We start from the raw sequence: 56667 nt of genomic DNA, 5'->3' as shown, positions 1-56667 counted from the left end.
TTCATCTACACAACCACATCGAGGGGCGCGAGCCTCTCGTCCGGGAGCAACTGTACTATGAGTGAGATCCGGTTCAGCACCGACAAAGAATCGTTCGTCGAAACTGCAAGGACGGCAGCCGACGGCGCTCGCGTCCCGGTCGAAGCGCGCGTCACAGTCGCTGATCCGTTCGAGGCGTATCGCCGCGCCCGGGACGGGAGCACAGACGGTTTCTACCTCGAAACGACCGGCGGGCAATCGGGCTGGGGGTACTTCGGCGTCGATCCGGTCGAGCAGATCGAAGTCCCGGAAGGGGCAACACCCGCAGATGCCGACGGTAGTCCGAGCATCGAAACCATCGACGAGCTACTCGACCGTGAACAGCTGGAACGCGGTGGCTGTACCGTTCCGTACCCGTGTGGCGCGTTCGGTTGGCTGTCCTACGACGTGGCGAGGGAGCTCGAAGATATCCCCGAGACGACCGTTTCCGACGGGCTCCCACGGCTCCAGCTGGGCGTGTTCGACTGCGTCGCCGCGTGGGAGGAGCCACACGACGGGGATGTTGAAATGCACGTGACAGCGTGTCCCATCGTCGACGGGTCGCCCGAATCGGCGTTCGAGCGCGGCCGTGAGATGGCCCGCGAGCTGGCACAGGCCGCCCTCAGCGGTGACAGACACGTCCAGTCCCAGCCGACCGCTGCGAGGCAGGCCACCTTCGAAAGCGAGTGCGGCGAGGCGGCGTTCGCTGACCGCGTCCGGCAGATAAAACAGTACGTCAGGGACGGCGACACATTCCAGACAAACGTCTCACACCGACTGACCGCCCCGGCGGCCGTCCACCCGGTCGACACCTTCGAGGCTGTCCGACGAGTGAACCCCGCCCCGTACTCGGCCCTGCTCGAGTTCCCCGGTGTCGACCTCGTGAGCGCGAGCCCGGAACTGTTGCTGGACGTCGATGGCGACCAGTTGCTCACGGAGCCGATTGCCGGCACGCGCCCGCGCGGCGCAACGCCGGCTGCAGACGAGGAACTGGAGGCGGACCTCTGCAGCGACGAGAAGGAGCGGGCCGAACACGCGATGTTGGTCGACCTCGAACGCAACGACCTCGGGAAGGTCAGCGAGTACGGGTCCGTCGACGTCGCCGAGTACCGCCGCGTCGACCGGTATTCGGAGGTGATGCACCTCGTCTCACTCATCGAAGGGGAGTTGCGCGACGACGTGAGCATTGCCGATGCGGTTGCGGCGGTGTTCCCCGGCGGGACTATCACCGGGGCACCGAAACCGCGGACGATGGAGATTATCGACGAGGTGGAGACGACGCGGCGGGGGCCCTACACCGGCAGCATCGGCGTGTTCGGCTTCGACGACAGAGCGACACTGAACATCACCATCAGGACACTGGTTCGCTACGACGGCGAGTACCGGCTCCGGGTCGGGAGCGGTATCGTACACGATTCCGTGCCGGAAGCCGAATATCGGGAGACGCTGGACAAGGCTCGCGCGCTCGTCACCGCCGTCGACGAGGCGCTCGGCGAACAGGGGTCGTTCGCGGTCGAATCCGGGACCGAACCGATGGAGGGGATGCGATGATACTCATCATCGACAACTACGACTCCTTCGCCTACAACCTGGTCCAGTACGTCGGCGAGTTCGACGACGTGACCGTCCGCCGGAACGACGCCATCGACGTGGACGGCATCCGCGAACTCGACCCGGACGGCATCGTCGTCTCGCCGGGTCCTGGAACGCCAGCGGAGGCTGGCGTTTCAATCGACGTGTTCTCCGAGACTGAGTACCCGGCGCTTGGCGTCTGTCTCGGCCATCAAGCACTCTGTGCCGCCCACGGAACGCCCGTCGGCCACGCGCCGGACGTGGTCCACGGCAAGCCCTCGGAAGTCCGCCACGACGGGACAGGAGTGTACGACGGCATCGACGACCCGTTCGAGGTCGGGCGGTATCATTCGCTGGCTGTCGAAGCCACGGACCTCCCGGATGCGCTCGAAGAAACGGCCCACACGAACGACGAGCAGGGTATCGTCATGGGCGTCCAACACGCCGAGAAGCCCCACATCGGCGTCCAGTTCCACCCCGAGAGCATCCTCACCGATGCCGGGAAACAGTTGGTCGAGAACTTCTGTACCGGGATCGCTGAGGCCTGAAACCGCAGCGACCGCGCGATCTATTTCTTTTCCGGTGGGTCCACATCGTGATGCGTCTGGATGTCCGGCAGTTTTCTGACGGCACGTCTGACGAGAGACGTGTGGTCCTGTTCGTCCCGATACCAGGTCACCGTCAGCCCACCGACAGCTACGAGCGATATCACGGCGAACGGGCCGCCAGCCAGAACAGCCAGGGCCTGTAACGTCTCAGCGCCCCCGAGAAGTAACACCGAGACGGCGACCGCACCCTGGAAGACGCCCCAGAAGACGATATGCGTCGCCGACGGTGCCATCCCCCGTCGCGTCGCCAGAACGGAAACGACGAGCGTCGAGGTATCCGCTGACGTGGTCATGAACACGATGATGAGCGCGAGGAACAGGAACATCAGGAGCTGTCCCAGAGGCAACGACGCGAACAGCGGGAACCCGGCGACAGCCTCCGAACCGCCACGCTGTGCGATAGCGGCGAGAATATCGGCCCGGCCCGTCTGCTGGATGAACAGTGACGTGCCACCGAGCAGCAGGAACCAGACCATCGTCGCCGCCGAGGTTGCGACGACGCTCGTGAACACAACGGTCCTGACCCGCCGACCGCGGGAGAGGGCTGCGACGAACAGCCCCGCGAAGGGAGCCCATGAGAACCACCACGACCAGTTCCAGACGGTCCACTCCGCGACCCACTGCCCGCCAGTGTGGAGGCTCAACGGAACGAATTCCACCACGTAGGTCCCGAGTGCCTGCGTCCCTCGCCGGAGGATGAACGACCGTGGACCGACGGCGACGATGAGGAGCGCGAACAGGCCGAACAAGACGATGTTGAGACCGGCGATGCGACGGATGCCGCGGTGAATCCCGGTGGCGCTGGAGACCACGAATATCAGCGTCAATCCGCCGACGAACAGGACCGGTCCGACTTCACCGGCCGCTACGTCCCACTGGTAATTGATACCGACCAGGAACTGCTCGCTCACCAGCGCGACCGAGGTGGCGATGCCGCCGATAGTGGCGAAGACGGCCAGCGTGTCGACTAGCTTGGCCCACACCGAATCCAGCCCGTCAACGCCGAGCACCGGTGCCAGCACCGTCGAGACTCGGAGCGGAGCGCCCCGCGTGAACGCGAAGTACGCTATCGGAACGCCGATCACGGCGTACGCGCTCCAGGCCGATACGCCCCAGTGGAAAAGGGTGTACACCAGCGCGCCGTTGATAGCGTCCGACGACCCGGCGGCAGCCCCGATGTAGGGCGGCGGCTGGTCGAAGTGAAACAGAGCCTCAGTGGGTCCCCAGAACACCAGTCCGGCCGCGATACCAGCGGTGAACACGAGTGTAAAGTACGTCGGATAGGTGTAGCTGGGCTCCGTCTCCGGACCGCCCAGCTTGATGTCGCCCCAGGGCCCAACCAACAGGAACAGGCAATAACAGACCGAGAGGAAGACGGCGGCGAGAAACAGCGGTCCACCACCACGCAGGACCGTGGCCGCTGCCGCGTCAACGGCATCGGTCGTCCGTGTCGGGAACGCGACCTGAAGCCCGAAGAACGCGGCGAACACGAGCACCGGGAACGTGAGGATCGCTGGTTCGTGCTGTGTGAGAAATTCGCGGACGGCCCGCCGGACATCGGTCCGGCGGACGCGAAGGAGGACATCGGCCGCCGCCGGTGCCGTGTTGTCTTCGGAGTACGGAAGTAGCGCGATGTAACACAGTCCCGAGCTGAAAAACACGAGGGCGATTGTCAGCCACGCCGGGCCGGTCACGGCTTCGCCGACGAGCGTCGGAAAGAAGAATCCCGCGAGTACGAGCGCCCCGGACGCGGCACACAGTGGAACCAGTACCCGGCCGACGATCTCCGCAATGCCACTGGCGTCCGAGGTGGCCATACCCCGATATTCGGTATCGAATACATATATTACTATCCCATATCACGCATCAAATTGAGATCAGAGAGTCTCGATGCTGTCGATGACAAGCTTCGGGAGCAGGTCAATCGGAGGCGTCGGTTTCGGTCCTATCGCCGTCCGTCTCGATCCCGTCCAGCAGTGATTCGGTTGACCCGCGGCCCAGCACCGACTGCCCCAGGAGTCGCCCGCCGATAGAGCGGGGGTTGATAACTTCGTCTGCACCGACCGAACGGAACTTCTCGACGTGTTTCTCGTCGGTTGCCGCCGCGACCGTTCGGATGTCCGGATTAACGTTTTTCGTTGCGATGACTGCGAGCACGTCGCGTGCGTCGTCGTTACTTCCCACCACAACGCCGCTTGCCGACCCGACGCGTGCGTCCCTGAGGACATCCTCGTCGGTGGGGTCCCCGGTGAGCAGATTCACGCCTTCGCCCTGCAGCGACGCGACCGTTCCCTCGTCGGGCGTGACGACGACGACTTCCGTCTCGTCGCCCAGTTCGTCGAGCAGCGATGCCGTAACGTCTCCGTACCCCAGAACCACCACGTGGTCCTCGAGAAGTGTGAGTTCTGATGCAGTCATGACTCCGAACGCTGTCGCCATTCTGGACTCGATGGCCGGTCCGATGAGCGCGCCCACGGCGACGGTGAACGCGCCGGTCCCGAACAGGATGATCGAGAGCGAAAACCACCGTGCTTCCGCTGTCACGGGTGTAATATCTCCGTAGCCGACCGTCGCGATGGTGACGACGACGTAGTAGACGGCATCGCCCCAACTGTCGAGTTCGAGAAACTGGCCCCGCAACCCGTAGGCACCCACAGTGCCGTAGAGAATGACCCCGAAAATCGCCGATAGCGACGCGATCTGAATCGGCGAGAGGTCGAGCGACTGGTCGAACCGGTGTCGGTTTCGGACCAGCAACGGGTACGTGACCAGCGTCATCACCAGCAGAGGGATGTCCGTGGGCTGAAACGTGGCAAGGGGCAGCAGTACCAGTCCGAGAAGGACGACAGTCGCAACACGCCAGGCCAGCCGTTTCCGCCGCTGGAGCCCGACCGTTACGATTCCGAGAACGAACGCGAACAACACGCCACCGAACCGAACAAAAACCAAGGGGAGGTCGACAACCGCAGTCAGGGGACCAACGAGGGCGAGCGACGCCTGGCTGAGGTTCGAAAGCCCGGTCACGAACGCCAGGAGTGCGACAACGCCGGTCAGGACGACCGTCGGCTTCGCGCCGGAGAACTCGTCCCACTCGACGAACGGGATCCTGTCGGCCGGATAGAACACGTCCTCGAGTGTCCGGTCCGGTGAATCGTCCGGGACGTTAGCCATTACCATACGTTTGTTGGAGTTGATATAAAAAAGCACACGACCGATGGGCACCGGACTCAAGAGTATGCGTTGCGTACTGGCGATTCAATGGGTTGTTACACGTGCAGATGTCGCTGTTCGCCCGGACCGCTCAGTTTTGACTGGACCACGCGAGGGCTCAAAGGATGAACGCCGCTGTGCTGTTCGGGGTGGGGACGATGATAGCCTGGGGGTTCTGGATCGCGCTCGGAAACATCGCGTCGAGTACGATGGACCCCGAGACCGCTGCGTTCGTGTCGTACGCGATTGCGACAGTCGCGACCGGCGCGTACGTCGTCGTTTCGGACGCATCGTTCGCCGTCACGAACCGCGGAATGGTGTTTGCCGGCGCGGCAGGTATCGCAGCGGCCATCGGTGTAGTTTCGACGTTCATCGGTGTGACTGTCGGCCCGACGTCAGTCGTCTCTACCATCGGTGGGATGTACTTCATCACTGCCGCAGTCATCGGCGTCATCGCATTCGGGGAGTCGATGACGCTAACGAAAGCCGCTGGCATCGGGCTGGCGCTGACCGCGATCGTCGTCATCAATCAATGACCGGACACAACTGGTAAGTTCCCGAGAACGTTGTGCGAGCGCGACCCGACACTGCCGGGCTTTAAGCAACGAGGTCAGGTAGGGCTGAGTATGAAGCGCGTAATCAGCACCGACGAAGCACCGGCCGCGGTCGGCGCGTACAGTCAGGCGACATCGAACGGCGACCTCCTCATCACCGCCGGCCAGCTCCCGCTGACGACGGATGGCGAACTGCTCGACGACGAGCCGGTCGCTGACCAGACGCGACAGTGTCTCCGCAACGTCGAGGCGATTCTGGAGTCGGAGGACCTCTCGCTGGACGACGTGTTGAAGACGACCGTCTATCTCGAGGATATCGACGACTTCGACGCGTTCAACGAGGCCTACAGCGAGTTCTTCGAGTCGGAACCGCCGGCCCGGAGCGCCATCGGTGTGGCCGCGGTCCCGAAAGGCGCAGCGGTCGAAATCGAAGCGATCGCCGCCACCGAGTAGCGACCGCGCCCCGGTCCGGGTGTTACCGTAACTCCATCTGCTCGGCGCGCTCCGCGGCCAGATCCGTCAGTTCGTCGACGCTACTGTCCGAACGGTCCGCGAGGACGCGAAGCAACATCCCGAGTTGGATGGCCGCTGCCTCGCGGAGTTGTGCCGCCTCTTCGGTGTCGTTGCCGAAATAGTACTCGTGGCGGCCGTCCTCATGGATGATTCCGGTGTACACCGAGCGCAGGTCGCCCTCGGTTATCGCGGCCGACGCCTCCGTCTTGACTTCCTCGAATCGTGGATTCATCGTTTGGGTGAACGTCCCGCTGCCTCATTGTTTCGACGGAACGAACCTGTCAGTGCCGTCTCACCAGTCTCCCAGCGAGTGCTACGTTGTGGAGCCGGTCGACTGCGGCCATAATTGGGGACACCTCGGCCGGGGTTTTTAATCGTTCAGCACGACGCACAGAGTATGACAGAGGAAACCACTGCCCTCGCTCATTCGACCGTCGTCCGGGTGTCGACGGACGGACGGTCACAGAGCGGGGACCGGGTCCTCTCCGCGGGGCGGGCGGCGGCGGACTCGGTGCCGGTCGTCAGAACGGGACCAACGGGCATCACGGCGGCCACACCACTCGTGATGGTCACGAGTGACGGACGGACAGCCTTCTACGACGACCCGTCACCGGCGACCGTCCGTGACCTCGTCGATAAACTGGAAGCGGGAGCGGTGCCGACAGCCGACGCGGACGCCGTCGTCGAACACGACCCGGATACGGCGTCACTTCCAGTTCCGGAACACGGCCCGCTCTCTATCGGTCGCCGCGACGTACTAGGTCCCTGTGGCTGGATCGCCCCGCTGGAACCGGCCGACTGGTCGTTCGTCTCGACCGAGCGGAGCGCCGACGTAGCTTCGGGTGCCGGGCTGCTGGGTCGCGGCCGCGGGGACGCTGCCACTGACGAGCCAATCGCCGACGCGTGGGAGACGGCAATCGGGACCGACGGTGAGCCAGTAGTCGTCTGCAACGCCAACGAGGCCAGTAACCTCCCGTCGGGCGACGAGACACTCCTCTCTGGCGCACCGATGGCAGTCCTCGACGGGATTGCAGCGGTCGCCGAGTACGTGGACGCCGGGGGCGCCGTCGTCTACGTCAACGAGTCTCGGACCGAGTTGCAGACGAAGCTCAGGGAAGCTATCGACGCAGCGGCCGACGCTCTCCCCGTCGTCCCGCAACTGGTGGCCGGTCCGGACGAGTTCCGCGCCGGCGAGCCCACAGCGGCGCTGGAAGCACTGGAGGGGGCCGACCGCATCGAACCGCGGCTCCAGCCGCCCTCGCCGGCCAAGCGCGGCCTGTACGGCCGCCCGACGGTCATCCACACGCCGCGGACGTTCGCACAGGTCCAGCGGGCCGTCGCCGAACCGGATAGTGTCGACGCTGACGCTGCCGACCCCGGGACGCGAATCGTAACGGTCACCGGCGACGTTCCGGACCCGGCGACCGTCGAGCTCGGGTCGAGCGCCAGTCTCGGGGCGGTTCGCGAGGCGGTCGAGATGGACGGCTCGTTCAAGATGGCCTGCGTCGGCGGCGTCCTCGGTGGCATCACTCGCAACCTCGACATGGCACCCACCGCCCAGTCGCTTCGAGCCGCTGGCCTCGGAACCGACGGCGTCGTCGAACTGTTCGACACCGACCGCTGTGCCGTCGAGACAGTGGGAAAACGGGCACGGTTCGCGTCAATGGAGAACAGCGGCCGCTGTGTCCCGGGCCGCGAAGGCACGAAACAGCTCGCCGAACTCCTGCGCGACATCTACCAGGGTTCGTTCGAGACCGACAAGATACGTGAACTCGGCCGCGTGATGCGCCAGTCGAGCAACTGCCAGATCGGCGCGCACGCGCCGCGGCCGGTGACCACCGCCATCAACGAGTTCGAGCCGGAGTTCCGCGCCCACACAGACGGCCACTGTCCCAGCGGCACCTGCACGGAGAAACTATGAGCACAGACAAATCGATTCCACGAGTTCCCGACCTACACGACCCGCAGCCGGAGACGCCAGTCACCCGCGAGTTCGAGACCGGCACCGCAAACGACCCCGACGTGGGGACCGACACGGACGGGCCGACGACGCTGACCGTCGACGGCCACGCCGTCACCGTCGACCCCGGCTCGACCATCATCGACGCGCTACAGGACCTCGACGACGACGTCGTCAGCGTCGACCCCGGCGCGGAGGGCGTCGAAGACGACGCCGACGTGCCGGCGCTGTGTTACTACGACCGCGACGGCGACTGCAGCGACGAGATCGGCCCGCGAAGCGAGTGTCGTACCTGCATGGTCGAGACCGAGGAACACGGCCTGGTCCCGTCGTGTTCGTTCCCCGCCGAAGACGGGCTTTCTGTCTCGACGGACACGCCCGACGCCGAGGAGGCCCGTAGCGTCAACCTCGATCTGGTGCTGTCGAACCACAATCTGCGGTGTACCACCTGCAACGGCAACGGCCGCTGCGAACTGCAGGACGCCGCCATCAGCGAGGGCGTCGACCACCCCCGCTACGGCGTCTTCGACGAGCGCGACCAGTACGAACCCATCGACGACACCTCCTCGTTCATCCAGATCGACCGCAACAAGTGCATCCTCTGTAACCGCTGTGTCGACGCCTGCAACGACGTCCAGGTCGAGGGCGTCCTCCGGATCGAGGGCCACGGCGAGGACACCCGCATCGGCTTCCAATCGGACGCCGAGACGATGCACGACTCGGAGTGTGTCTCCTGTGGCCACTGCGCCACCGTCTGTCCGACCGGCTCGCTGACGGAGAAAGGCATCGACGGCGTGGCGACGCTTCCACTTCCGGGCTTTACCCAGCGAAACTCCATCGGGAAGGTCATCGAACACGAGGACGTCGAGACGATCGACGACACCACGGCACCGAACCGCGGGTTCGAGCCCGGCGACCCGAGAGCGGCGAAGGGGAAGGAAGGCCTCGCCAAGTTCGCGTCGGCGGCGAAACGTCGCGCCGGCGATATCGCCAAGGACTACGGGAAGAAGGCCTTCCTCGCGGGTGAACACACCGCCGAGAGCATCGCGGCGAACACGATGCCCGAGGGTCGGCTGTTCGACATCGCAAGCGCGGTCAGCGACTACCGCCTCTCGAAAATCGACAAGGAAGAGACGACCTGCGGGTTCTGTGCCGTCGGCTGTCGCTTCGAGATGTGGGGCAAGGACGGCGACTCGCTCGGCGTCGTGCCGGTTGATGACCCCGACGACGCGCCCGCGAACAACTTCTCGACCTGCGTGAAAGGGAAGTTCGGCCACGAGTTCGCGAATAGCAAACAGCGGGTCACCGAGCCGCTGATCCGCAACGACGACGGCGACCTCGAACCGACCACTTGGGACGAGGCTCTTGATTATGTGGCCGAGCGCTTTACCGAAATTCAGGACCAACACGGCATCGACTCGCTGGGCTGTCTCGCTTCCTCGAAAGGGAGCAACGAGGAGGCGTACCTCGTCCAGAAATTCGCCCGCCAGGTGCTTGGGACGAAGAACATCGACAACTGCGCGCGCCTCTGTCACTCCTCGACGGTCGCGGCGCTCCAGCAGACGCTAGGTTACGGCGCGATGACTAACCGCATCAACGAGGATATCGGCGAGGCCGACGCCTACCTCATCAGCGGCTCCAACACCACCGAATCCCATCCGGTGCTCGCCACGCGCATCAAACAGAACGTCCGCGAGGGGGCCGACCTCGTCGTGTTCGACCCGCGGAAGGTCGGCATCGCCGAACACGCCGACCAGTACACTCGCACGAACCCCGGCTACGACGTGGCCTGGCTCAATGGCCTGATGCGGTACATCATCAAACACGACCTCCACGACGAGGCGTTCATCGAGCGTAACACGAAGAACTTCGAGCAAGTCAAGGAGAAAGTCCAGGCGTTCACGCCCGAGAAGGTCGAGGAACTGGCCGGTGTGTCGCCGGAGGAACTCGCCTCGGCGGCCGAGACCCTCGCCGAGGCCGACAGCGTCGTCTTTGGCTGGGCGATGGGAATGACCCAGCAGAGCCACGGCACGGAGAACCTCATCGCGATGGCCGACCTCGCGCTCGTCCTCGGGCAGGTCGGCAAGCCGGGAGCGGGCCTTTCACCGTTCCGCGGCCAGAACAACGTTCAGGGCGGCGGTGGCGACATGGGAACCCTGCCCGGAAGCCTGCCGGGCTATCAAAACCCGGCGGACGACGAGGTCGGCGAGAAGTTCGCCGACGCGTGGGGCGAGCGACCGCCAGAAGAGCCCGGGCTGAAGGTGCCGGAGATGCTCGCCGAAGCTCACGCGGGGAACCTCCGCGGGATGTACGTGGTCGGCGAGAACCCCGCCCTCTCAGAGCCCGACATCCAGCACGCCGCCGAGGCCCTGGAGGACATGGAGTTCCTGGTCGTCCAGGACATCTTCATGACCGAGACGGCGGACTACGCCGACGTGGTGCTACCGGCGGCCACCTCTCCGGAGAAACACGGGACGTTCACCAATACGGAGCGACGCATCCAGCGGGTCCGGCCCACGTCTGAGCCGCCGGGCAAGGCACGCCAGGACTGGGAGATAACGCAGGCACTGGCTCGTCGGCTCGGGTACGAGTGGGACTACGACCACCCGCGGGAAGTCATGGACGAGATCAACTCCCTTGCGCCGATTTACGGCGGCGTCACCTACGACCGGCTCGAATCCGGTGAGGAGCACGGCCTGCAGTGGCCCTGCTGGGACGAGGACCACGAGGGCACGCCGTACCTCTACGATTACGGGGAGGGGAACTTCAACTTCGAGGACGGAAAAGCCCGCTTCGTCCCCGCCGACGGCGGCCACCCCGGCGAGATCCCCGACGAGGAGTATCCGCTGACGCTCACTTCGGGCCGCGTGCTGTATCACTGGCACACGGGCCAGATCACCCGCCGCGTCGAGGGGCTGATGAGCCACGTCGGCGAGAGCTTCGTCGAGGTCCATCCCGAGACGGCCGAGAAGCTCGGCATTAGTGATGGGGAGTACGTCCGCGTCGAGTCCCGACGGGGCGACATCGTCGTCAAGGCGCAGGTCACCGACCGTGTCGGCCCGGGAACGCTGTTCATTCCGATGCACTTCGCCGCCGGTGCGGTCAACAAACTCACTGGCGAGACGTTCGACCCGACCGCCGGCATCCCCGAGTACAAAGTGTCGAGCGTCCGCGTGGAAGTGCTTGGGCCGGAAACGGACGAACAGGTGCTCCGGACGCCAGACGCAGGCGGGAAACAGATCCGGAAGCGAGGCGCGGGCGACGACTGAACCCGCGCAGCCGCTTCCAGCCGATACGCGGGATCGTGAACCGTGTCGTGACAGGTTCTGCCATCTCTCATATATCTAGGTATATTCTGGGACGATATAATTCCAAGTCTCTGTCTATTTTCTCATTTGTCCCGAAAATATGCCCACAATGCTTATTTTGCCGGCATATATAGGACAGAACTGCAGATAGTATTATAAAATAGCTCCACTCATAGCTCAACACCTGCTTTTATTTTAGCCCTCACTCACGCGGTCCAGCCGGTCGGTCCGAGATTTCATCGAGGAGGTCGACGAGCGACTCGGTCGCTAACTCCAGCAGCGTCTCCCCGCGTTCAGCGCTCCCCTCGCGCGGGTCGCCGACGACCCCGTTCTCGGTGAACTCGTTGGAATCGAACGCGAGGTTGACGCCGCTTTGCCACTCTCCCCAGCCGTCGCTGCCGCCTGCAGCCGCCTCGTCCAAGCGGTCCTCGTGGACGGTTTCCGGGTTCGTGTGCTGGAGCAGCGAGGTCTCCAGCGGCCCGCCGTGACCCATATCGTCGCTGTGGTCGCCGACCGCGTTGAACCACGTGAACGGGACAGCGAAGGCCTCGTCGTGGCGGGTTATCGTGCCAGATACTTCCCGCAAGGCGTCGATGTTGCCGCCGTGGCCGTTGACCAGCACCACGTGGTCCCAGCCGTGGCTCGCGAGGCCCCGGACGATGTCCCGGACGTAGGACCGGAACGTCGACTCGGAGGTCCATAACGTTCCGGAGAACGCTCGATGCTCCTCGGCGACGCCGACGGGGACCGCCGGTGCGACGACGACGGGGTCGTCGTATCGCTCCGCACCGCGTTCGGCGACCACTTCGGCGTCGAGCGTGTCCGTCCCAAGCGGTGCGTGTGGCCCGTGTTGCTCCGTGCTCCCGACGGGAAGCAGCGCCAGGTTCGTCTCGACATCCGCCATGTCGGTCCAGGTCTCCGTCTGTAAGTTCATGGTCACATCTCTGTTCGAGGCGGAATAAACCCCATTCTCTCAATGGGTAATGCGGTCGAGTCGCCGGCCTGCGTATACAGTCGATCCCCGGACGCGGATTTAATACGCGTTGACACATGTGTTGTCATAACATGTCAATCGATAGCTCGGAGTCGGTTCCGATGACGGTCATCAGCGGGCCGCTCGGTGCGGGAAAGACAACACTGGTCAACAGGCTTTTGAGCAACCCGGGAGGCAGGCGAATCGCCGTCGTCGTCAACGACATGGGGGAGATAAACGTCGACGCCGAACTCCTCGCCGATGAGACCGATGCGGGGGAAGAGGGCGTGGTGGACCTCTCCAACGGGTGTATCTGCTGTCGCCTTCAGGACGACCTCGTCACGGAGGTGACGCGTCTCGCCGGGGAGCGGTCGTTCGATTACCTCGTCGTCGAAGCCTCCGGAATCAGTGAGCCGATCCCCATCGCGCGAACGCTGACAGTCGGTCCGGACGGGAGCGATCCGCCCGAAGGGCTGCATCTGGATACTACGGTCTCGGTCGTCGACGCCTACGGGTTCTGGAAGGCCTTCGACCCCGAAGAATCCATCCCGGACACTGCGCCAGACCCCGAGCGGCCGCTCACCGAGGTGCTTGTCGATCAGATCGAGTTCTGTGACGTACTCCTCTTGAACAAGTGTGATATGGTCCCCGACGATGCGCTGGATTCCGTCGAAGCCGCGGTCAGAAAACTCCAGCCACGGGCGACCATCCATCGCACGACTTACAGCGAAGTGGATCCCGGCGACGTACTCGGGACTGGTCGCTTCGATTTCGAAGCTGCCCGTCGGCAGCAGGGCTGGAAGCAAGCGCTGGCCGAATCAGACAGCGCGGACGCCCATGCTGGCCACGAACACGACGGCGAGCTGTCGGCAGCAGCGACCCACGGCGTGGAGTCGTTCGTCTACCGCCGTGATACGCCGTTCCACCCCGGTCGGTTCGACGACTGGCTCGGCGACTGGGACGGCACTATCGTCCGCGCCAAGGGCTTTGCGTGGGTCGCCAGCAGGCCGGAGACAGTGCTGGGCGTAAGTCAGGCCGGTCCGTCAGTGCAGGCCGGACCCATCGGCAAGTGGGGTGATGACGACCCGTCTACACGACTCGTTTTCATCGGGCAGGAGATGGACGAGGAGCGGCTCGTCGCTGAACTCGACGGCTGTCTGGTCACGGACGAAGAGCGAGGCAAAGCGTTTGACAGCGATCCGTTCCCGCGGGATCGCTGAGTCAGGTCGCGCCGTAGCCGACTTCCTCGCGGAGTTCGTCCCACGACTCGTGGAACCCGTACGTCGACTCGGACTCGCCGCCCATCGCGGTCTGATAGACCTCGTCGTAGGACAGTAGCTGCGTCCAGCCGTCGTGGAACCGATAGCTGCAGTACTGACACATAGCTGTGCATACTCGGCAGTCGGACGTATAGCTGTCGCCAAAAAATGGGTCGGTAGTTCCGGTGTCAGGGCTCCAGCAGCACTTTCGTGACGCCCTCTTCCCGGTTGTCGAAGGCCTCGTACATCTCGGGGGCCTTTTCCAGGTCGACGCGGTGGGACACCACCCAACTGGGGTCGGCGCGGCCCTCGATAATCAGGTCGCGCAGTTCCCGGTTGTAGGACTTGACGTTACACTGGCCGGTACCGAGCGCCTGGCCCTTCTCGAACAGCAGCCCGAAGTCGATACCGAGACGACCCTGTGCGGCCATGTCGTCGGGCGCGCCCGGGTCCTCGGGCACGTAGAGGCCCGGAATCCCGAGTTCGCCGGTCGGTTTCACCGTCCGGATGAGGTTGTTGATGACGACGGCCGGGTTCTCCCGCGCCGGGTCGTACGCCTCGTCGCCTTGCTTGTCCGGGTCGATAGCCTGGTAGCCGACTGCGTCGACGCCCTTGTCGACACCGCTCCCGTGTTGCTCTTTGATCTGCTCGACCGGGTCGCCCTCCTCGAAGTTGATCGGCGTCGCGTCACAGTGGTCCTCCGCCAGTTCGAGGCGACTCGGGACGCGGTCGATAGAGTAGATTTCGGCTGCACCTTTGATCTTCGCGCTATACGCGGCCATCAGCCCGACCGGTCCGGCCCCGTATATGGCGACGGAGTCGCCCGGTTCGAGGTTGGCGAGTTCCGTCCCGTGCCAGCCTGTCGGGAAGATGTCCGCGAGCAGCGAGAACGCGTCCTCGTGTTCATCGCCCTCCGGGAGTTTGAGCGCGTTGAAGTCCGCGTACGGAATCCGGAGCTTCTCGGCCTGTCCTCCTTTGTACGGCCCCATGGCGACGTAGCCGTAGGCCCCGCCGGCGAAGCCGGGGTTGACGTTCGTACAGAAGCCCGTGTAGCCGCTCTCGCAGTTCTCACAGAAGCCACAGGCGACGTTGAACGGGGCGACGACGCGGTCACCCTCCTCCAGGGAGGAGACGGCGTCGCCGACCTCGGTGACGATACCCATGTTCTCGTGACCGAAGACGATGCCGGGTTCCGCCGCTGTCCGCCCCTCGTACATGTGGAGGTCGGACCCGCAGATACACGTCGTCGTGATGTCGATCAGTACGTCGTTCGGGTGCTCGATCTCCGGTTCGTCTACCTCCTCGACGGCCACTTCCTTCGGTCCCTTGTACACAACCGCGTTCATTGACATTGGTTAACACAACCATATGCATGCTAGAATAGCTGTCACTTATAACTAGTCAATTATAATGAGTTATTAGAGAGGGTGACGTTTAGAGCGACATCACTCCGAAGGGAGCAACACCGCTACACCGACGCGCTAACGTTCAAATTCATTTTTAGTCACTGGTAGTTTTAGTATGTACCCACCCGTCGAACCAAACGCCGGCGACCGCCTGAGACGGTTCCCGGCTGCCACCCACACCGGTTGCCACGAATCGGAATCCACCCGCGCCGGCTGACCGCACGTCGATGGGCACAGCCCTCCCCCCCTCCCATCGTCACTACTCATTCCAGACCCCTGATAGTACAGGTTGAGTCTACACTCACGAGCCGAGAGTAACGATGCAACGAGTTACATACCGAGCATACTGCCACGGTGCGATTGGGTGTGGATTGGTTTGTTCCGGTACCGATACCCGCACTAATCGTCGACGGGTAGGCAAGGACTCCGAGAGAGCGCTCACGGTACAGGCAATGAGCGGTAACGGGCGGCCAGTCAGCGTACTGTCAGCGGTTTCGCGGCGGGTGATCGGCGGTGCGTAATCGGACCGTCGGGGCACTGGCCGTCGTCGCTATCGTGGTACTAACTGGTAGCATTGCGATTGTCGCGGTAACGGCTCCGACGGATTCCCGTCCGGAGACGACTGACAGCGATTCAGTAACGATGGCAGACGGAACAGCCGGCCAGTTCGCTCGGCTTCACGCAGCCGGTGTCACCGGTTCGAACGTCTCGGTGGGGATTGTCGATCCGACAGGGTTCGACACGGAATCGAAAGCGATTGCCGGGCAGGTCGCCGCAACGCGGCGTTTCGGTGGTGGGTCCCACGAGACCCGCGAAGCACACGGAACTGCGACGGCAGCCGTCGTTTCACGGACCGCTCCGGGCGCTGATCTGTACCTCGCACAGATCGACAGCGTCGCCAGCTATCGACAGGCGGTAGCGTGGCTCGTACAGGAGGACATCGACGTGATCGTCGCGCCGGTTTCCTTTTACGGACAACCGGGCGACGGAACCGGACCGGTCGCTCGGAGCGCAACACGAGCGACGGGGCGCGGGTCAGTGTTCGTCGCCCCAGCCGGAAACCTCGCGCAGTCGCATTGGTCAGGTCGATACACCGCCGAGGCCGTCAAGGATCGGACCGTCGCGTTTGCGAACGATAGCCGGCGGAACTTCGTTCGGGGCGGGACCGAAATCACGGTCTGGCTCTCCTGGGAACGAGGCCACGCGGGGGAAGACTACACGGTCGAACTGTACCGGACGAACGGAACCGTCTCCCGCCTCGTCGCCCGCTCACAGCCCTACCGGGGCGACGACGTTCCCAACGAGCGTATCGTTGCCAGTGTCAGGCCCGGCGACTACTATCTCGTCGTTCGTGGGCCAGCACCGCCGACCGACACACGGCTACGGCTCGTATCACCGACACACGACCTCCAGTACGCGACGGCTCGAAACAGTATCGTCGCGCCAGGAACCGCACGCGGCACTATCACTGTCGGGGCGTACAACAGCCGCATCGATCAACTCGAACCGTTCAGTTCGCGTGGTCCGACGGTCGACGGCCGGACTGGTGTCGATGTCGTGGCACCGGACCGGCAGTTCGCCGCTGCCGCCCCCGACGGGTTCGTCGGCTCTTCGGCCGCAGTCCCCTACGTCGGTGGCACCGCAGCCCTGCTGCTTGAGGCGAACGAGTCGCTGTCGCCCCGCGAAACCGAGCGCCTCCTGGAACAGACCACGAGAGACGTGGGGAGGCCGGGACTCGACAACCGAACCGGCCACGGGGCGGTCGACCCGGTCCGTGCGATCCGGGCGGCACAGAACCGCACCGACGGTTAAATCTCGTTTTAAGCCAGCCACAGGCCTTTGAGGATTGCCGTGTCACGTTTCCGACAGTGACGCTATGTCGAGTCTCATCGAAACGATACAGGAGCGGACCGGGACGGCTGATGAATCACCGCGGGTACTCGGCGTCGCCGAAAACGAAACCGACGACGTTCTCGACGCGCTCGCGTCGGACACCAGTCGGTCGCTGTTTCGCACGCTGTACGACGAGCCCGGAACACTCTCCGAGATAGCGGACCGGTGTGATACGTCGGTCCAGAACGTCCACTACCACGTCTCGAATCTCGAAGACGCGGACCTCATCGAACCGGTCGAAACGGTCTATTCCTCGAAAGGAAACGAGATGACAGTGTACGGCCCCGCGAGCGACCCGATTGTGCTTGTCGGCGACCGGGATATGGAGCCGCGTATCCAGCAGTCGATGGCCGATGTCGTCACCGGGCTGGGACTGCTTGGCTTTGCGAGCCTCTTCGTCCAATGGGGCGCGGAGAAACTGGCGACCTCGACCGCGGGCGGTGGGGTCCTGGCTCCGGCGAGTCCGAATGCGGGGCCGGTCAGCGGGACGAGCGCAATCGCCTGGTTCGTTTTCGAGATCGTCGAGCCGGGTGTGCTGTTTTTCTGTCTCTGTCTCACCGTTCTCGGCATCGCCGCCCTGCTGGCTGACCACTGAGCCTGTGTCTGAGCGAGCCGTCGCTCGATACCAAAAGACTGCGCGGTCGGACGACCGACGACGCGTCAGTTCAGGATGGATCGCAGGCAGAACCCCACACCGGCGACGGCGAGGACGCCGCCGACGGCGAGAGCACCGACACCGATGCCGAGATCACTGTCCGGTGACTGCCCTGGGACCGACGTTTCGCCGGTGACTGAATCGACGCCGTCGGCAGACGCATCCGTGGACGTGGTGGTACCTTCCGTGACTGTCAGCGTTCCGACTGCATCGGGCTGGTCGGCTGCCTCAGTCCCGCGAAACAGGGACATGCGGTAGCTACCGGCAACGAGTTGCGAATCCAGCGCGACTTCCGAACCGGATTCGACTGCCACGGCGTCGGCATCCGCCGCAGTTTCGAGTGTGGGTTCGTCGTGTCCGGCCGCCGTGGTGTCAAACAGGAGGACGACGCGATCATCACCGTTCCCGTCGCGGACGGTCGCATTGATCTCGTAGTTGGTGGCCGGACTCCCGATAGACACTGTGGCCGCGTCGGCGGTTGCGAGAGCGACGGGAATCCGACCGGTGTCACCCTGTTGGACCCTTGTCACCGACTCCTCGAAGCCGAATTCGGCCGTCCCTTCGACCTCGAACTCCTCGTTTGCCGTCTCGTTTGCCTCGATGACGAGGGTTCCGACGGCCGGTGTGCCGCCCGTGGTCTCGCTGTCGAACAGGCGATAGGAGTACGTACCGGGTGCAAGCGTCGACGGAAGTTCCGGCTCTGGTGCAGTCACGGTCACTGAGTCACCGTCGTCCGCGACACTGAGCGTCTCCGAGTCCGTGCCGGCAGCCGCGGTGTCGAACAGTACCAGCACTTCACCGTCACTGTCGTCGTCACTGACGGTCGCGTTGATCCGGTAATTGACCGCCTCGCTGCCGACGGAAAGCGTTTTCTTCCCGCCGTCAGTCACCGAAACCGGAATTTCAGCGGTCTCGCCCTGTGAGACGGTGACGACGTTTTCGGCGTCATCAGTCTCCTCAGGGGTCCGGGTGTCGGGGACCGGATCAGTACAGTCGCCGTCGCATTCGGCTACAGTTCCGGGACGCTCAAACAGCGGCTCGCCGTCGACGTGAGCGTACAGTTCGTAGGACGTGTTCGCCGGCACGTCTGCCAGATCGAACTGTGCGACGAACGTCCCGTTGGGTTGGACGCTGACCTGTGATTGCTGAATAAACGGGGTCGACGGGTCGGTTGATTTGATGCGGACAGTCATCTCTGTCCCGGGGTTCAGCGTGGTCTCCCCAGTGACCACCTGTTGTTCGTCGGAGTGAAGCGGAAAACTGTCCTCGGAGAGCGTGGCCTGTTGCCCCGCAGCGGCCAGCCCCGGCCCCGTCGCCGTTGCGGCGATGAGTACCGCGGCCACCGCCACCGACCGAACGCTCACAGAATCACCTCCCGAGGAGAGGGCGGACGCGTGTACATTCGAGTTCGGTGCTGCCAAGGGTACCGCATCGCGGGTGGAGGGCACTTCGCTGGCATACGACTGGCAGTTACAGTGGGATTGAAAAACCGCCTGCGGTAGCTTAAAACCACGTTGAACACGGCGCTGCGAACTGAATCACCGTGGCCGTTCAGAAGCGCCGTCCTCCAATTGACGGAAACGGCCACGAGAAGTGGTGTGGCCCCGTCCTGGCGAAGCGAGCACGCCACTTCGGCGGCGGTGTCCGTGACATCCGCGGACTCAGTGGTTTGTTCAGTAAAAGGCACCAGGGGACGGAGAACTGGAAGCGATGCAGTATTTTTATGGTAATTTCGGCACGAGTGACTGATATGCGAATGGTCCTCGCAAGTCAGCTCTCCAACGTCCGAGTAGTAAGCACTGACGGCCGCGAAATCGGCACACTGCAGAACATTACGCTCGATACAGCCACGGGAGAACTTCAAACAATCGTCATCGATAGTGACATGTCGGAGATATTCAGTGTTGAGCGGGATTCCGACGGATACATTCGATTGCCGGCGACCCTCATCGAGTCGATGCGTGACCATCTGACCATCCAGCCGCCGACGGAACAGAGTGCTGCAAGCGGCGATACTGTAGGCTCGTAAGCGACTTATCGGTCTCAGCCAGCCCCGTCACAGCCCGAGTGGGACTGTTAGTCGGATGTACTCGTTGAACTGTGTGGATGATAGTGGCGAAGAACACCCGTCGCCGAATCCAACGGGGGCTTACTTATGTCACACACAGAACTCAAAAATAGTTGGTGGCGTGAGAAGGATCCGACATTTTTTTGATAGCCCACGGGCCAGTGCCGGTATGGTCCCGCTTGAGGTGTTCGTTACCCCCCTCCAGAACAGCGGCGCAGGTGATATCGTACTCCTCCTGTTCAACCTGTTGATCGCCGGTATCCAGATCGCCGGGATGTGGATGGTGTTCGAAAAGGCTGATCACGCAGGCTGGAAGGCTATCATTCCGATATACAACCTCTACATCATGCTCCGGATCGGTGAAAACGCGTGGTGGTGGTTAGTACTGCTTTTGGTCCCCATCGTGAACATTTATGCGTTATACAAGATTCACGCTGGCGTCGCCAGAGCCTTCGGGAGAGGTATCGGCTTCGGATTGGGCCTCACGTTCCTTGGAATTCTCTTTTTCCCACTGCTGGGCTTCGGCGATTACCAGTACCGCCGGTCCAGCGGACTCGCCTGAGATCCGCCGGCGCAATCACGCGACGGAACACGCTTGCCTCGCGGCTCCGGCTGTCGGACGTGATCAGAGCGGGTAGTCGCGGGGCTCGTGCTGGATGGAAACCCACTTCGTCTCAGTGATCTCGCGGAGGAACGCATCGCTGTTGTATTCGCCCACACCCGACGCCCCGATACCGCTGAACGGCACGTGGGCCTCGTCGTTGATCGGTTGGTCGTTGATATGGACGTTTCCGGTCTCCATCCGACTGGCGATGTCCTTCGCAACGGAGAGATCACCGGCGTGGACGGCACCGGAGAGCCCGTACTCGGTGTCGTTAGCGATTTCGACGGCCTCGTCGACATCCGAGAACGGGATCACTGGGGCGATGGGGCCGAAGTGCTCGTTGGCGGCGGCCGGCATGTCGTTGGTCACGCCGGAAAGCACCGTCGGCTTCACCACCAGCGAGTCCGCAACGTCGTCGACGGCTGCCGTCTCGCCGCCGGTTTCGAGCGTGGCACCGGCGTTGACGGTCCTATCGACGTAGTCGAGCATCTCGTCGCGCTGGGATTCGTCGATGATGGGACCGACTTCCGTCGCGGGGTCGTGGGCGCTACCGACGGTGAGCGAACTGGCGCGTTCGGTCAGCTTCTCGACGTACTCGTCGTAGATGTCCTCGTGGACGATGTGCCGATTGATGGAGATACACACCTGTCCCTGGTGGACGAACGAGCCGAACGTCGCCGCATCGACCGCGCGGTCAACGTCGGCGTCGCTCGTGACGACAAACGGGTTGTTGCCGCCGAGTTCCATCGCGGGCACTGCGAGGTTCTCCCCTGCGAGCCCCGCGACGTGCTGTCCGACTTCCGTCGAGCCGGTAAACGAGACGACGTCGCTCTCTGGATGACTGGCGACGCGGTCGCCGATCTCCGAGCCGCGACCGGTCACGACGTTTAGCACACCCGACGGGAGGTCGGTCTGCTCGAAGAGCTTCGCGAACAGCAGCCCGCCCGTGATCGGCGAGTTCGTCGAGGGTTTGAGGACGACGCTGTTCCCGGCGGCGATAGCTGGAAGGACCGCCCGTGCACTCAGGTTCAGCGGGAAGTTCCACGGGGAGATGACCGTCACGACCCCCTTCGGCCCGCGCTCGACGGTGTTCTCCTTGCCCGGAATGTTCGATTCCGCGTGCTCGCCTTTCATCCGCCTGGGTAGCGTCGCCGCCTCGCCCGCGTGGTCGGAGGCGATCTGGATGGACGTCTCACCCATGATGGCGGAGCCACCGACCTCGTGAGCCAGCAGGTCGGCGACGGCGTCATCCTGTTCCTGCAGCGCCTGCAGGAACTGCTGGACGACTGCCGCACGCTGGGCTGGCGGGGCCTGGCCCCACTCGTCCTGTGCCTGGCTCGCGGACTCGTAGGCGGCGTCCACGTCGCTTTCGGTCGCAGCGGGGACAGTAGCGACGACCTCACGCGTCGAAGGGTCTTCGACGGGGAGAGTTTGCCCGTCGCCAGCGGGTACCCACTCGCCGTTGATGTACTGTCTGTTCCAGTCGGCGTCTATCGACAGGTCGTTCGACATCTGTGTTTTTACCAAATGGTAGAATACGGAAAAGCGGCCGAGATGAGGAGAAAAGCACCGGTTACTGGGTACTGAGACGACCATGGACTGCTCTCGAAAGAGACATCACAAATCCACGGATACCCACCCGACGGAACCCGGATATTCGTCGAGAGGTATCCCCCGGGCAGGCACAGATGATTCCGCAACAGGGAGCTAACCCAGGACGAACAGGTTCGGACGAACACTCACCTCCACAAACGGTTGAGGAAGGTTATGGACACACTATCGCCTGCGGAGAACTATCCTGGCGTTGTTCTCGGTATCCTCTGTGCTGGTGTCGGGGCCGTGTTACAGGGTAGCGAAAGCAGCGTTCTGTGGGGGCTTATCGGGTATTTCCTGGGGAAATCGATACAGAGCATGCTCTGGACCGTCAGCGGTGATCGGGCCTCCTGACCCGCAGGCTGTCAACTCAAACGGCCGCCTTACGCGTGCTGGATCTCAAGGCAGGTGTTGTACTCCGTTTCAAGAGAGGGCCACGGTGGCCCCCTCTGGCAAGGAATTCGAGAGTATCCTGGTCCGCCAGTCGAGAGAGTGCCGTTCCAGCCCGGCGGTCGTGCCTGTCGTGCACCTGATCGGGGCGGTGAAGCCGATCTACCCGTTTCCGATGTAGCTGGCGGCCACCAGTGCAGTCAAGACCGTTACGACGAGCAGTTTGAACACGATGAGATGCCCGATCGGGGACCCGAGCAATGTCGAAGCGGAAAGCCCAATAAGACCGACCGTCTGGTAGAGGCCGGTCACGAACACGACCGGGATAACAACGGGGAGGTGCCGGCGGAACCTCCGTGCCTGTGGTTTCAGCACTTTGCCGGTGTCGGGTCGGGTCCGGACGGTCGGCAAGACGACGAAATTGTGCCAGATCGCGCCGCCCAACCACAGCGAGAACGCGCCGATGTGAGCGAGCCTTACCCCCCAATCCGTGAGCGTTGTCCCGGTTTCGAGCCAGGCGAATCCGGCGAGCGAAACGAGGCCGACGAGGAGGAGCGTGGCCCGAACCCGCGCCGTCCAGCGGCTCGCCCGTTCGTCCGCAAGCCACCGAACTCCGGCCCAGAGCAACAGGGCGACGACGACGCCGATACCGAGCGTCACACGGCCGGTTCCGAACGAGCCGTCGCGGACACCGAGACCGAGGCGGACACTCCCGGAGAGGACGAATCCGACGAGTGCGATAGTTTCGATCCGTTGCCACCGACCCGTGACAGCCCAATACGTATCCGCGGCGAACCCGGACCGGTCGAAGAGGGCGAGTCGCCAGTAGAGCCCACCGACCAGAACACCGAGCGTCGCGAGGGTCACCCACGTCACACCTCGAATCAAGACTGGGGCAGCCGGATTTGCGACCCAGATACCTGCCAGCGACCCACCCAACAGCAACCCGAAAACGATGCGCGGTTTGAGTACCTGTACCGGTACGGTTCGGCCGAGGACTGAGACCGCGCTGTTTTCACCTTCTCCCGTACCCATGAACAGCCCTATTTTAGGGCCGCCTAATCAAAACCCTGCGGCCGGAGATGTTCGGACGGTATCGTACCCGAGACAGTGCGAAGGGGTTCGGGACGACACTTTCTGGGATAGGGGAGAGAACGTCAGGTATGTCCTCAGAACGCCGAACGGGCTCCGCTTCGTCGCTCACGCCGTCGGTTTCCGATATCGAACGGAGCGCAGGTCGCTATCTCTTCGCCGTCTCTGCCCTCTCAGAATCCACCACAGAGCGGGTTAGAACCGGCGAACTGCGGGAATTCTTGAACGTGACGCCAGCTAGCGTCACGGAAATGGTATCGAAACTCGACGAGCGGGGGCTGGTGGATTACGAGAAATATCAGGGAGTAACGCTCACGGATCGCGGAGAGGCTCTCGCCACGGAAGTCGGCTGGCGGTTCTGCGTCGTTTCCACGTTCTTCGAGTCGGTGTTAGAGACGACGCTCGACGACGAGACCGCGTTCGATATCGGCTTTCTCCTCCCGAAAAGCGGCGTCTTTCGGCTCCGAAAGCAAGTAGAGACAGCGTGTTTGGGACTCTGCCCAGGGGCAGAGGGCGAGCAGTGTCTGCCCTGAGCGACCGCTGCCGCGTCCGTTCAATTGTGCAGCTCTCGGTGGCTGCCGAACCCCTTCGGCACAGGTGACATCAATCCGCCTGTGTATCATTCGGCACAGAGATGCCAACGGAGATCCAGTTGCGAGACCAGTCGGAAGAGGAACGCCGTGAACAGCTGTTCGACGTGTTAGCGGACTCGGAGGTGAATGACACCATCGAGGTCGTTGCCGACAGGGATATCGACCCTCAGTTGGTTCGCTATCAGCTCGACCACGACCGGGCGCTGGGCTGGGAGTACACACACCCCGACGCGGAGCCGCGGGAACTGCAGGTGACCGTCGGCGAGCCGTTAGGGGACGAATCGCTCCCCACAATCGACGTCCGGGACCTGAAGCCACAACGGCGACACGAGGTGCTGCTGGAGATCTTCGACAGTCTGGCGGCGGACGAAGGGTTCGTCCTCGTCAACGACCACGATCCAAAGCCGCTGTACCACGAACTCAAATCGATGCACGGGGACGTAATCGAGTGGGCGTACGCGAGGCAAGGCGACGGCGAATGGCGGGTCGAGATCGTCAAGACCGGCGATTCCGAAGCCACCGACGAGGACATCGTCACCCGATACGACGTCCGCGAGATCCCCAAGCAGGAACGGCATCCGACGATCCATCACCGGTACGGAATGATACCCGAGGGCGGGACGATGGAACTCATCGCCCCACACGAGCCGCGGCCGCTGCAGCGGGAGTTCCGACAGCAGTACGGCGACGCGTTCACCTGGGAAGTCGTCGACTCAGAACCCGGCCGCTGTCGCGTCCAGATCACGAAAACCGGCAGCACCGAGTCGCCCGAGGGTTCGGATGCCGACGACGATGATGTGACGGCGGCCCCATCCGACGACGAGTCAATCGAGATCATCGAGGAACTCGATGTCAGGGATCTCCCGCCCGCGAAGCGACACGAGCAAATCTTCGAAGCGTACGCCGGGCTGGACACGGGGGCTGGGTTCATTCTCGTCAACGACCACGACCCAAAGCCGCTGTACCACCAGTTCGAGGCCGAAGCCGGCCCGGAGTTCCGGTGGACTTACCGCCAGCGGGACCCTGGCGAGTTCAGAGTCCTGATCGGAAAGGCCGAGCCGCCCGTCGACGGATCAGCCGACGAAGAGACGGAAGTCCCGTTCTGACCATGGCCGACGGCACCCAACTCAGAGAGCAGGGCAATAGACCGCTTCGATCAACGACTGCGAGGAACAGCTACAATGACTGAATCCATCGATCCGGACCGACCGCTCGGCGCACTCGTCAGAGAGAACCCGGCGTTCGCTCGCGTGTTCGAGTCGGTCGGGCTCGATTTCTGCTGTGGCGGTGACCAGACGCTCCGGACGGCCTGTACCGAAGCGGACCTCGATATCGATGCCGTCCGAGAGAAACTGCGAGATGCCCGCAGCCAAAGCGAGGACAGCGGGGCGGAATGGGAATCGATGGCTGCGCTCATCGAACACGTCATCGACAGCCACCATCAGTACCTCCGCGAGGAGCTTCCCGCCTTAGAAAAACTCGCTAAGAAAGTCCGGAGCGTCCACGCGGAAGCGCATCCCGAACTGATCGACGTCGAGCGGGAAGTATTCGAACTGGCCGAGGAGATGCGACAGCACACGACGGAAGAAGAGCGCGACGTCTTCCCCACCATCGAGAAACTCGACCGAGGGGACACACTCACCGACGCGGAGAGAGCGATCCTGGACGAGGCACTCGATGACCTCGAAGCGGACCACGAAGCGACAGCCGAGCACCTCGAACGGATTGCGGAGCTGAGCGACGGGTACGCGGTCCCGGACGACGCCTGTCCGAGTTATCAGAGTCTGCTCGAACGACTCGAAACGCTGGAACAGGACACGCATATGCACGTCCACAAGGAGAACAACGTGCTGTTCCCGTGGGTCGAATCGCGGCTCTTGGACCACGCCTGACGATCATGTTTCGGGGGACCCGTGGCGTCCCGCTTCACTTCCGCGACATGGCACCGGACCTCCCGCCGGCGAGCGACGTGCTCGGTGGCTCCTACCAAGAGCGCGTGCGCGTCTTCGAACCGGAGCGTGTAGCATCCTTCGAGTGAACCAGTGCTTTCAGGGAAGCCATCGTAATTACTGCTATGCCCGCAGAATCGAATCCCGATAAGGAACCCTCCTCACCGCTGTTTGCGGCTATCTACGATCCGGCAACGGCGCTCGTGGAGCGGACGCTCTTGGGATCACACCGTGAGTACCTGGTGGCGAATCTGGAGGGAACAGTACTGGACCTCGGTGCCGGAACCGGCGCGATGTTTCCGTATTTCGATAGCGTTGCGGGCGCGTCGACGGAGTTTCACGCTACCGAGCCGGATCCGCACATGCGGCGACAGGCCGCGGAGAAGGCGAAAGCGCAGGCCACGCCGATTCGTGTCGAGTCCGCACCGGCGGAAGCGCTCCCGTATGCCGACGCCACGTTCGATATCGTCATCGCTTCGATGGTGTTCTGTACGATTCCGGACATCGAGTCGGCGATGAGTGAAATCGCCCGCGTACTCAAACCCGGCGGTGAACTGCGTTTCTTCGAGCATGTTATCGACGACGGGTGGCGTGCCCGGGTACAGTCGCTGCTCGCCCCGCTCTGGAAACGGGCCGCCGATGGCTGTCATCTCACCCGGCAAACGGGGTCGCGGCTCGTCGGTGACCGGGCCTTCGATGTCGTCGAAATCGAGCGGTTCAATCTCGGCGTGACACCGGTCCGTCCCTTCATCCGGGGAACGCTCCGCAAACGAGTCGTGCCTCCGGCGCGCTGATTCGGTGGCTGTCAGCTCTGAGTGACGGACCCTTCCTCGTTGGGCTGGATGACGACGAACCCGTCATCGCCGGTGAACTCCATCTGTATCGATTCGCCGGAGGTCTGGCCGATCTCGAACGCCTTGTTCATCTCGATAGACGGCGAGAGGTTCGAACTCCACGCAACGGTCGCGTCCGGGTCGGTGAAGACCGGCGGCGTCATCACAAGTGGGTCGCCGTAGGTTGTCAGCGCGACTTCCCCGGGGCCGGTGAGATAGACGTTCGTCAGCCCCCCGGCAGCCATCCCGGAGAGGCTGCCGACGGTGTTGATCTCGTAGTCGACGCTCGATTCGAACGCGAGCACGTCGGTACCGTTGACCGATATCGACTCCCCGTCATCGAGGCGAAGCACCTGTACCTTCTTGCCGTTCTCGGCCACGTAGAGGTGACCGCGCCCTTCGGCCGTCATGACCGGCGTCCCTTCGCCGCTCACGGCCTCCTTGACGAAGCCCGTGATACCGCCTTCCGCCGAGGACTTGCCAGTGAACGTGACCTCGCCGGTGTACGCGACCATCGATCCGGCCTTGACCATCACTGTGCCGTCAAGCGGGATATCGAGCAGCCTGTTGTTCTCTTTCCCGAACCCATCGCCGCCGTCTGCGGGGGCGTTGGAGCGGACGAATTCCTGTAAGTCCATAGCTACAGCGAAACGGTCGAGAGGGACGCTCATAGGCCTCTTGGAGAATTAAAACGCGTTTTGTGCGAAGGGATCACATGTCGACGGAGACCGTTCAGCTACCGGAAAAAAGAGGGGAGAGGTCGGTATAGTCGTATAACTATTCCAAATCGCTATTCCGAATCGCTATACAGTCGCTTGAGGAGGTCGGTAACGCCAGCCTTAGTTTTGCGGTAGCGTCGCTCCCCGTCGGGTGTCCGAACGGCGTAGTTGTACACGGCGCTGTCCGGGACGTACCATCGGTCACTGTGTGTGGACAGGATGTCCCCGGGGCTGCCACCGTCTGTGACCTCGGAGGGTTCGCCGTCGGTGGTATCGGCATCGGAGGTCCCGAGTTCACCCCCGGTTTCAGTGGAGACTGCTGTTTCAGATTCCGACGGAGTATCTGGCACAGTCGGCTGTCGAGTGGTATCCCCTGCGATACAGAGGTCACCAGCTAACGGATAGTCGCCGGGGATTCCCGCCGCGAGGTCGTCCGAACGACCGGCTTTCAGGGCTTCACGCATCAGAACCCCCTGTGCGCTGATCACGCGCTCGCCGTCGTCCGGATACCGCTGGTGGTACTCGCCGTCGCTGTCCATCTCCCAGAGCTTGCGGTTGTCCGAAAGCACGAGTTCGAGGGTGAACCGGAGTTGACGTTGGATCTCCGGGCTGGTCACGGGTGTGACCGCTTCGACCCGGTAATCGAGGTTGCGCGTCATCCAGTCGGCGCTGCCGATGTAGTACTCGGGATCGCCCCAGTCGTCGTCTTCGGTCGGGTCGGCCCGTGCGCCGTTCTCGAAGTAGAAGATGCGGGAGTGTTCCAGAAAGCGGCCCACGAGCGAGTACACGGAGATGTTTTCGCTGATGCCCTCCAGTCCGGGTCGGAGACGACAGATGTCGCGGACGATGAGGTCGATGTCGACGCCCGCCATCGACGCCCGGTACAATTCGGCGACGATGGCGGGGTCTTCCAGTCCGTTTATTTTCGCGACGATGCGGGCGGGACGACCGGCCTGTGCGTGCTGGGCTTCCCGGCGGATGCACCGGGTGAACTCCCGGCGCATCGTCACTGGTGCGATGAGGAGTTCGCGGAACTCCTCGTCCAGCGAGGGCCCGGTGAAGAAGTTGAACACTTTGGTCAGATCGCGGCCGATGTCGCGGTCGGCAGTCAACAGTCCGAGGTCCACGTATCCCTTCGCCGTCTCGGAGTGGTAGTTCCCAGTGCCGATATGCGAGTACAGTTCGACGCCGTCGTCTTCCTCCCGGACGACCAGCGCCGTCTTCGTGTGGGTCTTCAGTCCGACCGTCCCGTAGGCGACGTGGATCCCGTTTTCCTCCAGTTTGCGCACCCATTCGAGGTTGTTCTGTTCGTCGAACCGGGCCTTGAGTTCGACCATCACCGCGACCTGCTTTCCGTTTTCAGCGGCCGTTATCAGCGACTGGATGATCTGTGAATCGCTTGCAGTCCGATAGATAGCCGCTTTGACCGCCAGAACGTCGGGGTCTTCGGCCGCTGCTGAGAGGAACCGCTGGACAGTGTCCGTGAAGTCGTGGTACGGGTGATGGAGCAAAATGTCGCCGTCCTGAATACGCCGGAAGACGCTCGGGTCAGTGGTATCCGGCGTCCCGAACGACTGGTTCCGGTGACCGTTGAGTCTGGGATGTGGCTGTGGCGTCCACTCGTCCAGCGAGAGCTCCGGCCGGTCGAGGTCAGTCAACTCAGCGAAGTCCCGGTAATCCAGCGGTCCCGCGAGGTCGTATATCTCGCGTTCGTCGAGCCCGAGCTGCGTCGCGAGCGTCGAGCGAATACGGGCGTCTGCGTCGGGGGAGATCTCCATTCTGACGACCGACGCGAAGCGCCGCTGTTCGAGCACATCCTCGACCATGTCGATGAGGTCTTCGGCAATCTCCTGATTCCGCCGGACCTCCGCGTTACGAGTCAGGCGAAACAGGGCCGTATCGACGATTTCGACGTTCGGGAGCAGTAGGTCGAGGTTCGCCCGGATAACATCCTCAAGCAGTACGTACCGGGTGTCGTTCCCGAGCTGGACCAGCCGTGGCCTGTTCGGCGGGATCTTGATCCGGGTGAACGTCGGATCCTCGGCGTTCGGATGCCGGGTGAGAACCGCGAGCGACAGCGACCGATTGGAGATGAACGGGAACGGATGGGCCGGATCGAACGAAAGCGGCGTCAGCGTGGGTAGCACCGACTCCTCGAAATACGTCCGCAGTCCTGACTGCTCTGCGGCGGTGGCATCGTCGTAATCGAGAATCTCGATCCCTTCCGCGGCAAGCGCGGGACGGAGCGCATCGCGGTAGCAACGGGCCTGCGTCGTGAGCATCGGCCGGAGGGTCTCGTGGACTTCCGCCAGCTGCGCTTCCGGGGTTCGGCCATCGGGAGCCGTCTCGGTCACGTCGGCCTCTATCTGCTGTTTGAGACCGCCGATGCGTTTCATCGTGAACTCATCGAGGTTGCGGGTGACGATAGCGAGGAATCGGACCCGTTCCAACAGCGGGTTCCGTTCGTCGAGCGCCTCGTGGAGCACGCGCCGCTGGAACGCGAGCGCACTCAGTTCGCGGTTGAGATACAGCGACGGATCGGTCAGGTCGACATCCGCCGGCTCGTACGCGGGGATGGCGGGTTCCGAAGCGCGATCCATCGGCTTACGTCGATGTAGGCGGCGCTCGCTCTGGATCAACGATGCTGTCGGACGACCGGTCCTCGTGGGTCGTCTCCGGGTCCACCGTGATGAACTCGCCCGTCGAGCACCGATACGCGGTCAGCTGTCCGCCGTACACGCATCCGGTGTCGAGGCCGACCGCGGTTGACGTCTCAAACGGCTCCGAAAGCACCGTGTGACCGAAGAAGACGCGCGGGTCGTCACGGCGCGTCTCGAACCAGTACGGGCGGTCGTAGCTCCCGTCGGGAACGAGCGAACGCATGTTCAACAGCTCGGTCAGGTCGTGTTCCACCATCGGCTTGCGGTGGTCGACGCCGCCGTGAACGACCAGCGAATCGTCCCACGATATTGCCGCCGGAAGCGACGCGATCCACGAGAGGTCGTCGTCGGTCAGCGAGGGAATGGATTTGCGGCCGTCGATGAGTTTCTGTTCGTTGTTGCCCCGGACGGTGACGAAGTTCGGCGTTTGCCGGACGATGTCGACGACACCGGCGCTGTCCGGGCCTTTGCGGACGAGGTCCCCCACGAAGACGACGAGGTCGTCATCGGTGGGGTCCAGACGGTCCAGGAGCCGTTCGAGCGTCAGGCGGCACCCGTGGACATCGCCGACAACATAGATCTCCGCCCATCTGTGGCTGTGGATTCGCTTGTGTGATGCGCCGAGGTCCGGGTTTAACGTGGGTGGTGAGACCATCTATGAAGGGGCGTTGGTGACACGTCGGTGAATTCGCTATAGGCGTTTTATATGAGTGCTATATAGCGATACGGGAGCGAATATATCCACGCCGCTACTGCCGAATCCAATGGTGGCAACGGGCTCTGGTCAGTCGCTACAGCGGTGGGAGTGGCGTCCTCCTTTTTCAGTGACCCGGCTGAATCACAGGTATGCCGACAAGTGAGTACGAGCCAGCCGAGACGTTGCGTCCGGCAGCGCCGGCGGGCTATCAGCCGCCCCGGCCGTTCCGATACTCGCTCGCAGTATTGCTCGGTCTCGTGATCGTGCTGGTACCGATCGCTGCGGTGGTGTTCGGTGGACTGCTCTGGTACGCCCAGGGAAGCGCGCTCGACGCCGTTTTTTCCGTCGAGGAAACGGCGACGAGCGTCACAGTCACACTCACGTCCGGGCTGGTCGCGGTCGCCTGTGTCGGCGCTGTCGTCGTTGTGACCGTTCTCCACGAGCTCGTCCACGGGCTGGTCTATCGATGGTACGGGTATCGGGTCTCCTACGGCGTGGCACCGCAACTCGGCGCGTTCTACGCGGCGACGTTCCACCAGTTTCAGGCGCGGAATCACAACCTTGTCGTCGGCATCGCGCCGCTCGTCCTGCTCAATGGATTGTTGCTCCCCGTGTTGTTCGTTCCGGTCCCGCTGCTCGCGTTCGCAGCCTTCCTCGCCCTGCTGTTCAATACCGCCGGAGCGGCCGGTGACCTCTACCTGGTCGCAACGCTACTCAGAACGCCCGCCGGGTCGCTCATGTACGACAGCGACATCCGTCATTCGTATATTTTCTATCCCGAGAGGTAGCCACGTCCGCTCTGGAACGGCGGCAGCGGAGCAATGCAGTCGATGAGGGTCCGTCGTCTGCGGTAAGCAGTCCGTCTGTGGGTTTCAGGTCAATACGACCCGGGAATCCGGGACCGACGAGTCAGCCATCGATAGCATCTCTGGTGTGTTCGGCGTCCAGCCCGAACAACAGTCCGGCGAGAAACAGCAGTTCGTTCCCCTGGTAGTAGTGCTCGATCACGAAATTGACAAGGCCGATATCCGGCGTGGTCGCACCCAACAACACCAGGACGAGCGCGACAACGGCAGCGAGGCCGGCGACCCATCGGACGACGAAACCTGAGAGCAGCCCCACCACGAAGACGACAACAGCAGTGAAGAGGCTCATTTCTCGCTCCAGCGGATAGCGTCTGGCGATCTGGCGACGGCTTCCATAGCGGGTACAAACACTGGCGACGTATTTAGTTATACTACCAGCAGGCAACTATCGTCACTCGATCTCGGCAACGACACGGGGCAGACAGCCCTCGCCCGGTTCGAAGTACGAGTAGTGGTCGGCCACGAGATCAGTGACAGCCACGTCCCGGTAGCCGTCGGGAAGTGGCCCCGCATCGCGGGTGCCGCCGTGCCCCACGGCGTGGGTCCGGTCCGACGCCCGGTAGACCCACGAGAGAACCTTGTCGTTGTGACTGTAGAAATTCGACACCGGAGCGTCAACGGCCCCGATAGCGTCGCCGTAACGACCGTCTTCGACGACGCTATCGTAGGGGATAGCGCCGCCGAGCAGTGACACCGAGGCGAGCGTGTCTGTCGCCCCCCGCTCGGCAAGGACCCGGAGCGTCTCGCCGGTCACCCTCGCACCAAGAGAGTGGGCGAGCAGATGGACGGGTCGCCCGTCGGCGTCGGCCCACTCGATCAGCCACTCGGCGAGGTGAGTCCCGTTTGCCTCGGCGTTGTCCTTCGCCTGCGCCCACCCGACGGTGGAATCCCAACTGTACGCGACGACCGGCGCGGACCGTGTCCCTTCGAGCGCGACCTGGGCCGTGTAGGCGTTGTCGCGTGCCGTCTCGGCGTCAGTGCTGAATCCGTGGACGAATAGGAACAGTTCCGACGCGTCGTCGAACGACCACGCGCCCTCGGTCTCGAAAGCTGGTCCGTCCGCTGTGTCGAGGAGCCCGCGCGTAGTGACAACAGGCTGTGAGTCCGGCGCACTGTACCCGCCGGAATCGCCCTGCAACGACCAGTATATGTAGGCACCACTGCCGCCGATCAGACCGAGGCCGCTCCCGAGACCGATAAGCAGCCGCCGTCTGGTCACACCGTTTTGATTATCCATCGCCGTTCGCTTGTGGGTAAGTCGCAGGCGTGCCGGTAAGTCAGTTGAGATTGTCGCGACCGGAAACGAAACACGACTCAAAAGCTGTGTCACAGCCCGCAGGCTTCATGTCCCGGCCGGCGGTTATCGGAGCTATGACGACCTGGGACGAGCGATACCGAACGGGGGCGTACCCACAGCGCCCGGACCCGCATCCGGTGTTGGAGCGATACCTGCCGACCTTCCCGGCGGGGCGGGCACTGGATGTCGCGACCGGGACCGGGCGGAACGCGCTTCCGGTCGCGGCGGCCGGCTACCGCGTCGATGCGGTCGACCAGTCGCGTGCGGGGCTTCGTATCGCTCGGGAGAACGCCCGTTCGGCAGGCGTCGAGGACGACATCGAGTGGATACAGGCGGACCTGGAGACGTTCGCGTACCCGCCGTCGACGTACGACCTCATCACGATTAGCTTCTATCGCCCCGTCGACCGGCTACCCGACATCATCGAGGCACTGGCCGATGGCGGCTGTCTCTTTATACAGCACCACCTCCGGACGACCGACGAGGTGGACGGCGGCCCCGCCGGGGATCGGTACCGGTTCGCCTCGAACGAACTGCTCAGGGCCGGGCTCGGGCTGACTGTCCTGCACTACGACGAGCGAACCACGACGACAGATGGAACGACCGCGGCCACCGCCCAGCTAGTCGCCAGAAAGTCACGGGGCAGTCGACAGTCCTATCCCGACATCTCGGTGGAAAATAGCAGTCGGAGCCTGTAGAGCCACGAAGGAAGGCGACCGCGGATGGGAGGCCGGACTGACTCGGGTATCAGTCCCCAGTCGGTTCGTCGCCGCCGTCGGCGAGTACCGGCAGCCGCTCGCGCTCGAACCACGCGAACTCCCGCGGGAACTGGTCCGTCGCCGCCAGGTCCCAGGGGTCGCCGTCCGCGACCAGCGGCCCTTCCAGCCACGAGGTCACGAGGTTCCAGACGAAGATGAGCTGGCCGATGACCAGCAGGACGACGCCGACTGTCGCTAACTGATGCAAAAGGGTAAACAGATCAAGCGGACCGGCTGTCACGGAGTACGTGGCGTACCGCCGGGGCATTCCGGCATAGCCCAGCAGCACCATCGGGAAGAACGTGACGTTGGTCCCGACCATCGTCAGCCAGAAGTGCCACTTCGCCAGCGACCGCTGATACCACCGGCCGGTATACAGCGGGAACCAGTAGTAGATGCCGGCGAAGACGGCGAAGGCGATGCCGCCCATGATGACGTAGTGGAAGTGGGCAACGACGTGGTACGTGTCATGCAGGATGAGGTCCACGGGAATAGCGGCCTCGAAGACGCCGGTGACGCCGCCGATGATGAAGTTCCCGACGAACCCGACACAGAAGAGGAACGGTGCGGTCGTCCGTAAAGAGCCGTTCCACATGGTCGCCATCCAGTTGAACGTCTTCACCGCGCTCGGGATGGCGATAGCGATAGAGACGGCCATGAACGAGGCCCGGAGTCGGGGGTCCATCCCGGTCGCGAACATGTGATGCGCCCAGACACCAAAGGAGAGGACCCCGAGCGCCAGCGTGGAGTAGACGACGAACTTGAAGCCGAACAGCTTCCGGCCACAGAACTTCGGCAGGATGTAGCTGACGAGCCCCATCGGCGGCAGGACGAGGATGTACACCTCGGGGTGGCCGAAGAACCAGAACAGGTGCTGCCACAGTAGCGGTCCACCGCCTTCGAGCGCGAAGAACGTCGTCCCGACATTGCGGTCAAGCAGGAGCATGATCAGCGCACTGCCCAGCAGCGGGAAGGCAAACAGAATCTGTGCGGACTGCACCAAGACAGTCCAGGAGAAGATGTCGAGGGTAGCCCACGTCACATCCTCGCCCCGCTCGGTGAAAATTGTCGCAATGAAGTTTATCGCCCCCATCGTCGCCGCGACGCCGGAGAGGTGGAGGCCGAGCAGCATCAGGTCCACACCGGGGTTCTGCTGTTCAATCGATAACGGCGTGTACATCGTCCAGGCGGTCTGTGCCGGTTCGATGTTTTCGAGGAACGGCCCGCCGAGGACGCCGCCCCAGATGAGCAAGGCGGCCGGCGGGAGCAACCAGAACGCAATCGCGTTGATACGGGGGAACGCCATGTCGTCTGCGCCAATGAGCAGCGGGATGAAGTAGTTCGAGAACGCCGCCAGTATGGGCGTCCCAAACAGGAACAGCATCGTGATGCCGTGGGTCGTCAGGAGCCCGTTGTACGCGTTAGCACTCAGGAAGTCCTCGGCGGGGTACATCAGTTCGAACCGCATCAGAACGACGGCGATGCCGCCCCAGGCGAACGCGACGACGGCGAACACGCCGTAGAGAATCCCAATGTCCTTGTGGTCGACCGTCGTCAGCCACCGGAGAATCCCGCTCGGTTTCTCCGAGTGGGTGTGTTCGTGAGTCCCGTGGCCGCCACCTATCGCAATCGTGTACGACCGCCAGTCTTCGATGCGTGCGAGTATCCCAGCGATACCGACGAGCAGTACCGCCATCAGTACTGTCGTCGCCAATGCGCCTACAGACACCATTTGGAGGGTCTTTATAGGCACTACCCGTGGTTTTTATCGGGAAGATGTTCGGAGGGAATTTATATATTGGACGTTGGGAGTCCGGCGGGATCAGCGGGACTTCGGTGCGTGGTTTCACCCGGACTGGTTCACACACGTGTTCTCAGGATTCTCGGTTTGGTCACATTGGCTGCGCAAGCGATTGCGACAGGGAAGTTGCAAAAACTCTCTTTGAGCAATTCCTGTCAGGTTGGAGGAACCAAACAGCATAGTACGAGACCGAGAAGTCAGCGATAGTCTGTGATACTTCGATAAGGGACGTAGTATCCGATCTCGTCGATCCACGTCGAGAGCCACTCATCCGCAGTTTCCTCACTAATCTTGCCAGCATCGATAGCTGCCAAAAGCACACCGACCGAGCCGACAACGGTCACACCCTGATCTTTCGCAAATGACCGGGCATCCCCGTCGTCAGTCAGCAGGCGGCTATCGTGCGCGTCTGCCAGAGCGAACGCCTGTGCTTCCCCTGGATCGAGATGCTCACTGACGACCGCTTCTCTGTTTGCAACTGTGCTCGAAATCGTCGCGACTGGAATCTCGTCGTCGAGCGTATCAAGTGCTGACTGGAGATAGGGATAGTCGTCAACGCCGTCTCCGAGTTCCTCGAGAACGACTGGAACCGTGCAGATACCAGAGAGGTCTGCAACCACCCATAGCTGGTCGATATATGCAAAATTCGAGAGGACTGTCGTGTTGAGAACGCTTGGGTTCGCTGGAATATCGTCAGTAGTCATCGCGAGCGCGACGTTTCGTCACGGTTAGATTCATCGTCGAACTCGAGTTCTGTTGCTGCCTCCGCCTCGTAGGCCGCATCTTCCTCATTTGCGAGTCCAAGCCGGAGTTCAACGTCGTGCTCACGGAGGATATCACGCATCGTCCAGCGGTCGACATCGGCGAGGCGCGCTGCGTCACCGAGTGTGATCCGCTCGCGTTCGTAGAGCGCAACTGCCGCTGCGATGCGTTCGTTTTCGTGATCCTCGAAGTACTCACGGACGAACTCTCGCAACGCATCGCTCTTCCCACCGAACACCCCCGCCTCGACAGCACCCTCGATAAGGAGATCGAGATCATCCGGATAGGACCCAGTGATTCGTGGCATCTGTTCATCCGGAACTACGTTTTCATACTATTTATGAACTCCGTCGAAACACCACAGGCCTTGAAGCGACTAATCTCGACTACTGTGCGTACACCCGGGCGAACGGGAGCGACCACGGACGAAGCGGTTCGGGACGGATACTTTCCGTGGTGCAGTCGGAACTTCGTCCGATGAACTCACAGGATCGAAACCGACAGCGAGCGAGTGGACTCAATCACCAGCGACCGACGTGGGCCGTACCGGCTCGACCCGAGTTCGTTCCCACGCACGCTGAGGGCTGCACTGTCGGGGTGGACGGACGATGACGGCGACTGACTTCGACGATGCCAGAGCATACGACGACGAACAGTTCTCGGCCGTCGAAGTATTCCGAAGCGACCGGATGAAAGTCGTCTGTGGCTACTTCGAACCCGGACAGTTCATCCCGGTGCACGCGCCCGCAAGCGACGTGGCGATCCACGTCCAGTCCGGGACCGGCGTCGTCCGCGACGGTGACACGGAGCGGACGGTCGAACCGGGCGACGTAGTGGTCGTCGAGGCAGACACCGACCGCGGTGTCAAGGCGGACGAAGACGGTCGCCTGGAGGCGTTACTGGTGACCGCCCCGCCGCCGACCGACGCCGAGCACGACCCGGTCCGGAGAGGGCTCAAGCAAAACGAGTTCGACCCGTAGTCATCGACCAGCGCTATGAGGACTGCTGTCTCGACGACCGTTCCACAGCACCGGCGCGGCCGCTCGTCTCCGTGCGGTTCCGCGCGAGGCAGGATCACAGATGTTCGATGAGTTCGACACGGACGCCGTCGGGGTCAGTGAGAAACGCGATCCGGAGGTCGCCAAAGGTCGTCGGGGCCATGACGAACTCGACGCTGTCGGCTCTGAGTTCCTCGTGGGCGGCATCGACATCCGGCACGACGAAGCCGTAGTGCAGGAAGCCGGTCGGGACCGATTCGACACGTCCGGCGGCCTCGTAGGGGGCCCGGTCGAACAGATACACCAGTTTGTCGGCGACATCAAGTGTGACGTGGTTCACAGCGGTGGCACCCTCACCGTCAGCAGCGCTCCCGCGCTCGACGACCGTGGCATCGAAATGCGTGCGGTAGAACGACTCGCTGGCGTCGAGGTCGTCGGCCTTTATTGCGACGTGGAAGAACGACTCCGGCTGCATACCGGACGGTCACACTGGGCATACAAAAACGTGTACCGGCTGTGTAGCGGGACGAATCGCCGCGTTGGTCGGCGTTCTCACTGTTCGGCGACGAGAAAGACGAGCCCGGCACCGATCACAGCCATCGCGATCGCGTAGGCAAAGGCCGCGCTGTAGGCCCCGGTGAGGTCGATGAGGAGGCCCGCAATGACCGGTGCGCTGAACGCCCCAGAGATACCGGCACTGCCGAGAATCGACAGCGCAGTCCCCTGGTTCCCCGGCTCGACCGCCTCCTGTACGTAGCTGTAAACGACGCCGAACGTGAGCTGGATGACCAGTCCACCGACGACCAGCAGGCCGACCAACATCGGGATGGACGTGCTCACCGCAAGCAGGACCATCACCGGCGTCGCGACGACGAAGGACCACCTGAGGACGGGGAGCCGGCGATGACCGAACAGGCGGTCCGAGATGACGCCACCGCCGGCCCGAGAGACGATGCCCATCGCGGGGAACACCGCTGCCAGGAGCCCGCTGGCGTCGGCCGAAAGGTCGAACGCGGCGGTCAGGTACGACGGGAGCCAACTGTTGAGAAACAGGTAGAGCGAATACGCCGCGAAGGCGACGACAGCGCCCAACAGGACCGTGCGGTTCCGGAGGACGGTGGCGAAGCGTTGCTGTGTGGTTTGGTCCGAAGTCACATCGTCCCCGTCGGGGTCGTCACCGTCGTCCCGGACCCCGGTCGTCCCGCCGATACTGAGGTGAGCGGCCCCGAAGGCGGCGAGTCCAACAGCGGTGAGGAGGCCGCCAGCGGCGAAGATGGCGGGCCACCCCGCTGTGGCGGTGACGCGCGGGCCGAGGACCTGCCCGGCGGCGAATCCGGCCGGCGGGCTCGTGGTGAACACGCCCAGCGCGGTCGCCCTGTGTTCGACAGCGTACAGGCGGCCAACGAGCGCCGTACCGGCGATCCATATCGCGCCGATGGCGACGCCGGCGACGACCCGTGTCCCGATGAGGACCCAGAACAGGCCGTCGACGGCTGCCAGCCAGCCGGCCAGGGCAATCCCGACCGTCACCGCACCGCCGGCGGCGACGACGCGGATGTCCCCGATGCTGTCGATGACGACGCCGACACCGACGTTCGTGAGCGCCCACGAGACGAAAATGGCGCTGACGAGCCAGACGGCCGTGGTCTGTGGAACCCCGAATCCATCGGCGACCGTCGGGAGGACGCTCGCTGGGACGATGACATATACGTGGACGGCCGCCGTCAACAGCCACGCGCCGAACAGGTACGCCGTCGACTCACGACGCCAGACCGGGGGCTCAGTCACTGGATGGGTGGATATTCTACCGGCTCTGATAACGCCACCGGTACCCGACAGCCCTGCCACAACTGACGGATCAAGACGGCAGCGAGGCGGCTCCTCCGCGATGGTTGTATCGTGTTTCCAGAGCTGAAACCCACCTGGGACCCGACTTCCCGATGGGGCTATCCGTTGCACTCTCCTCGTCGTGGCCATCGGCGGCGTGATAATCGGCCCGTCAGCACAACGAGTACCGTTGCGAACACAGGCACTTTGGCCTGGAACGCAGTCACTCGACGACGTAGGAGCGGTGTGAGCCGCGGGTTCGGACGTCGACGAAGTGATGGCGCGTCGCGTCGCCCACGTCGCCGGTGGCGGACTGATTCGCGGCGTCATCGCCGTATACCTCGTCCGCCGGGAGCAGGTCGCGGTCGGTGAGCCGATCAACGACTTCGGGCGGGAGCGGTTCGCCGTCGCGGACATCGACGATGAGCAACTGATCGGTGAAGCTCTTGGCGAGAAACGCGTCGGAGATCGCCTCAGAATCGGTCAGCTCCCCAGCCAACGTGCGGAGTTCCGCCTGCCGGTCAGTCATCGGTGTCCCGTAGGTCGGTCCCGCCGAAAGCCGTGCCTGCGAACATCTTCCCCGCCAATTATAGCTCGTCTATGATTTCGCTGGCGAACGTCGTCATCGCCACCTCCGGCTCCGCGGCGCGAAGCCCGACGATGACGTGGGCAAGCCCGTAGTCTTCGAGCCGTCGGAAATACTCGCGGAACCACTCGACGCCAGCACGATAGCCCAGGTGAAGCGGTTCGGGCTCGGCCGCCGGGTCGTCGGCGAACTCGACCTGGACGGCAATCGTGAACGGCTTCTCGGGCGCGTGGTTCCGCCACGTGTCGAGGTACGACTGAAGCGTCGACTCGGGAAGGTGGTAGAATATCCAGCCGTCGCCGTTCTCGGCGATCCACTCCGTCGACTGTCTGGCGTTCCCGGTCGGAAACAGCGGGAGTGTCTCGGTCGTCGGTTTGGGAAGCACGTCGAGTTCGCCGTTGAGGCGGCCCCAGGACCCTTCGATAGTCGGATACTCCTCACGCCAGAGCGCACGGAGCGCGTCGACGCTCTCACGGACGAGTTGGCCCCGGTTCTCGGGATCGACCCCGAACGCCGGATATTCGGGGTCGCGGTCGCCCGAGGCGACGCCCAGCACGAGTCGCCCGTCCGAGAGGCGGTCGACGGTCGCGGCCGACTTCGCCACGTGGATGGGATGGCGCAGCGGGAGAACGACGCTTGCGGTGCCCAGCGCCACCGACTCGGTGGTGGCGGCGACGTGGGACAGCAGGGACCACGGGTCGAAGGCCCCGCCGGCGTCCCCGAACCGCGGCCAGTACGTGGGTACGTCCCGCGCCCAGAGTGCGTCGAAGCCGACTGTCTCGGCGTGGCTTGCGAGCCGGAGTTCCGCGTCGATATCCGGCGTCGACTCCTTTTCGCCCGTGAGCGGGAATCCGAGACCGAACGAGAGCCCGTCCCCCTCGAACAGCCGCCGATAGCCGGCGTTCGCGTGGTCCACAGCAGTCATCACGACGTTTTCCCGCTGGAAGCGTATGTGCACACGGGTAGCGACACCGCCACCGGAACGGAAATCGACGGACGTCCCATTACGGACCGTCGTGGGGGGTATCGACTGACACGGTCTCCGCCTCTTCGTTCCGGGGGAGCTGCCAATCGATCTGTAGTGCGCGTTTCGGGAACGCCGGTTTGGCAACGACTTCCAGCGTCCGGTCGGCGGCCGCCGGTGTAACGGGCGCGGCAATCATCAAACGCGCCACGTCAGCCCGCGAAACGCTGCCCCAGAGCTTCGCGCCGGGCTCGGCGACGGACACGGTGTCAGTCCGTGGTCCGTTCGTGAGCACGCCCGGTCGCAGAATCGTGTGCCGAACCGGGGCCTCGCGAATCGCCACCTCGGCCTCCGCTTTGGCGCGCTGTATCGGCCGGATAGCGACGTCGAAGGCCGCCGCGAGCGGGCTGGCCGGCTCGTCACCGACGCCGATAGCGGACTCCATGACAAAGGCCTCGACACCGGCGTCGACGGCCGCATCGAGGAGATTGATCGTCCCCGCGCCGTCGACGTATTCGTCCCGGGACCAGACGTCCGTGATGCTCGAACCGACGGCGCTCAGGACGACGTCAACGTCCGACAGCGCGTCGGTCAACGCGGTCGGGTTCAGCAAGTCGTCGACGACAACCTCGTCAGCGCCGGCCGCCCGCAGGTCGTCCGTTTTCGACGGCGTACTGGTCAGTGTCCGGACGGTCGGCACGCGCGAACTGAGCAGTCGGAGGGCCGCCCGCCCGGTCCCGCCGCTGGCTCCGGCGACGAACACTGTCTCCACGTCGGAAGGGTCCATACCGTCGGTTAGGGCTGCCGACACATGATTGGCCGGGCCTGTTTCGGCAGCGCCGGCGGACGAGCCTCTCTGCAACCGCTGACGTCAGTCGTCACACGGCGGCGTCTGTGACGCCCCGGCTGTTTTGTCAAAGCGGCGATAGAGCCGGCGCAGCTCCATACGGATGGTCGCCCGCTCGATGAGAACAAAGCCCGCAACGACGACCAGGAAGCCGACGAACGTCCACAGTGACATCGACGAGCCCAGCAGCACCCAGCCCATGAGCGCGGCGAATATCGGTACGACGTAGGCCACCAGGTTCGCACGAACCGGACCGATGCGCTTGATGAGGCCGAAATAGATGGCGTACGCGACCGCTGTCGACGGGATGCCCACGGCCAGGATGCTCGCAATCGTTTCCGGACCGATGCCGATCACCGCCGTGGGTGGCTCCCCGACCAGCAGGCTCGCGGCGTGGAGCAACACCGCGCCGACGGCCATCGCCCACGCAGTCAGCGGTGTACTGTCCATCTGCGGGCCGACGCGCTGGAGGAGCACGCTGCCCAGAGCAACGGCCGCTGCCGCGCCGAGGACGAGGAGCTGCCCGATAGCGCTCGCGTCAGTAAACGTCGACGGCGACGGCTGGACGATGATGACGACGCCGCTCAGCGCGATACCGATGCCGAGCGCACCGAGCCACGAGAGCCGCTCGCCCAGCAGCCACCAGGCGAACACGGGGGCGAGTATCGGGTTCAGGCCGTACATCACGGACGCTGCTGCGGGTGTCGTCGCGCCCTGCCCGAGGAACAACAGCCCGTTGTTGAGTGCGATCAGGAACAGCGCCGCCATCCCGATACCCACGAAGTCCCCGCGAGTCCGCGGCAGCCACGTCGACCGGGGACGGGTGAGGGCGATGTAGCCAAGCAGCGTCACCGCTGCCAGATCGAACCGGAGGCCGGCAAACAGTACCGGCGGTAGCTCACGGAGCCCGGTCTTGATTGCGACGAACGAGCCACCGAACAGGATGGCGAGCAGAACGAACAGCGCGGTGTCACGGTAGCGGGCCGGAATCGACGGGCGATCCGTAGACGTGGACCGCAGCATGGGCCAGGTCAGCTGGACCACCCCCTAAAGCGAAGATGTCTCATTGTGCGTACAAGGGGTCGAAATGTGAAGAGGGCTGTGGGAGACGTGGTGTCACGGGCCGACGGGCGGGTCACCGAACTCAACGGAGAAGCCCGAATCCGGCTCAGTCCCAGGCGGCCGGCGCGAAGTCCGGATTGACGCGCCGGTCGACCGTCTCGATGCCGTCGATACGGTCGATTTCGGCGTCGGAAAGCGACAGGTCGAGGCTCGCCAGGTTGTCCGTGATGTGGGCTTCGCTCGTGGCTTTCGGAATCGCCGTCACCCCCTTCTCGCGGAGCCACGCGAGGCTGACCTGCGCTTCGCTCGCGTCGTGGGCGTCGGCGATGGATTCGATGACATCGTGACCGAACACTTCACCGCGTGCCAGCGGCGAGTACGCGACCAGTTCGTAGTCCTGCTCTGCCGCGTGTTCGCGCAGTTCCGACTGCTGGAGGAACGGATGGGTCTCGACCTGGTTCGCGAACACCGGCGCGTCGAGCACGTCCATCGCTGTCTCGACGTGGTGGGGTTCGAAGTTCGAGACGCCGACGTGGTCGATCAGGCCGCGGTCGACGAGTTCGTCGAACGCCGGGAGCGTCTCCTCGGGATCGTACTCGCCTGCCGGCCAGTGGACGTACAGCAGGTCCACCGAATCGACGCCGAGTTTGTCGAGGCTCTCCTCGGTCGTTTCGATCGCGTCGTCGTGTGAGAGGTTCGAAATCCAGACCTTGGTCGCCAGGAAGATGTCGTCGCGGTCCACGTCAGCCGCAGCGATACCGTCACCGACGGCGCTTTCGTTGTCGTAGGCCTGTGCGGTGTCGATATGTCGGTAGCCGGCCTCCAGGGCCGTCCGAACGCTCTCGGCGCACTGGTCCGGGTCGTCGTTCTGCCAGGTTCCGAGCCCGAGCATCGGCATGCCGTTCGCTCGTGGGCCGCCGTCCGTCGAGGACTGTTGCTGAGTCATTATCGGATACCGGAGCTTGTGCCTTTAAGCCGTTTGGAAGCCGGCGGGTAGCGCCGACTATCGGTGCTCTGCAGAGAAGCCGGTTATCACAGGTAGCATAGGGACGTTCAGAAGCCGTAGGCCCCGAATATCCAGAGCGCAACCATGGGCGACGCGGCGAGGAACGCGCCGAGGACGACTGTCCCGAGAACCGTTTTCCAGGCCAAGCCCCGTACTGGCCGCTCGTACCGCCACAGCTGGACCGCAACGTAAACACCGGCGAAGACAACGCCGCCCAGCAGGAGGAACGGCGGAAACCCGAGTGCCGGAAACGACGGGAAGCCGACCGCCGGAAACGAGTCCGAGCCACTCGAAGCCGCGAAATCGACGCCGATGCCGACAGCGCCGACGACGGTGGCTGCGACCACGTACGAAATGCCGGCGACGACGTGCCGGAGTGCTGCGGTCAGCGAGAACGGCTCGGCGTCGGTCGGCAACACCGTCGGGGCCGCGTAGCTACCGAGTCCGGTGTAGAGGAACGGGACGGTGAGGACGCCGACCGCGACAGCATACGGGAGGACCGACGAGATCGCGACGATGAGAACGGCCGTCGTCAGGGCGTACGTGCGTCCGGTCGCGTCCCCGAGAACCAGTGGCGGCACGACCACCACGGCGGCCGCCACCACGGCAAACAGACAGAGCGGGACGGAGTAGGGCCGGAACCGCCCGACAACACTGGAGGGAGACATGCCGGGGCCGTTTCTGACCCAAACGCATAGGTTTTTGGCTCTCCAGCAGTGGGGGCGTCGCCACGCTTTTACTCTCCGTTGTGGTATCGTGGCATTAGAATGTCATTATCACGGACGAAACGTGCGATCACCGAATCCTGTCCGGACCGCCTCTACCCGCTGGTGGCCGGGCTTTACCAGACCGCGTTCCCACCCGACACGTCCGAGGGACCCGCAGCGGCGTCCATTCTGAACCGAGAGGAAGCCGTTCCGGAGTCCCTCCCGGCGGCAGTGCTTGAACACGTACACCTCCTCCCCCATCGAGCAGACCTCCTCGAACACATGCCGGCCGGCGGGACCGTCGCCGAATTCGGGGCCGGTGACGGTTCCTTCGCCGAGTCCATCGTCCGGGTCACGGAGCCCGAAACGCTCTATCTCGTCGATCAGTGGACGAGCGATGAGGAGCGTCATGCCGTTGAACGCCGGTTCCGAGACCATCGGGACACCACTCATCTGCTGGACGCCGAACCGATCTCCGTCCTCCGTGACGCCGATACCGCCTCGCTCGACTGGGTGTACATCAACAGTTCTCACGAGTACGAGGCGACGCTGGCCGAGCTCAGAGAGAGCCAGCGAGCCGTCGCGGCTGACGGCTACATCGCCGGTGACGACTACAAGATCGTGAACGGCGTCATCCCCGCCGTCCACCAGTTCTGTGCGGAAACCGACTGGGGGCTGGCGTATCTCACGCTCGAAACGCACGGTCGGCGGAGTTACGCGCTCAGCAAAGCGTAGGGACCGTCTCTCGTGTTGACTCAGTCGGCGGATTTCCTCGGCGCGGTCACCACATCCACTGCGAAACCCAGAGACACGAGCGGAATCGTCGGCCAGACTGTTTATACGGCCGGGCGGACTTGACCCTGTATGACAGACTTCGGATTACAGGTGCGGATGCTGGTCGTCGGCGCGATTCTGTTCGCGTTCTACGTCTTCGCCGGGACGGCACTGTCGGTGCTGTTAGGTCTCCCGCTCATTCCGGTGCTTCTCGTCGGAATCCTCGTCGTTCCGGCGATCCAGTACAAACTCGGGAAGTGGCTGGCGCTCCGCGGCGCGGAGGACATGCCGGACGACCAGCGGTTCGGCTACGTCCACCAGATGGTCCGACGGCTCTGCCGAGATATGGGCATCGAGGAGCCACGACTGATGGTGATGGACATGGGCGTACCCAACGCCTTCGCCGTCGGGCGGAAAGGCGCGGGTGTCGTCGTCGTGTCGAGCGAACTGATGCAACTGCTCGATGACGATGAACTGGAGGGCGTGATCGCCCACGAACTGGCCCACATCAAGAACCGGGACGTCATCACGATGGTCGTCGGCCAGTCCATCGGGATGCTCGTCGGCTACGTCGCCTACTTCGCGGTGCTGTTCGGCGGCGAGCGAAACATGGGCTCCTGGATCATGGCGATGGTCGCCTCCTCGCTCGCGAACGCGCTGGTCATGGTGTTCGTGCTGGCCATCTCGCGGTATCGGGAGTACGTCGCCGACGCGGACGCCCGCCGCGCCATCGGAACCGGTGAACCGTTGGCCCGCGCGCTCGAAAAGATCTCCCGCGGTGCCGAAGGACGGGAATCGACAGTCGAGGACAGCATGAACGCCCTCTGTATTTTCAACGCCGACAAGGGACTGTTCGAGAAACTGTTCTCGACCCATCCGCCGACGGAGAAACGCATCCAGCGGCTCCGATCCTGATCACCGGCAGCGAGTTGGTCACTTGGGAGCCAGCAATAACGCTCAAGGGACTGAGCGGAGAACATTGCCCATGGTTCACACGGAACGCGTCGCCGACACACGTGCACACACGGGCGAAGGGCCGCTGTGGCATCCCGAGGACGAACGCCTCTACTGGGTAGACATCCCTGCCGGCCGGCTGTTTCAGTACGACCCCGCAAGCGGCGAGTACGCGGTCGCATACGAGACAGAGGATGCCCCCATCGGCGGGTACACAATCGAATCCGACGGGGCGCTCCTGCTGTTCACCCAGCGCCGAGTTGAACGGTTCGTCACCGGAGAGGACGAGACCGACCTGGTCGCTGAAATCGACGCCGACACGCGGTTCAATGACGTTATCGCCGATCCGGAGGGGCGGGTGTTCTGTGGGACCATGCCGGGCGAGGACCATCTGGGCGACCTGTACAGGCTCGACACCGACGGCTCCGTCTCGCTCGTGATCGAAGACGTGGATATCCCGAACGGGATGGGCTTTTCCAGCGATCTGGAGACGTTCTACTTCACGGAGTCCGAAGCGCATCGGATATACGCGTTCGATTACGACCGGGCGACCGGAGCCCTCTCGAACGAGCGCACGTTCGTGGATGTCACTGACGCGGATGGGATCCCCGACGGGATGACCGTCGACGAGGACGACCACGTCTGGTCGGCCCGGTGGAACGGCGGGAAAGTCGTTCGGTACTCCCCTGACGGAGCGGCCGTCACCGAATTCGACCTGCCGGCACGCAAAGTCTCGTCGGTCACCTTCGGCGGCCCGGAGTACACCGACCTGTATCTGACGACAGCGCTCACCGACGGCGACAGAGCGACGGAGGGTGACGGGGCCGGTGCGCTCTTCCGGATTCCCGACGTTGGTGTCGGCGGCGTCCCGGAATTCCGTTCGGATATCGCGTGAATCGCGGCTGAGTGGTTCGTGACGAACCGGAAACACCATCGGCACAGATGGCTGCGAACTGGCCGCTTTTCCGCATCCAGCCGAACGTGTACCTATGTCCGACACAATGCAAGCGGCGGTCGTTCCCGAACCGGGAGCCGACTTCGAGGTCGTCGAACGAGACGTACCCGAACCGGACTCCGGCGAGGTACGGGTCTCGGTCGACGCCTGTGGGATCTGTCACAGCGACGTGTTCACGAAGGAGGGGACCAACCCGGACATCTCATATCCGCGAATCCCCGGCCACGAGGTAGCGGGACACGTAGACGCCGTCGGCGACGCCGTCGACGCCTGGGACGTGGGCGACAGAGTCGGTGTCGGCTGGCACGGCGGCCACTGTTCGACGTGTGACCAGTGTCGGCAGGGGAACTTCCTCCAGTGTGAGAACGGCGAGGTCACCGGGCTGAGCTACGACGGCGGGTACGCCGAGTACATGACTGCCCCGTCGGAAGCGCTCGCGAGGATTCCGGAGTCGCTGGACGCGGCGGCCGCGGCACCGCTGCTCTGTGCCGGCGTGACGACGTTCAACGCGCTCCGGAACAGCGATGCGAACGTCGGGGACCTCGTCGCGGTCCAGGGCGTCGGTGGACTCGGCCACCTCGGGATCCAGTACGCTCACGCGGCCGGGTTCGAGACGGCCGCTATTTCCCGAACCCCTGAAAAGGAGTCGCTGGCAATGGAACTGGGAGCCGACCACTTCATCAACGCGGCGGACGTGGACGCCGGCCAGCGGCTCCAGGAACTCGGCGGGGCCGACGTAGTGCTGGCGACGGCACCGTCGAGCGACGCCATCAGTTCCATCGTCAGCGGGATCGGCGTCGACGGCTCCGTCGTGGTCGTCGGCGTCCCCGGCGAGCCAGTGGAAGTCAGTGCTATGCAGCTCGTCCAGACCCGTGGCGGGGTCGAGGGCTGGGCCTCCGGCCATGCACGCGACTCGCAGGACACGCTGGAGTTCAGTTCGCTCCGTGATATCGCGCCGAAAATAGAGACGTACCCGCTCGAAGAGGTCGAAACAGCGTACGGACGCATGATCGACAACGAAGCGCGGTTCCGGGCCGTACTGGAACTGTAACCGGGCAGGTCTCGCTACCGAGGGGACACGCATCTGTCCGCGACAGTCCCGGCCGACGCGACGATTTCTTGCAGTGGGTTCCCGGAGAGCAACGCCTTTGTCTGTGGATCAAGAACCGGTATTCAATGGACGGCTCCGCCGACGACCGCGTCTACTACGTCATCAGCGACCTCCACATCGGCGGCGACGAGCAGTTAGAGGAGGTGGAGTTCCTCGACGAACTGCTGGATTTTCTGGCGCGATTGGAGACCACCGACGAGGACGTCGAGCTACTCATCAACGGCGACGCGTTCGGGCTGTGGGAGTTCACGGGCGTGTCGGGACTGGAGAAGTTCGACATCCTCGAAGACACCTACCCGTCGCTGTTCGAGCAGTTGCGAAAGACCGGCGAGAACATCCAGATAACGCTGGTGCCGGGCAACCACGACCACGAACTCGCAGCCTACGACGAGTACGTCGAGCGGTTCGCAGCGTACAACGTCAGGCTCGTCCAATCGAAATCGATTACCCGTCCGGTGGGGGACCAGGCAATCCACGTCGAACACGGCAATCAGCAGGACCCGAACAACCGCATCGAGGACTGGGGCGACACCAACGTGACGCCCCTTGGCTACTACTACAACACCCTCGTGACCAGCCGGGCCGGCCAGCTCTCGGACCGGGGCCGGTACAACTGGCTCAAGGACGTCCAGGCCGTCACCCCGACGGAGCGGGTCCCGGTGTGGATGCTCTCGAAGTATTTTTACCGGGAGATGAACCCGCTGTTGCGGTACGCCCTAGTCCCGTTCCTGTTGCTGTTCAACATCAGCGCCATCCTGGCGATTCTGGCGGCGCTGAATCTGCTCGGCGTCTGGTCCGCGCCGGTCGAAACGACGACGTCGTTTCTGGGCCAGTTCGGCACGGTCGGCACCGCCATCTGGGTGTTGCTCGTCGTGAACGCATCACTGGCCGGACTCCTGCTGCTCGTTGGCATCCCGTTGTATCTCCTGCGGCGGGACATCAAGAAGACGATCAACCGCTTCGGGGTCTTCGAAACCGACCTCACGGTCGATACCCAGACGCCGTACAAGGAAGCCGCCCGGGAAGTATTCGAGGAAAACGAAGACGCGGTTGTCTTCTGCTACGGGCACACCCACCGGCCGAGCGTGCAGTCGGTCGACGGCGGGCTGGTCGTCAACAGCGGGACCTGGCTCAAGCGCCTCCACCGTCGGGACGGCATCATTGGACTCCTACCCCCGGTGTTTTTCCCCTCCTACCAGCTCTGTGCGGTGCGTATCAGCGCCGAAAACGGGCAGGTGGTCGTCGACTACGAGGAAGTCCAGAAACCGAGCCCCAGTCCGGAGGAACTGACGCTCACCGAGCGCCTGCTGACGATCGGTCGGACACCCAACCCCGAACTCCCCGACCGTGCGGTCGTGGAAACCGAACAGTCGGTGCCCGCGCCGGAACCAGCCGAGTGAGGAGTGGGGCTGGTCCCAATGAGGGAGTGGCCGCCTTGGCACCCCGAATCAGCTGGTGGCATGATGGTCCGTTTCGACGCTTCTGGTAGTGGACGCGCGCTTTCCTTCGTGTATGATTGTGACCTATCAGGCGCTGGACGGGTCCAGACCGTTTGCTCCCGGATCGGAGTTCTCTGCAGAAAAGTCTATTACATACGACTGTAATGGCTACATATGAGCAATACCGCGGACGATGGTCGGGCCGACAGGTCGCCACCGTCCACGGCAGAGTTCACACCGGAGCGAGTGCTCTCGGTGTTTCGAGATCGAGCGGATCAGGCGAAGCCGTTGACCGCAACCGATGTGATGGACGCGCTCGGCTGTTCCCGGAAAACGGCACACAACAAGCTCGACATACTCGTGGAACGAGGGGACCTGGAAACGCGGAAAGTCGGCGCACGGAGTCGGGTCTGGTGGATCCCGTTCTCCAAGCTCGTCGCCTCGGGCACGCAGTCACAGCAAGAACGGGAACCGCCGGTCGAGCACAGTATCGCCGACGCGGACCTCCCGGGGACGGGGGAGGTACTCGACGACAGACGTGCGGCGCTGAAAGCTGCATACGACTACCTCCGTGAAAACCCCGACACCGATGCAGGGAAGCTCATTACCGAAGTGTTTCAGGAGCATCCGGCGGGCTACAAAACCGCTGACGAGTGGTGGGACGCTATCGGGCCCGCGCTCGAGGACCTCCCACAGATCGACCTGGCTGCCGACCACGAACACGTCTGGCACTACGTCGGTGGGTGAATGCACCGATGCCAGAGGAAAAACCGACGGAACAGTCGGAGGTAGCGGAAGACGCGGAGTCGGAGACATCGGAAGTGTACGCCTCACTCAAAGAGCAGCGCTATCCGATCTCCTCGTACACCCCGGTCGCGTACGAGAACCTCGAAGCGGCACCGGAGACCGACGACTACCCGGATACCGGGTCGGGCGGTCGGTTCAGGGAACTCACGCTGCCGAAGGTGCCGAAACTTCGCCACGTTGTCGGTCCCAGCGCGATCATGCTTGGGGCGTCACTCGGGAGCGGTGAGACGCTGTTCTGGCCGCACCTGGTCGCCAGCTACGGGTGGGGACTGTACTGGCTGTTTCTCGTGGCCGTCTGCCTCCATTTCGTCGTCAACACGGAGATACAGCGGTGGTCACTCGCGACCGGTGAGAGCGTGTTTCGTGCCTTCGAACGGGTCCATCCGGTCCTCCCGCTGGCAATGCTACTCGGCGGATTCGTCAGTCTCGGCTGGCCGGGGTGGGCTGCAAGCGCTGCACAGATCGGGGCACAGGGACTTGCACTCGGCACGTACGACCTCGCCGGCGTCGAGGTCGTCGGCTGGCGACTGTTCGGCATCGCGCTCATGGTGTTCATCTGGATTACCTACCAGGTGACGCCGCTGATGTACAACGTCGTCGAGAGCCTCCAGCTCGTCCTGGTAGCGCTGTCTATTGCGTTCACGCTGCTGCTGTTCGTCCTCATCGGATCGGTCGACGTGCTGGTCAGCGTCCCGGGGAGTCTCACAGAGGTCGGCGACTACTCGCCGGTCGGGACTATCGCCGTGCTGGTCGGGGCGTTGGCCTACGCTGGCGCGGGCGGCTACCTCAATCTCTCACAGAGCCTCTGGATACGCGAGAAGGGCTACGGGATGGGGCGATACCAGGGCCGGATCAAGAACCCCTTCGCCGGCGACGATCCGGAGACGGTCCACGAGGACGGGTTCACGTTCACCCCGGACACGCAGAACCTCAAGCGGTGGCGTGGCTGGTGGCGCGTGACGCAGCTCGAACACCTGTTTACCTTTCTTCTGGGCCTCCTGCTCGTCACGACGATGCTAGTCGTCATCGCGGTGTCACAGGCACCGGGGGCGACGAGCGATGCGGTCGATATGTGGCTCATCGAAATCGCGCCGTCGGTCGGCGGGTTCGCGACGAGCGTCATCTACGTAACGCTGTTTCTCGCCCTGTTCACGACCGAGTACGCGATCATCGAGTCGTTCGTCCGGAACAGCTCCGACATCATCTACGAGCTGTACGGTCGGGACGCGGGCTGGAGCCTGCCGCGGCTGTTCTGGGGACTGCTGACCGTCTTCTGTGGCTGGGGCGTGCTCATCCTCACCCTCCCGATATCGATATCCGATCCCTTCGGGCTGCTGGTCGTCGGCGCGGCGATGTCCGGACTGTTGATGTGGCCCTACATCGTCATCGTCCAGCTCGTCAACACGGTCCGGTTGCCCGAGCACACGATGCCGGGCTGGGGCCGCGTCGCCGCGATGTGGGTCGCTGCAGCGTTTTTCGGCTACTTCAGCGTCCTCCTGATCGGGACCGGGCTGGCGACACGGCTGGGGCTGGGGACGTTTGCCGTCCGGACCACCATGCTCGGGAGCGCACCGGGCGGGTACGCTCTCTGGGCGATCTATCTGCTCGTACAGGGATATACGATGTATCGGGTGGCCCGGGCGAAAGTCGCGGCGGACGGGACGGTCACTGAGGCCGCCACCGCAAAAGGGTGGTTCTCGTGACCGACGAACTCCGCGTCCACCTGCATTACACGATGCGTGGCTCGTATCCGCTCCGGCTGCTCGACGTGTTGTTCTGTACGGAGCGGGCCTACTTCGTCGAGTACGGCTACCTGACGCCCGTCGATCTGCTGTTCGGGTCGCCGGACCAGCAGGCCGCAGCGTTCGCATCGCAGGTGGCAAAAGAAGGCGTGTCCGCAGCCATCGAAACCGCCGAGGAGGTCGAGACACAGCCATACGACGCCCTCTACAGCGTCGACATCCACTCCGGCGGCCGGGTCGGTCGGCCGAAAATCACCGCCAAGCCCCAGGCTGGCTCCGCGACCACGGTCAGAGTCCACGGCCGGTTCGACGTCGAGCCGTTCACACAGGCGCTTCGGTCGACAGTGGACGGATACGACGTTGCGGTCAGACAGCGGGACGGTATCGGAATCTGACGCCGCCGCTCGGAAGCCCGTCAAACGCGAGCGTGCTACTGTAGCGCCGCCGCGACCATCTCGATGGGATGTGGCGGCTCCGTGTCGCCGTCACCGAGGTCGTCGAGTTGCGACCGGCAGGACGCGCCGGGCGCGACGACCTGCTCGGCCGCCGAGTCGTCGATCTGTCCCAGGAGGAGGTTCGCGATGGCCTCGCTCATCGAGTAGTGTTCGGCCTCGTAGCCGAAGGAGCCGGCCATGCCACAACAGCCCGAATCAAGCGGGTCGACGGCGTAGCCGGCCCGCCTAAGAACGCCGACGGCGTGGTGGTCTTTCTTCGTCGCTTTCTGGTGACAGTGGCCGTGGTACGCCAGCGAGTCGCCCGGTTCGTCGAAGGAGATGGCCTCCCCGAGCCGGAACGTGTCGAGATACTCGCAGACGCCGTACGTGTTCGCCGCGACGGTGTCGACGTCGTCGCCCGACAGCAAATCCTGGTAGTCGACCTGGTACATGACCGCGTCGGAGGGTTCGATGGTGACCACGTCCCAGCCGTCGCGGATGCGCGGTGCGAGGGCGTGGACGTTCGCCTGTGCCGTCTCGCGGGCGTGGTCCAGCATACTCTTCGAGTACGCCGGACGACCGCTGTCGGTCACGTCGTCGGGCACTGCCACGTGGACGCCCGCCGCTTCGAGCACACGCACGGCCGCTTTCCCGACATCGGGGTGACTGTAGTTCGTGTACGGATCGGCGAGCACGAGCGCCTGTCGGTCGGCCTCGGCCGCCGGGACCTGTGCCCCGCCGCGGTCGGCCCACCAGTCAGTGAACGTTGTCCGGTGGAAGGCGGGCAACGTGCGCTCCCCCGTGATACCGACCGTCGCCTCCATCAGGCGGCCCGAGCCCGGCAGGTCCATCAGCCAGTTCGACACCGGGGCGAACGCGCTCCCGAGCGAGAGCACCGTCTCGACGTTGGCGAACAGTTTGTCCCGCAGCGAGATCCCTTCACGCTGGTGGTGTTCGTGGACCACCTCGGCTTTGAGCTTCGCCATGTCGACGCCGCTCGGACAGTCCTTCTTGCAGCCTTTACAGCCGATACAGAGGTCCAGCACTTCGGTAACGAACTCCTCGTCGAAGGGATCGTCGGGGAGGTCACCGTCCATCGCCGACCGGAGCATATTCGCCCGGCCCCGAGTGCTGGTGATCTCCTCCTCGGCGGCGCGGTAAGTCGGACACATCACGCCGCCCGTGGTCTCCTGGTGGCCCGTACAGCCCGCACAGCCGTGACAGAGTTCGACCATCCCCTGGAACCCGTTTTCGTTGTCCCAGTCGAGCGTGGGTTCGAAGCCCGCGTCGAACTCGTAGTCCGGGTCGTACCGGAGATTTTCGGCCGGGTCGTGGTCGCCACAGATGTTGCCCGGGTTCAGTCGCCAGTCCGGATCGAACGCCGACTTCAGGTCGCGGAACGTCTCCCAGAGGTCGTCGCCGTAGAGTTTGCGGTTCCACTGGGTACGGGCGCGACCGTCGCCGTGTTCGCCCGACACCGACCCGTCGTACTGAACGACGAGGTCCGTGATAGCGTCGGAGATAGCTTCCATCGTCTCGATACCGTCCCCGGATTTCAGGTTCAATAGCGGCCGGATGTGCAGGACGCCGGGGCCGGCGTGAGCGTAGTACGAGGCGAAGGTGTCGTGCTCGTCGAACAGCTCCCGGATGTCGGCGACGTACTCCGGGAGGTTCTCGGCCGGGACCGCCGTGTCCTCGACGAACGGCCAGTGCTTGTCGTCGCCGGTCCGCGACAGCAGAATCGGCAGCCCGGACTTGCGCATCTTCCAGAACTTCGCCTGCCGATCCGCGTCGTAGGCCTCCAGCGCGTCGACGGCGTTGACCGGGGCGTCGGTGACCGAACCCGCCCCGTCGCTCGGCGACTCTCTGGCGTCGTAGCCCGGGAGCCGGTCGGCGAGCAGGTCGGCGACCTTCTGTGCGCCGTCCTCGGCCGAATCCGCGTAGAACTCGACGAGCAGCGTCGAATCCGTCTCCTCGGGGAGCATGCCGACGACATCAGCGAACTCAGGGGTCTCCGCAGCGAGGTCGAGGAGCACGTCGTCCATCACCTCGACGGCCGAGGGGTCGTGGTCGAGAATCGGAGCGACGTCCCGCATCGCCGAGATGATATCGTCGTAGGTCAGCATCGCGACGGCTGTAGCGTCGGGGACGGGTTCCAGCGAGACCGTCGCTTCGGTCACGACGGCCAGCGTCCCCTCGCTCCCGGCGAGCAGTCGGGCGAGGTTGACCTCGCCGCGCTCCCTGGCGCTGTCGACCAGTTCGTCCAGATTGTACCCGGAGACGTTGCGTTTGAGATCCGGATATCTCGCGTCGATCTCTTCGGCGTCCTCTGAAAGGATCTCGGCGACTTCGGCGTAGATCCGGGTTTCGAGGTCGGCGTCCGGGCCGGCCTCGGCTACTCGCGCTTTGAGCTCATCGACGTCGACCCAGCCGAAGGTCGTCCGGGTACCGTCCGCGAGAACGACCTCGCACTCCTCGATGTAGGCGTCGGTTTTGCCGTATTTCAGCGAATGTGCGCCGGTCGTGTTGTTCCCGATTGCACCGCCGAGGACGCTCTTATCGCCCCACGCGGGGTCCGGCGCGAACTTCAGGCCGTGCGGTTCGAGCCGGTCGTTGAGTCGGGCGATGGTGATGCCGGCCTGTGCCCGGGCCCGCCCGGCCTCCGGGTCGACTGACAGCGTCTCGTCCATGTGCCGTTTGAAATCGAGGACGACCGCCTCGTTGACGGCCTGCCCGGCGAGACTTGTCCCGCCGCCCCGAGGGAGCACCGGAATATCCTCGTCTGCGCAGTACTCCATCACCGCGACCACGTCATCGGTCGAGACCGGCGAAACCACACCTATCGGAAGCTGTTCGTAGGCGCTCGCGTCCGACGCGAACAGCTCACGGGTGTAGGTGTCAAAGCGGACGTCGCCGTCCACACGGCGCTCCAGGGCCGCCACCAGATCCGGCCGGTGGACGCTGTCGCCCTGGTAATCGTAGTTCGCACTCGGGGCCGCCGCCGGATCACGCTGTTCGGGGGGTCGGGAATCGTATGCCATGAGTAGGAAATGAGAGAGTGTTAGAACGCGCCCGGTGCCACGACGTACACCAGGATGAGCGTCAGGATGCCCGTGAACACGCCGTAGTACAGCACCGGTATCAGTTCGAGACGGATGACACGGCCCTCCTCACCGATGAGTCCGACCACCGTGAGGGCGGCGACCACGTTGTGGATCGCGACGAGGTTACCGATTGCGCCGCCGACCGCCTGTGCGGCGACGATAATCTGGGTCGGGGCACCGATCTGCTGGGCCGCCTGGAACTGGAACAGCCCGAACAGGATGTCGCTGACCGTGTTCGAACCGGCGATGAAGGCACCGAACGCGCCGATGAAGCCCGAGAAGAACGGGAACATCTGGCCAGTGCCGTTCGCCGTGATCTCCGACAGCAGGCCGAGCATTCCGGCGTCGATCGGCGCGGCCTCCAGCACCACGGCGCTGCCGGTCCGCTGCATAATCATGACCGTGGCGACCGCGAACCACAGCGCGACGACGGCCGGCGCGATGTTCCGGAGCGCCTCGCTCCAGGAGGCCTTGATGCCGTCAGCGTCCATCCCGTGGAGCGCGTACGTGATCACGGCGACGAGGACGAAGAGGCTCCCGGGGAGATAGAGCATCTCGACGCCTTCCGAGAACGGCGTTCCGAGGATGTTACTCCACAGGAGGACGCCGTTTGTCGACAGGAACTCCTGGATCGGACTGACGACGCGAGTCACGACGAGCAGCGCGGCGACGAGAAGGTACGGCAGCCAGGCCATGCCCAGCGACATGTCCTGCGAGTGGGATTCCTCGAACGACGCGG

The 56667-nt window shown here is 63.7% G+C and carries 55 protein-coding genes (1 of these 55 running past the window's edge); 28 read left to right on the top strand and 27 right to left on the bottom strand.

What is annotated here, in order from left to right:
* Positions 1-57: 57 nt before the first annotated feature.
* Together pabB and ACY9XZ_RS14200 are read left to right on the top strand one after the other, a co-directional pair.
* Positions 58-1569 (top strand): aminodeoxychorismate synthase, component I, encoded by a 1512-nt coding sequence (pabB, locus tag ACY9XZ_RS14205; RefSeq protein ID WP_463457674.1) that lies wholly within the window; start codon positions 58-60, stop codon positions 1567-1569.
* The gene (locus tag ACY9XZ_RS14200) at positions 1566-2138 is read left to right on the top strand and encodes an anthranilate synthase component II (protein ID WP_463457673.1); all 573 of its coding nucleotides are present in this window, start codon (positions 1566-1568) and stop codon (positions 2136-2138) included. The genes pabB and ACY9XZ_RS14200 overlap by 4 nt, the downstream gene beginning before the upstream one ends.
* A 20-nt stretch (positions 2139-2158) precedes the next feature.
* Here the strand turns inward: ACY9XZ_RS14200 and ACY9XZ_RS14195 are convergent, their stop codons facing one another.
* Together ACY9XZ_RS14195 and ACY9XZ_RS14190 are read right to left on the bottom strand one after the other, a co-directional pair.
* A complete protein-coding gene (locus ACY9XZ_RS14195) occupies positions 2159-4015 on the bottom strand; it encodes a BCCT family transporter (RefSeq protein WP_463457672.1) in 1857 nt (618 codons plus the stop codon).
* Between the two features lie 103 nt (positions 4016-4118).
* Positions 4119-5369, bottom strand: a complete 1251-nt coding sequence (locus ACY9XZ_RS14190; RefSeq protein WP_463457671.1) for an NAD-binding protein — start codon at positions 5367-5369, stop codon at positions 4119-4121.
* A 164-nt stretch (positions 5370-5533) separates the two neighbouring features.
* Between ACY9XZ_RS14190 and ACY9XZ_RS14185 the strand changes: the two genes are divergently transcribed.
* Positions 5534-5944 carry an EamA family transporter gene (locus ACY9XZ_RS14185; protein WP_463457670.1) on the top strand — a complete coding sequence of 137 codons (411 nt, stop codon included), beginning with the start codon at positions 5534-5536 and terminating at the stop codon, positions 5942-5944.
* Between the two features lie 90 nt (positions 5945-6034).
* The gene (locus ACY9XZ_RS14180) at positions 6035-6415 is read left to right on the top strand and encodes a Rid family detoxifying hydrolase (RefSeq protein ID WP_463457669.1); all 381 of its coding nucleotides are present in this window, start codon (positions 6035-6037) and stop codon (positions 6413-6415) included.
* Positions 6416-6437: 22 nt separating this feature from the next.
* Here ACY9XZ_RS14180 and ACY9XZ_RS14175 read toward each other — a convergent pair whose 3' ends face one another.
* On the bottom strand, positions 6438-6707 hold the full coding sequence (locus tag ACY9XZ_RS14175; protein ID WP_463457668.1) for a hypothetical protein: 270 nt from the start codon (positions 6705-6707) through the stop codon (positions 6438-6440).
* Positions 6708-6872: 165 nt separating this feature from the next.
* Here ACY9XZ_RS14175 and ACY9XZ_RS14170 point away from each other — a divergent pair, with 165 nt between their 5' ends.
* Together ACY9XZ_RS14170 and fdhF are read left to right on the top strand one after the other, a co-directional pair.
* Complete coding sequence (locus tag ACY9XZ_RS14170; protein WP_463457667.1) at positions 6873-8396, top strand: NADH-ubiquinone oxidoreductase-F iron-sulfur binding region domain-containing protein; 1524 nt, start codon at positions 6873-6875, stop codon at positions 8394-8396.
* A complete protein-coding gene (gene fdhF / locus ACY9XZ_RS14165; protein ID WP_463457666.1) occupies positions 8393-11704 on the top strand; it encodes a formate dehydrogenase subunit alpha in 3312 nt (1103 codons plus the stop codon). The genes ACY9XZ_RS14170 and fdhF overlap by 4 nt, the downstream gene beginning before the upstream one ends.
* 241 nt (positions 11705-11945) lie before the next feature.
* Here the strand turns inward: fdhF and ACY9XZ_RS14160 are convergent, their stop codons facing one another.
* Entirely contained in the window at positions 11946-12677 is a 732-nt protein-coding gene (locus ACY9XZ_RS14160; RefSeq protein ID WP_463457665.1) for a creatininase family protein, read from the bottom strand.
* A 131-nt stretch (positions 12678-12808) separates the two neighbouring features.
* Between ACY9XZ_RS14160 and ACY9XZ_RS14155 the strand changes: the two genes are divergently transcribed.
* Positions 12809-13936, top strand: a complete 1128-nt coding sequence (locus ACY9XZ_RS14155; protein ID WP_463457664.1) for a CobW family GTP-binding protein — start codon at positions 12809-12811, stop codon at positions 13934-13936.
* 1 nt (position 13937) lies between these two features.
* Here ACY9XZ_RS14155 and ACY9XZ_RS14150 read toward each other — a convergent pair whose 3' ends face one another.
* Entirely contained in the window at positions 13938-14099 is a 162-nt protein-coding gene (locus ACY9XZ_RS14150) for a hypothetical protein (protein ID WP_416010751.1), read from the bottom strand.
* A gap of 64 nt (positions 14100-14163) precedes the next feature.
* On the bottom strand, positions 14164-15321 hold the full coding sequence (locus tag ACY9XZ_RS14145; RefSeq protein ID WP_463458094.1) for a glutathione-independent formaldehyde dehydrogenase: 1158 nt from the start codon (positions 15319-15321) through the stop codon (positions 14164-14166).
* A gap of 573 nt (positions 15322-15894) precedes the next feature.
* Here ACY9XZ_RS14145 and ACY9XZ_RS14140 point away from each other — a divergent pair.
* Together ACY9XZ_RS14140 and ACY9XZ_RS14135 are read left to right on the top strand one after the other, a co-directional pair.
* Positions 15895-17193: a S8 family serine peptidase gene (locus tag ACY9XZ_RS14140; protein WP_463457663.1), complete on the top strand. Its 1299-nt coding sequence runs from the start codon at positions 15895-15897 to the stop codon at positions 17191-17193.
* A gap of 64 nt (positions 17194-17257) precedes the next feature.
* The gene (locus ACY9XZ_RS14135; protein WP_463457662.1) at positions 17258-17869 is read left to right on the top strand and encodes an ArsR/SmtB family transcription factor; all 612 of its coding nucleotides are present in this window, start codon (positions 17258-17260) and stop codon (positions 17867-17869) included.
* 65 nt (positions 17870-17934) lie between these two features.
* Here the strand turns inward: ACY9XZ_RS14135 and ACY9XZ_RS14130 are convergent, their stop codons facing one another.
* The gene (locus tag ACY9XZ_RS14130) at positions 17935-19293 is read right to left on the bottom strand and encodes a DUF7827 domain-containing protein (RefSeq protein ID WP_463457661.1); all 1359 of its coding nucleotides are present in this window, start codon (positions 19291-19293) and stop codon (positions 17935-17937) included.
* Between the two features lie 386 nt (positions 19294-19679).
* On the opposite strand from ACY9XZ_RS14130, the gene ACY9XZ_RS14125 reads away from it, so the two are divergent.
* Complete coding sequence (locus ACY9XZ_RS14125) at positions 19680-19958, top strand: PRC-barrel domain-containing protein (protein WP_463457660.1); 279 nt, start codon at positions 19680-19682, stop codon at positions 19956-19958.
* 208 nt (positions 19959-20166) lie between these two features.
* The gene (locus ACY9XZ_RS14120; protein WP_463457659.1) at positions 20167-20559 is read left to right on the top strand and encodes a DUF5684 domain-containing protein; all 393 of its coding nucleotides are present in this window, start codon (positions 20167-20169) and stop codon (positions 20557-20559) included.
* A 63-nt stretch (positions 20560-20622) separates the two neighbouring features.
* Here the strand turns inward: ACY9XZ_RS14120 and ACY9XZ_RS14115 are convergent, their stop codons facing one another.
* Entirely contained in the window at positions 20623-22113 is a 1491-nt protein-coding gene (locus ACY9XZ_RS14115) for an aldehyde dehydrogenase family protein (RefSeq protein ID WP_463457658.1), read from the bottom strand.
* 255 nt (positions 22114-22368) lie between these two features.
* On the opposite strand from ACY9XZ_RS14115, the gene ACY9XZ_RS14110 reads away from it, so the two are divergent.
* Positions 22369-22548: a hypothetical protein gene (locus tag ACY9XZ_RS14110; RefSeq protein WP_463457657.1), complete on the top strand. Its 180-nt coding sequence runs from the start codon at positions 22369-22371 to the stop codon at positions 22546-22548.
* A gap of 198 nt (positions 22549-22746) precedes the next feature.
* Here the strand turns inward: ACY9XZ_RS14110 and ACY9XZ_RS14105 are convergent, their stop codons facing one another.
* Positions 22747-23619, bottom strand: a complete 873-nt coding sequence (locus ACY9XZ_RS14105; RefSeq protein ID WP_463457656.1) for a hypothetical protein — start codon at positions 23617-23619, stop codon at positions 22747-22749.
* A 128-nt stretch (positions 23620-23747) separates the two neighbouring features.
* Between ACY9XZ_RS14105 and ACY9XZ_RS14100 the strand changes: the two genes are divergently transcribed.
* The 5 genes from ACY9XZ_RS14100 to ACY9XZ_RS14080 all read left to right on the top strand — a co-directional run bounded on the left by ACY9XZ_RS14100 (position 23748) and on the right by ACY9XZ_RS14080 (position 27012).
* Positions 23748-24209, top strand: coding sequence for a metal-dependent transcriptional regulator (locus ACY9XZ_RS14100; protein ID WP_463457655.1), 462 nt, complete (start codon positions 23748-23750; stop codon positions 24207-24209).
* Between the two features lie 101 nt (positions 24210-24310).
* Entirely contained in the window at positions 24311-25375 is a 1065-nt protein-coding gene (locus ACY9XZ_RS14095) for a DUF2249 domain-containing protein (RefSeq protein ID WP_463457654.1), read from the top strand.
* Between the two features lie 75 nt (positions 25376-25450).
* A complete protein-coding gene (gene ric, locus ACY9XZ_RS14090; RefSeq protein WP_463457653.1) occupies positions 25451-26161 on the top strand; it encodes an iron-sulfur cluster repair di-iron protein in 711 nt (236 codons plus the stop codon).
* A gap of 5 nt (positions 26162-26166) precedes the next feature.
* The gene (locus ACY9XZ_RS14085) at positions 26167-26307 is read left to right on the top strand and encodes a hypothetical protein (RefSeq protein ID WP_463457652.1); all 141 of its coding nucleotides are present in this window, start codon (positions 26167-26169) and stop codon (positions 26305-26307) included.
* A gap of 36 nt (positions 26308-26343) precedes the next feature.
* Positions 26344-27012: a class I SAM-dependent methyltransferase gene (locus tag ACY9XZ_RS14080; protein WP_463457651.1), complete on the top strand. Its 669-nt coding sequence runs from the start codon at positions 26344-26346 to the stop codon at positions 27010-27012.
* 11 nt (positions 27013-27023) lie between these two features.
* On the opposite strand, the gene ACY9XZ_RS14075 is transcribed toward ACY9XZ_RS14080, so the two are convergent.
* From ACY9XZ_RS14075 to ACY9XZ_RS14065, 3 genes are all read right to left on the bottom strand, one after another.
* A complete protein-coding gene (locus ACY9XZ_RS14075; RefSeq protein ID WP_463457650.1) occupies positions 27024-27689 on the bottom strand; it encodes an AIM24 family protein in 666 nt (221 codons plus the stop codon).
* Between the two features lie 152 nt (positions 27690-27841).
* Positions 27842-30370: a polyphosphate kinase 1 gene (gene ppk1, locus ACY9XZ_RS14070; protein WP_463457649.1), complete on the bottom strand. Its 2529-nt coding sequence runs from the start codon at positions 30368-30370 to the stop codon at positions 27842-27844.
* 4 nt (positions 30371-30374) lie between these two features.
* Complete coding sequence (locus ACY9XZ_RS14065; RefSeq protein WP_463457648.1) at positions 30375-31085, bottom strand: metallophosphoesterase family protein; 711 nt, start codon at positions 31083-31085, stop codon at positions 30375-30377.
* 191 nt (positions 31086-31276) lie between these two features.
* Here ACY9XZ_RS14065 and ACY9XZ_RS14060 point away from each other — a divergent pair, with 191 nt between their 5' ends.
* Positions 31277-31915: a DUF3267 domain-containing protein gene (locus tag ACY9XZ_RS14060; RefSeq protein ID WP_463457647.1), complete on the top strand. Its 639-nt coding sequence runs from the start codon at positions 31277-31279 to the stop codon at positions 31913-31915.
* Between the two features lie 121 nt (positions 31916-32036).
* Here the strand turns inward: ACY9XZ_RS14060 and ACY9XZ_RS14055 are convergent, their stop codons facing one another.
* Positions 32037-32282, bottom strand: coding sequence for a hypothetical protein (locus ACY9XZ_RS14055; RefSeq protein WP_463457646.1), 246 nt, complete (start codon positions 32280-32282; stop codon positions 32037-32039).
* A gap of 102 nt (positions 32283-32384) precedes the next feature.
* Entirely contained in the window at positions 32385-33230 is an 846-nt protein-coding gene (locus tag ACY9XZ_RS14050) for a DUF726 domain-containing protein (protein ID WP_463457645.1), read from the bottom strand.
* Between the two features lie 134 nt (positions 33231-33364).
* Here ACY9XZ_RS14050 and ACY9XZ_RS14045 point away from each other — a divergent pair, with 134 nt between their 5' ends.
* A complete protein-coding gene (locus ACY9XZ_RS14045) occupies positions 33365-33988 on the top strand; it encodes a class I SAM-dependent methyltransferase (RefSeq protein WP_463457644.1) in 624 nt (207 codons plus the stop codon).
* 49 nt (positions 33989-34037) lie between these two features.
* Here the strand turns inward: ACY9XZ_RS14045 and ACY9XZ_RS14040 are convergent, their stop codons facing one another.
* From ACY9XZ_RS14040 to ACY9XZ_RS14030, 3 genes are all read right to left on the bottom strand, one after another.
* Positions 34038-35744 (bottom strand): cbb3-type cytochrome c oxidase subunit I, encoded by a 1707-nt coding sequence (locus tag ACY9XZ_RS14040; RefSeq protein ID WP_463457643.1) that lies wholly within the window; start codon positions 35742-35744, stop codon positions 34038-34040.
* Positions 35745-36046: 302 nt separating this feature from the next.
* Entirely contained in the window at positions 36047-36553 is a 507-nt protein-coding gene (locus tag ACY9XZ_RS14035; protein ID WP_463457642.1) for a twitching motility protein PilT, read from the bottom strand.
* On the bottom strand, positions 36550-36918 hold the full coding sequence (locus tag ACY9XZ_RS14030) for a UPF0175 family protein (protein ID WP_463457641.1): 369 nt from the start codon (positions 36916-36918) through the stop codon (positions 36550-36552). The genes ACY9XZ_RS14035 and ACY9XZ_RS14030 overlap by 4 nt, the downstream gene beginning before the upstream one ends.
* A 301-nt stretch (positions 36919-37219) precedes the next feature.
* Between ACY9XZ_RS14030 and ACY9XZ_RS14025 the strand changes: the two genes are divergently transcribed.
* Positions 37220-37591, top strand: coding sequence for a cupin domain-containing protein (locus tag ACY9XZ_RS14025; RefSeq protein WP_463457640.1), 372 nt, complete (start codon positions 37220-37222; stop codon positions 37589-37591).
* A gap of 94 nt (positions 37592-37685) precedes the next feature.
* Here the strand turns inward: ACY9XZ_RS14025 and ACY9XZ_RS14020 are convergent, their stop codons facing one another.
* From ACY9XZ_RS14020 to ACY9XZ_RS13985, 8 genes are all read right to left on the bottom strand, one after another.
* Positions 37686-38084, bottom strand: coding sequence for a VOC family protein (locus ACY9XZ_RS14020; protein ID WP_463457639.1), 399 nt, complete (start codon positions 38082-38084; stop codon positions 37686-37688).
* Between the two features lie 77 nt (positions 38085-38161).
* Entirely contained in the window at positions 38162-39397 is a 1236-nt protein-coding gene (locus ACY9XZ_RS14015; RefSeq protein ID WP_463457638.1) for an MFS transporter, read from the bottom strand.
* A 262-nt stretch (positions 39398-39659) separates the two neighbouring features.
* Positions 39660-39965 carry a hypothetical protein gene (locus ACY9XZ_RS14010; protein WP_463457637.1) on the bottom strand — a complete coding sequence of 102 codons (306 nt, stop codon included), beginning with the start codon at positions 39963-39965 and terminating at the stop codon, positions 39660-39662.
* 58 nt (positions 39966-40023) lie between these two features.
* Positions 40024-40947 carry an LLM class oxidoreductase gene (locus ACY9XZ_RS14005; RefSeq protein WP_463457636.1) on the bottom strand — a complete coding sequence of 308 codons (924 nt, stop codon included), beginning with the start codon at positions 40945-40947 and terminating at the stop codon, positions 40024-40026.
* Positions 40948-41026: 79 nt separating this feature from the next.
* Positions 41027-41773, bottom strand: coding sequence for an NAD(P)-binding oxidoreductase (locus ACY9XZ_RS14000; RefSeq protein WP_463457635.1), 747 nt, complete (start codon positions 41771-41773; stop codon positions 41027-41029).
* A gap of 84 nt (positions 41774-41857) precedes the next feature.
* Positions 41858-42856, bottom strand: a complete 999-nt coding sequence (locus tag ACY9XZ_RS13995) for a DMT family transporter (RefSeq protein ID WP_463457634.1) — start codon at positions 42854-42856, stop codon at positions 41858-41860.
* A gap of 145 nt (positions 42857-43001) precedes the next feature.
* Positions 43002-43793: an aldo/keto reductase gene (locus ACY9XZ_RS13990; RefSeq protein ID WP_463458093.1), complete on the bottom strand. Its 792-nt coding sequence runs from the start codon at positions 43791-43793 to the stop codon at positions 43002-43004.
* Positions 43794-43948: 155 nt separating this feature from the next.
* Positions 43949-44569 carry a hypothetical protein gene (locus ACY9XZ_RS13985; RefSeq protein ID WP_463457633.1) on the bottom strand — a complete coding sequence of 207 codons (621 nt, stop codon included), beginning with the start codon at positions 44567-44569 and terminating at the stop codon, positions 43949-43951.
* 99 nt (positions 44570-44668) lie between these two features.
* Between ACY9XZ_RS13985 and ACY9XZ_RS13980 the strand changes: the two genes are divergently transcribed.
* The 8 genes from ACY9XZ_RS13980 (at position 44669) to ACY9XZ_RS13945 (ending at position 52785) form a co-directional block, all read left to right on the top strand.
* Positions 44669-45343 (top strand): class I SAM-dependent methyltransferase, encoded by a 675-nt coding sequence (locus tag ACY9XZ_RS13980; protein WP_463457632.1) that lies wholly within the window; start codon positions 44669-44671, stop codon positions 45341-45343.
* A 129-nt stretch (positions 45344-45472) separates the two neighbouring features.
* On the top strand, positions 45473-46297 hold the full coding sequence (locus ACY9XZ_RS13975; RefSeq protein WP_463457631.1) for a M48 family metallopeptidase: 825 nt from the start codon (positions 45473-45475) through the stop codon (positions 46295-46297).
* A 70-nt stretch (positions 46298-46367) separates the two neighbouring features.
* Positions 46368-47231, top strand: a complete 864-nt coding sequence (locus ACY9XZ_RS13970) for an SMP-30/gluconolactonase/LRE family protein (RefSeq protein ID WP_463457630.1) — start codon at positions 46368-46370, stop codon at positions 47229-47231.
* Between the two features lie 106 nt (positions 47232-47337).
* Positions 47338-48342: an alcohol dehydrogenase gene (locus ACY9XZ_RS13965; protein ID WP_463458092.1), complete on the top strand. Its 1005-nt coding sequence runs from the start codon at positions 47338-47340 to the stop codon at positions 48340-48342.
* 125 nt (positions 48343-48467) lie between these two features.
* Positions 48468-49802, top strand: coding sequence for a metallophosphoesterase family protein (locus tag ACY9XZ_RS13960; RefSeq protein WP_463457629.1), 1335 nt, complete (start codon positions 48468-48470; stop codon positions 49800-49802).
* A gap of 213 nt (positions 49803-50015) precedes the next feature.
* Complete coding sequence (locus ACY9XZ_RS13955; RefSeq protein WP_463457628.1) at positions 50016-50588, top strand: ArsR family transcriptional regulator; 573 nt, start codon at positions 50016-50018, stop codon at positions 50586-50588.
* Positions 50589-50596: 8 nt separating this feature from the next.
* Entirely contained in the window at positions 50597-52351 is a 1755-nt protein-coding gene (locus tag ACY9XZ_RS13950) for an Nramp family divalent metal transporter (protein WP_463457627.1), read from the top strand.
* Complete coding sequence (locus ACY9XZ_RS13945; protein WP_463457626.1) at positions 52339-52785, top strand: hypothetical protein; 447 nt, start codon at positions 52339-52341, stop codon at positions 52783-52785. The genes ACY9XZ_RS13950 and ACY9XZ_RS13945 overlap by 13 nt, the downstream gene beginning before the upstream one ends.
* 35 nt (positions 52786-52820) lie before the next feature.
* Here the strand turns inward: ACY9XZ_RS13945 and ACY9XZ_RS13940 are convergent, their stop codons facing one another.
* Together ACY9XZ_RS13940 and ACY9XZ_RS13935 are read right to left on the bottom strand one after the other, a co-directional pair.
* Positions 52821-55865: an FAD-binding and (Fe-S)-binding domain-containing protein gene (locus tag ACY9XZ_RS13940; protein WP_463457625.1), complete on the bottom strand. Its 3045-nt coding sequence runs from the start codon at positions 55863-55865 to the stop codon at positions 52821-52823.
* 20 nt (positions 55866-55885) lie between these two features.
* Positions 55886-56667: the 3' end of an L-lactate permease gene (locus ACY9XZ_RS13935; protein ID WP_463457624.1), read on the bottom strand. The gene runs 997 nt beyond the window's last position; only the last 782 of its 1779 coding nucleotides appear in the window; its start codon lies beyond the right edge, outside the window; its stop codon occupies positions 55886-55888.

The sequence above is a fragment of the Haloarcula sp. HT12 genome, assembly GCF_055271655.1.
Note: the sequence above shows the minus strand (reverse complement) of the source record. Positions and strands in the feature narration are given on the sequence as shown.

Excerpts from the sequence above, each read along its gene's own strand:
- ACY9XZ_RS14045 (WP_463457644.1), top strand. The coding sequence starts at position 33,365 with ATGACGACCTGGGACGAGCGATACCGAACGGGGGCGTACCCACAGCGC.
- fdhF (WP_463457666.1), top strand. The coding sequence starts at position 8,393 with ATGAGCACAGACAAATCGATTCCACGAGTTCCCGACCTACACGACCCG.
- ACY9XZ_RS14085 (WP_463457652.1), top strand. The coding sequence starts at position 26,167 with ATGTTTCGGGGGACCCGTGGCGTCCCGCTTCACTTCCGCGACATGGCA.
- ACY9XZ_RS14150 (WP_416010751.1), bottom strand. The coding sequence starts at position 14,099 with ATGTGTCAGTACTGCAGCTATCGGTTCCACGACGGCTGGACGCAGCTA.
- ACY9XZ_RS14065 (WP_463457648.1), bottom strand. The coding sequence starts at position 31,085 with ATGGTCTCACCACCCACGTTAAACCCGGACCTCGGCGCATCACACAAG.
- ACY9XZ_RS14055 (WP_463457646.1), bottom strand. The coding sequence starts at position 32,282 with ATGAGCCTCTTCACTGCTGTTGTCGTCTTCGTGGTGGGGCTGCTCTCA.
- ACY9XZ_RS14180 (WP_463457669.1), top strand. The coding sequence starts at position 6,035 with ATGAAGCGCGTAATCAGCACCGACGAAGCACCGGCCGCGGTCGGCGCG.
- ACY9XZ_RS14080 (WP_463457651.1), top strand. The coding sequence starts at position 26,344 with ATGCCCGCAGAATCGAATCCCGATAAGGAACCCTCCTCACCGCTGTTT.
- ACY9XZ_RS14020 (WP_463457639.1), bottom strand. The coding sequence starts at position 38,084 with ATGCAGCCGGAGTCGTTCTTCCACGTCGCAATAAAGGCCGACGACCTC.
- ACY9XZ_RS14000 (WP_463457635.1), bottom strand. The coding sequence starts at position 41,773 with ATGGACCCTTCCGACGTGGAGACAGTGTTCGTCGCCGGAGCCAGCGGC.
- ACY9XZ_RS14040 (WP_463457643.1), bottom strand. The coding sequence starts at position 35,744 with ATGGCGGTACTGCTCGTCGGTATCGCTGGGATACTCGCACGCATCGAA.
- pabB (WP_463457674.1), top strand. The coding sequence starts at position 58 with ATGAGTGAGATCCGGTTCAGCACCGACAAAGAATCGTTCGTCGAAACT.
- ACY9XZ_RS14160 (WP_463457665.1), bottom strand. The coding sequence starts at position 12,677 with ATGAACTTACAGACGGAGACCTGGACCGACATGGCGGATGTCGAGACG.
- ACY9XZ_RS14095 (WP_463457654.1), top strand. The coding sequence starts at position 24,311 with ATGCCAACGGAGATCCAGTTGCGAGACCAGTCGGAAGAGGAACGCCGT.
- ACY9XZ_RS14120 (WP_463457659.1), top strand. The coding sequence starts at position 20,167 with ATGGTCCCGCTTGAGGTGTTCGTTACCCCCCTCCAGAACAGCGGCGCA.
- ACY9XZ_RS13980 (WP_463457632.1), top strand. The coding sequence starts at position 44,669 with ATGTCATTATCACGGACGAAACGTGCGATCACCGAATCCTGTCCGGAC.
- ACY9XZ_RS14190 (WP_463457671.1), bottom strand. The coding sequence starts at position 5,369 with ATGGCTAACGTCCCGGACGATTCACCGGACCGGACACTCGAGGACGTG.
- ACY9XZ_RS14115 (WP_463457658.1), bottom strand. The coding sequence starts at position 22,113 with ATGTCGAACGACCTGTCGATAGACGCCGACTGGAACAGACAGTACATC.
- ACY9XZ_RS13940 (WP_463457625.1), bottom strand. The coding sequence starts at position 55,865 with ATGGCATACGATTCCCGACCCCCCGAACAGCGTGATCCGGCGGCGGCC.
- ric (WP_463457653.1), top strand. The coding sequence starts at position 25,451 with ATGACTGAATCCATCGATCCGGACCGACCGCTCGGCGCACTCGTCAGA.
- ACY9XZ_RS14060 (WP_463457647.1), top strand. The coding sequence starts at position 31,277 with ATGCCGACAAGTGAGTACGAGCCAGCCGAGACGTTGCGTCCGGCAGCG.
- ACY9XZ_RS14110 (WP_463457657.1), top strand. The coding sequence starts at position 22,369 with ATGGACACACTATCGCCTGCGGAGAACTATCCTGGCGTTGTTCTCGGT.
- ACY9XZ_RS14105 (WP_463457656.1), bottom strand. The coding sequence starts at position 23,619 with ATGGGTACGGGAGAAGGTGAAAACAGCGCGGTCTCAGTCCTCGGCCGA.
- ACY9XZ_RS13960 (WP_463457629.1), top strand. The coding sequence starts at position 48,468 with ATGGACGGCTCCGCCGACGACCGCGTCTACTACGTCATCAGCGACCTC.
- ACY9XZ_RS14010 (WP_463457637.1), bottom strand. The coding sequence starts at position 39,965 with ATGACTGACCGGCAGGCGGAACTCCGCACGTTGGCTGGGGAGCTGACC.
- ACY9XZ_RS14025 (WP_463457640.1), top strand. The coding sequence starts at position 37,220 with ATGACGGCGACTGACTTCGACGATGCCAGAGCATACGACGACGAACAG.
- ACY9XZ_RS14050 (WP_463457645.1), bottom strand. The coding sequence starts at position 33,230 with ATGGATAATCAAAACGGTGTGACCAGACGGCGGCTGCTTATCGGTCTC.
- ACY9XZ_RS13995 (WP_463457634.1), bottom strand. The coding sequence starts at position 42,856 with ATGCTGCGGTCCACGTCTACGGATCGCCCGTCGATTCCGGCCCGCTAC.
- ACY9XZ_RS14075 (WP_463457650.1), bottom strand. The coding sequence starts at position 27,689 with ATGGACTTACAGGAATTCGTCCGCTCCAACGCCCCCGCAGACGGCGGC.
- ACY9XZ_RS13965 (WP_463458092.1), top strand. The coding sequence starts at position 47,338 with ATGCAAGCGGCGGTCGTTCCCGAACCGGGAGCCGACTTCGAGGTCGTC.
- ACY9XZ_RS14145 (WP_463458094.1), bottom strand. The coding sequence starts at position 15,321 with ATGAACGCGGTTGTGTACAAGGGACCGAAGGAAGTGGCCGTCGAGGAG.
- ACY9XZ_RS14185 (WP_463457670.1), top strand. The coding sequence starts at position 5,534 with ATGAACGCCGCTGTGCTGTTCGGGGTGGGGACGATGATAGCCTGGGGG.
- ppk1 (WP_463457649.1), bottom strand. The coding sequence starts at position 30,370 with ATGGATCGCGCTTCGGAACCCGCCATCCCCGCGTACGAGCCGGCGGAT.
- ACY9XZ_RS14135 (WP_463457662.1), top strand. The coding sequence starts at position 17,258 with ATGTCGAGTCTCATCGAAACGATACAGGAGCGGACCGGGACGGCTGAT.
- ACY9XZ_RS13985 (WP_463457633.1), bottom strand. The coding sequence starts at position 44,569 with ATGTCTCCCTCCAGTGTTGTCGGGCGGTTCCGGCCCTACTCCGTCCCG.
- ACY9XZ_RS13970 (WP_463457630.1), top strand. The coding sequence starts at position 46,368 with ATGGTTCACACGGAACGCGTCGCCGACACACGTGCACACACGGGCGAA.
- ACY9XZ_RS14200 (WP_463457673.1), top strand. The coding sequence starts at position 1,566 with ATGATACTCATCATCGACAACTACGACTCCTTCGCCTACAACCTGGTC.
- ACY9XZ_RS14005 (WP_463457636.1), bottom strand. The coding sequence starts at position 40,947 with ATGACTGCTGTGGACCACGCGAACGCCGGCTATCGGCGGCTGTTCGAG.
- ACY9XZ_RS14155 (WP_463457664.1), top strand. The coding sequence starts at position 12,809 with ATGTCAATCGATAGCTCGGAGTCGGTTCCGATGACGGTCATCAGCGGG.
- ACY9XZ_RS13955 (WP_463457628.1), top strand. The coding sequence starts at position 50,016 with ATGAGCAATACCGCGGACGATGGTCGGGCCGACAGGTCGCCACCGTCC.
- ACY9XZ_RS13950 (WP_463457627.1), top strand. The coding sequence starts at position 50,597 with ATGCCAGAGGAAAAACCGACGGAACAGTCGGAGGTAGCGGAAGACGCG.
- ACY9XZ_RS14195 (WP_463457672.1), bottom strand. The coding sequence starts at position 4,015 with ATGGCCACCTCGGACGCCAGTGGCATTGCGGAGATCGTCGGCCGGGTA.
- ACY9XZ_RS14030 (WP_463457641.1), bottom strand. The coding sequence starts at position 36,918 with ATGCCACGAATCACTGGGTCCTATCCGGATGATCTCGATCTCCTTATC.
- ACY9XZ_RS13975 (WP_463457631.1), top strand. The coding sequence starts at position 45,473 with ATGACAGACTTCGGATTACAGGTGCGGATGCTGGTCGTCGGCGCGATT.
- ACY9XZ_RS14175 (WP_463457668.1), bottom strand. The coding sequence starts at position 6,707 with ATGAATCCACGATTCGAGGAAGTCAAGACGGAGGCGTCGGCCGCGATA.
- ACY9XZ_RS13990 (WP_463458093.1), bottom strand. The coding sequence starts at position 43,793 with ATGCCGATGCTCGGGCTCGGAACCTGGCAGAACGACGACCCGGACCAG.
- ACY9XZ_RS14125 (WP_463457660.1), top strand. The coding sequence starts at position 19,680 with ATGCGAATGGTCCTCGCAAGTCAGCTCTCCAACGTCCGAGTAGTAAGC.
- ACY9XZ_RS14170 (WP_463457667.1), top strand. The coding sequence starts at position 6,873 with ATGACAGAGGAAACCACTGCCCTCGCTCATTCGACCGTCGTCCGGGTG.
- ACY9XZ_RS14035 (WP_463457642.1), bottom strand. The coding sequence starts at position 36,553 with ATGACTACTGACGATATTCCAGCGAACCCAAGCGTTCTCAACACGACA.
- ACY9XZ_RS14100 (WP_463457655.1), top strand. The coding sequence starts at position 23,748 with ATGTCCTCAGAACGCCGAACGGGCTCCGCTTCGTCGCTCACGCCGTCG.